This is a genomic window from Acinetobacter zhairuonensis (assembly GCF_022601715.1).
Lineage (GTDB): Bacteria > Pseudomonadota > Gammaproteobacteria > Pseudomonadales > Moraxellaceae > Acinetobacter.
This window is the reverse complement of the sequence record NZ_JAKVIM010000012.1, coordinates 1-57,671: the sequence shown is the minus strand read 5'-3', so window position 1 is coordinate 57,671 and position 57,671 is coordinate 1. Positions and strand designations below refer to the sequence as shown.

54 protein-coding genes (1 of these 54 running past the window's edge) are annotated in these 57,671 nt (G+C 41.2%); 32 read left to right on the top strand and 22 right to left on the bottom strand.

Features of this window, described 5'->3' with window-relative positions; all coding sequences use genetic code 11:
• The 5 genes from ubiA to cysN all read left to right on the top strand — a co-directional run.
• Positions 1–125: the 3' portion of a 4-hydroxybenzoate octaprenyltransferase gene (ubiA, locus tag MKI85_RS10890; RefSeq protein WP_241627706.1), read on the top strand. 757 nt of this gene lie to the left of the window's left edge; only the last 125 of its 882 coding nucleotides appear in the window; its start codon lies off the left edge, out of view; its stop codon occupies positions 123–125.
• Between the two features lie 107 nt (positions 126–232).
• Complete coding sequence (locus tag MKI85_RS10885; protein ID WP_241627704.1) at positions 233–1,675, top strand: alpha/beta hydrolase family protein; 1,443 nt, start codon at positions 233–235, stop codon at positions 1,673–1,675.
• Positions 1,676–1,778: 103 nt separating this feature from the next.
• A complete protein-coding gene (locus MKI85_RS10880) occupies positions 1,779–1,991 on the top strand; it encodes a hypothetical protein (protein ID WP_241627702.1) in 213 nt (70 codons plus the stop codon).
• 215 nt (positions 1,992–2,206) lie between these two features.
• Positions 2,207–3,115, top strand: coding sequence for a sulfate adenylyltransferase subunit CysD (cysD, locus tag MKI85_RS10875; RefSeq protein WP_241627815.1), 909 nt, complete (start codon positions 2,207–2,209; stop codon positions 3,113–3,115).
• Between the two features lie 45 nt (positions 3,116–3,160).
• Positions 3,161–4,771 (top strand): sulfate adenylyltransferase subunit CysN, encoded by a 1,611-nt coding sequence (cysN, locus tag MKI85_RS10870; RefSeq protein ID WP_241627700.1) that lies wholly within the window; start codon positions 3,161–3,163, stop codon positions 4,769–4,771.
• A 50-nt stretch (positions 4,772–4,821) separates the two neighbouring features.
• Here cysN and tehB read toward each other — a convergent pair whose 3' ends face one another.
• From tehB to radA, 3 genes are all read right to left on the bottom strand, one after another.
• A complete protein-coding gene (gene tehB, locus MKI85_RS10865) occupies positions 4,822–5,685 on the bottom strand; it encodes an SAM-dependent methyltransferase TehB (protein ID WP_241627698.1) in 864 nt (287 codons plus the stop codon).
• Between the two features lie 137 nt (positions 5,686–5,822).
• Positions 5,823–6,797 (bottom strand): Tim44 domain-containing protein, encoded by a 975-nt coding sequence (locus MKI85_RS10860; RefSeq protein WP_241627696.1) that lies wholly within the window; start codon positions 6,795–6,797, stop codon positions 5,823–5,825.
• Between the two features lie 123 nt (positions 6,798–6,920).
• The gene (gene radA / locus MKI85_RS10855; protein WP_241627694.1) at positions 6,921–8,303 is read right to left on the bottom strand and encodes a DNA repair protein RadA; all 1,383 of its coding nucleotides are present in this window, start codon (positions 8,301–8,303) and stop codon (positions 6,921–6,923) included.
• Positions 8,304–8,651: 348 nt separating this feature from the next.
• Between radA and MKI85_RS10850 the strand changes: the two genes are divergently transcribed.
• From MKI85_RS10850 to MKI85_RS10815, 8 genes are all read left to right on the top strand, one after another.
• Positions 8,652–10,151, top strand: a complete 1,500-nt coding sequence (locus MKI85_RS10850) for an alanine/glycine:cation symporter family protein (RefSeq protein WP_241627692.1) — start codon at positions 8,652–8,654, stop codon at positions 10,149–10,151.
• Between the two features lie 307 nt (positions 10,152–10,458).
• Positions 10,459–11,862 (top strand): amino acid permease, encoded by a 1,404-nt coding sequence (locus MKI85_RS10845; protein WP_241627690.1) that lies wholly within the window; start codon positions 10,459–10,461, stop codon positions 11,860–11,862.
• 133 nt (positions 11,863–11,995) lie between these two features.
• The gene (gene lptM, locus MKI85_RS10840) at positions 11,996–12,220 is read left to right on the top strand and encodes an LPS translocon maturation chaperone LptM (RefSeq protein ID WP_241627688.1); all 225 of its coding nucleotides are present in this window, start codon (positions 11,996–11,998) and stop codon (positions 12,218–12,220) included.
• Between the two features lie 23 nt (positions 12,221–12,243).
• The gene (lysA, locus tag MKI85_RS10835; RefSeq protein WP_241627686.1) at positions 12,244–13,488 is read left to right on the top strand and encodes a diaminopimelate decarboxylase; all 1,245 of its coding nucleotides are present in this window, start codon (positions 12,244–12,246) and stop codon (positions 13,486–13,488) included.
• 13 nt (positions 13,489–13,501) lie between these two features.
• Positions 13,502–14,347 carry a diaminopimelate epimerase gene (gene dapF, locus MKI85_RS10830; RefSeq protein ID WP_241627684.1) on the top strand — a complete coding sequence of 282 codons (846 nt, stop codon included), beginning with the start codon at positions 13,502–13,504 and terminating at the stop codon, positions 14,345–14,347.
• A gap of 103 nt (positions 14,348–14,450) precedes the next feature.
• Positions 14,451–15,065: an alpha/beta fold hydrolase gene (locus MKI85_RS10825; protein WP_241627682.1), complete on the top strand. Its 615-nt coding sequence runs from the start codon at positions 14,451–14,453 to the stop codon at positions 15,063–15,065.
• A gap of 10 nt (positions 15,066–15,075) precedes the next feature.
• Positions 15,076–15,999: a site-specific tyrosine recombinase/integron integrase gene (xerA, locus tag MKI85_RS10820; protein WP_241627680.1), complete on the top strand. Its 924-nt coding sequence runs from the start codon at positions 15,076–15,078 to the stop codon at positions 15,997–15,999.
• Between the two features lie 222 nt (positions 16,000–16,221).
• Complete coding sequence (locus tag MKI85_RS10815) at positions 16,222–16,590, top strand: hypothetical protein (protein WP_241627678.1); 369 nt, start codon at positions 16,222–16,224, stop codon at positions 16,588–16,590.
• On the opposite strand, the gene MKI85_RS10810 is transcribed toward MKI85_RS10815, so the two are convergent.
• Both MKI85_RS10810 and MKI85_RS10805 read right to left on the bottom strand, forming a co-directional pair.
• Positions 16,570–17,130 (bottom strand): GNAT family N-acetyltransferase, encoded by a 561-nt coding sequence (locus MKI85_RS10810; protein WP_241627676.1) that lies wholly within the window; start codon positions 17,128–17,130, stop codon positions 16,570–16,572. The genes MKI85_RS10815 and MKI85_RS10810 overlap by 21 nt on opposite strands.
• Before the next feature lie 8 nt (positions 17,131–17,138).
• Positions 17,139–17,633, bottom strand: coding sequence for an Lrp/AsnC family transcriptional regulator (locus tag MKI85_RS10805; protein ID WP_241627675.1), 495 nt, complete (start codon positions 17,631–17,633; stop codon positions 17,139–17,141).
• Between the two features lie 114 nt (positions 17,634–17,747).
• Here MKI85_RS10805 and MKI85_RS10800 point away from each other — a divergent pair, with 114 nt between their 5' ends.
• The 5 genes from MKI85_RS10800 to MKI85_RS10780 all read left to right on the top strand — a co-directional run bounded on the left by MKI85_RS10800 (position 17,748) and on the right by MKI85_RS10780 (position 24,642).
• Positions 17,748–18,353: a LysE family translocator gene (locus MKI85_RS10800; protein WP_241627673.1), complete on the top strand. Its 606-nt coding sequence runs from the start codon at positions 17,748–17,750 to the stop codon at positions 18,351–18,353.
• 505 nt (positions 18,354–18,858) lie between these two features.
• Positions 18,859–19,611, top strand: a complete 753-nt coding sequence (locus MKI85_RS10795; RefSeq protein ID WP_241627671.1) for an electron transfer flavoprotein subunit beta/FixA family protein — start codon at positions 18,859–18,861, stop codon at positions 19,609–19,611.
• 17 nt (positions 19,612–19,628) lie between these two features.
• Positions 19,629–20,564, top strand: coding sequence for an FAD-binding protein (locus MKI85_RS10790; RefSeq protein ID WP_241627669.1), 936 nt, complete (start codon positions 19,629–19,631; stop codon positions 20,562–20,564).
• Positions 20,565–21,030: 466 nt separating this feature from the next.
• Positions 21,031–24,015 carry a DNA gyrase subunit A gene (gene gyrA / locus MKI85_RS10785; RefSeq protein ID WP_241627666.1) on the top strand — a complete coding sequence of 995 codons (2,985 nt, stop codon included), beginning with the start codon at positions 21,031–21,033 and terminating at the stop codon, positions 24,013–24,015.
• A gap of 183 nt (positions 24,016–24,198) precedes the next feature.
• A complete protein-coding gene (locus tag MKI85_RS10780) occupies positions 24,199–24,642 on the top strand; it encodes a DUF3887 domain-containing protein (RefSeq protein WP_241627665.1) in 444 nt (147 codons plus the stop codon).
• Positions 24,643–24,730: 88 nt separating this feature from the next.
• Here the strand turns inward: MKI85_RS10780 and MKI85_RS10775 are convergent, their stop codons facing one another.
• Genes MKI85_RS10775 through MKI85_RS10760 form a run of 4 tightly spaced genes read right to left on the bottom strand, consistent with a single transcriptional unit; the run spans position 24,731 to position 29,624 of the window.
• A complete protein-coding gene (locus MKI85_RS10775; protein ID WP_241627662.1) occupies positions 24,731–25,825 on the bottom strand; it encodes an ABC transporter permease in 1,095 nt (364 codons plus the stop codon).
• Complete coding sequence (locus MKI85_RS10770) at positions 25,822–26,952, bottom strand: ABC transporter permease (protein ID WP_241627661.1); 1,131 nt, start codon at positions 26,950–26,952, stop codon at positions 25,822–25,824. Before MKI85_RS10770 ends, MKI85_RS10775 begins: the two co-directional genes overlap by 4 nt.
• On the bottom strand, positions 26,952–28,100 hold the full coding sequence (locus MKI85_RS10765) for an HlyD family secretion protein (RefSeq protein ID WP_241627659.1): 1,149 nt from the start codon (positions 28,098–28,100) through the stop codon (positions 26,952–26,954). The genes MKI85_RS10770 and MKI85_RS10765 overlap by 1 nt, the downstream gene beginning before the upstream one ends.
• A gap of 18 nt (positions 28,101–28,118) precedes the next feature.
• On the bottom strand, positions 28,119–29,624 hold the full coding sequence (locus MKI85_RS10760) for a TolC family protein (RefSeq protein WP_413351139.1): 1,506 nt from the start codon (positions 29,622–29,624) through the stop codon (positions 28,119–28,121).
• Between the two features lie 166 nt (positions 29,625–29,790).
• Between MKI85_RS10760 and MKI85_RS10755 the strand changes: the two genes are divergently transcribed.
• Positions 29,791–30,465: a hypothetical protein gene (locus tag MKI85_RS10755; RefSeq protein ID WP_241627657.1), complete on the top strand. Its 675-nt coding sequence runs from the start codon at positions 29,791–29,793 to the stop codon at positions 30,463–30,465.
• Between the two features lie 120 nt (positions 30,466–30,585).
• The gene (gene serC, locus MKI85_RS10750; protein ID WP_241627654.1) at positions 30,586–31,665 is read left to right on the top strand and encodes a 3-phosphoserine/phosphohydroxythreonine transaminase; all 1,080 of its coding nucleotides are present in this window, start codon (positions 30,586–30,588) and stop codon (positions 31,663–31,665) included.
• 606 nt (positions 31,666–32,271) lie between these two features.
• Here serC and MKI85_RS10745 read toward each other — a convergent pair.
• Entirely contained in the window at positions 32,272–33,201 is a 930-nt protein-coding gene (locus tag MKI85_RS10745; RefSeq protein ID WP_241627652.1) for a hypothetical protein, read from the bottom strand.
• A 295-nt stretch (positions 33,202–33,496) separates the two neighbouring features.
• Between MKI85_RS10745 and MKI85_RS10740 the strand changes: the two genes are divergently transcribed.
• Positions 33,497–33,967: a YaiI/YqxD family protein gene (locus MKI85_RS10740; RefSeq protein ID WP_241627650.1), complete on the top strand. Its 471-nt coding sequence runs from the start codon at positions 33,497–33,499 to the stop codon at positions 33,965–33,967.
• A gap of 12 nt (positions 33,968–33,979) precedes the next feature.
• Entirely contained in the window at positions 33,980–34,891 is a 912-nt protein-coding gene (locus MKI85_RS10735; protein WP_241627648.1) for a DMT family transporter, read from the top strand.
• A gap of 9 nt (positions 34,892–34,900) precedes the next feature.
• Here MKI85_RS10735 and MKI85_RS10730 read toward each other — a convergent pair whose 3' ends face one another.
• Positions 34,901–35,470 carry a PilZ domain-containing protein gene (locus MKI85_RS10730; protein ID WP_241627646.1) on the bottom strand — a complete coding sequence of 190 codons (570 nt, stop codon included), beginning with the start codon at positions 35,468–35,470 and terminating at the stop codon, positions 34,901–34,903.
• A 25-nt stretch (positions 35,471–35,495) separates the two neighbouring features.
• Here MKI85_RS10730 and MKI85_RS10725 point away from each other — a divergent pair, with 25 nt between their 5' ends.
• The 3 genes from MKI85_RS10725 (at position 35,496) to MKI85_RS10715 (ending at position 39,901) form a co-directional block, all read left to right on the top strand.
• On the top strand, positions 35,496–36,731 hold the full coding sequence (locus tag MKI85_RS10725; protein WP_241627644.1) for a lipoprotein-releasing ABC transporter permease subunit: 1,236 nt from the start codon (positions 35,496–35,498) through the stop codon (positions 36,729–36,731).
• Complete coding sequence (lolD, locus tag MKI85_RS10720) at positions 36,724–37,410, top strand: lipoprotein-releasing ABC transporter ATP-binding protein LolD (RefSeq protein WP_241627641.1); 687 nt, start codon at positions 36,724–36,726, stop codon at positions 37,408–37,410. The genes MKI85_RS10725 and lolD overlap by 8 nt, the downstream gene beginning before the upstream one ends.
• An 82-nt stretch (positions 37,411–37,492) precedes the next feature.
• Entirely contained in the window at positions 37,493–39,901 is a 2,409-nt protein-coding gene (locus tag MKI85_RS10715; RefSeq protein ID WP_241627639.1) for a DNA internalization-related competence protein ComEC/Rec2, read from the top strand.
• A 1-nt stretch (position 39,902) separates the two neighbouring features.
• On the opposite strand, the gene MKI85_RS10710 is transcribed toward MKI85_RS10715, so the two are convergent.
• Positions 39,903–40,844, bottom strand: coding sequence for a lysophospholipid acyltransferase family protein (locus MKI85_RS10710; RefSeq protein ID WP_241627637.1), 942 nt, complete (start codon positions 40,842–40,844; stop codon positions 39,903–39,905).
• 129 nt (positions 40,845–40,973) lie between these two features.
• On the opposite strand from MKI85_RS10710, the gene sppA reads away from it, so the two are divergent.
• Both sppA and MKI85_RS10700 read left to right on the top strand, forming a co-directional pair.
• On the top strand, positions 40,974–41,999 hold the full coding sequence (sppA, locus tag MKI85_RS10705) for a signal peptide peptidase SppA (RefSeq protein WP_241627635.1): 1,026 nt from the start codon (positions 40,974–40,976) through the stop codon (positions 41,997–41,999).
• Positions 41,996–42,799: an alpha/beta fold hydrolase gene (locus MKI85_RS10700; protein WP_241627633.1), complete on the top strand. Its 804-nt coding sequence runs from the start codon at positions 41,996–41,998 to the stop codon at positions 42,797–42,799. Before sppA ends, MKI85_RS10700 begins: the two co-directional genes overlap by 4 nt.
• 43 nt (positions 42,800–42,842) lie before the next feature.
• Here the strand turns inward: MKI85_RS10700 and purN are convergent, their stop codons facing one another.
• Both purN and purM read right to left on the bottom strand, forming a co-directional pair.
• Positions 42,843–43,475: a phosphoribosylglycinamide formyltransferase gene (gene purN / locus MKI85_RS10695; RefSeq protein ID WP_241627811.1), complete on the bottom strand. Its 633-nt coding sequence runs from the start codon at positions 43,473–43,475 to the stop codon at positions 42,843–42,845.
• Positions 43,472–44,542: a phosphoribosylformylglycinamidine cyclo-ligase gene (gene purM / locus MKI85_RS10690; protein ID WP_100240995.1), complete on the bottom strand. Its 1,071-nt coding sequence runs from the start codon at positions 44,540–44,542 to the stop codon at positions 43,472–43,474. The genes purN and purM overlap by 4 nt, the downstream gene beginning before the upstream one ends.
• A 134-nt stretch (positions 44,543–44,676) precedes the next feature.
• Between purM and cxpE the strand changes: the two genes are divergently transcribed.
• The 4 genes from cxpE (at position 44,677) to MKI85_RS10670 (ending at position 51,227) form a co-directional block, all read left to right on the top strand.
• Positions 44,677–45,885, top strand: coding sequence for a chloramphenicol efflux transporter CxpE (gene cxpE / locus MKI85_RS10685; RefSeq protein WP_241627631.1), 1,209 nt, complete (start codon positions 44,677–44,679; stop codon positions 45,883–45,885).
• Positions 45,886–45,909: 24 nt separating this feature from the next.
• A complete protein-coding gene (gene hda, locus MKI85_RS10680) occupies positions 45,910–46,614 on the top strand; it encodes a DnaA regulatory inactivator Hda (protein ID WP_100240997.1) in 705 nt (234 codons plus the stop codon).
• A 362-nt stretch (positions 46,615–46,976) separates the two neighbouring features.
• Entirely contained in the window at positions 46,977–48,797 is a 1,821-nt protein-coding gene (gene rbtA, locus MKI85_RS10675) for a rhombotarget A (protein ID WP_241627630.1), read from the top strand.
• A 15-nt stretch (positions 48,798–48,812) separates the two neighbouring features.
• On the top strand, positions 48,813–51,227 hold the full coding sequence (locus MKI85_RS10670) for a CSLREA domain-containing protein (protein WP_241627628.1): 2,415 nt from the start codon (positions 48,813–48,815) through the stop codon (positions 51,225–51,227).
• A gap of 122 nt (positions 51,228–51,349) precedes the next feature.
• Here the strand turns inward: MKI85_RS10670 and MKI85_RS10665 are convergent, their stop codons facing one another.
• From MKI85_RS10665 to MKI85_RS10645, 5 genes are all read right to left on the bottom strand, one after another.
• The gene (locus tag MKI85_RS10665; protein ID WP_100241000.1) at positions 51,350–51,754 is read right to left on the bottom strand and encodes a DUF3106 domain-containing protein; all 405 of its coding nucleotides are present in this window, start codon (positions 51,752–51,754) and stop codon (positions 51,350–51,352) included.
• Positions 51,744–52,064 (bottom strand): hypothetical protein, encoded by a 321-nt coding sequence (locus MKI85_RS10660; RefSeq protein WP_241627626.1) that lies wholly within the window; start codon positions 52,062–52,064, stop codon positions 51,744–51,746. Before MKI85_RS10660 ends, MKI85_RS10665 begins: the two co-directional genes overlap by 11 nt.
• Positions 52,061–52,675 (bottom strand): RNA polymerase sigma factor, encoded by a 615-nt coding sequence (locus tag MKI85_RS10655; RefSeq protein WP_241627809.1) that lies wholly within the window; start codon positions 52,673–52,675, stop codon positions 52,061–52,063. Before MKI85_RS10655 ends, MKI85_RS10660 begins: the two co-directional genes overlap by 4 nt.
• Before the next feature lie 159 nt (positions 52,676–52,834).
• On the bottom strand, positions 52,835–53,611 hold the full coding sequence (locus MKI85_RS10650; protein ID WP_241627624.1) for a TrmH family RNA methyltransferase: 777 nt from the start codon (positions 53,609–53,611) through the stop codon (positions 52,835–52,837).
• A gap of 51 nt (positions 53,612–53,662) precedes the next feature.
• Positions 53,663–54,637, bottom strand: coding sequence for a class 1 fructose-bisphosphatase (locus MKI85_RS10645; protein WP_241627622.1), 975 nt, complete (start codon positions 54,635–54,637; stop codon positions 53,663–53,665).
• A gap of 182 nt (positions 54,638–54,819) precedes the next feature.
• On the opposite strand from MKI85_RS10645, the gene MKI85_RS10640 reads away from it, so the two are divergent.
• Positions 54,820–55,011 (top strand): NF038105 family protein, encoded by a 192-nt coding sequence (locus MKI85_RS10640; RefSeq protein WP_241627620.1) that lies wholly within the window; start codon positions 54,820–54,822, stop codon positions 55,009–55,011.
• A 54-nt stretch (positions 55,012–55,065) separates the two neighbouring features.
• Here MKI85_RS10640 and pal read toward each other — a convergent pair whose 3' ends face one another.
• From pal to tolA, 3 genes are all read right to left on the bottom strand, one after another.
• A complete protein-coding gene (gene pal / locus MKI85_RS10635) occupies positions 55,066–55,638 on the bottom strand; it encodes a peptidoglycan-associated lipoprotein Pal (protein WP_241627619.1) in 573 nt (190 codons plus the stop codon).
• Between the two features lie 32 nt (positions 55,639–55,670).
• Complete coding sequence (gene tolB / locus MKI85_RS10630) at positions 55,671–56,954, bottom strand: Tol-Pal system beta propeller repeat protein TolB (protein ID WP_241627807.1); 1,284 nt, start codon at positions 56,952–56,954, stop codon at positions 55,671–55,673.
• Positions 56,955–57,113: 159 nt separating this feature from the next.
• A partial coding sequence (gene tolA, locus MKI85_RS10625) for a cell envelope integrity protein TolA (RefSeq protein ID WP_241627618.1) occupies positions 57,114–57,671 on the bottom strand: 558 nt, incomplete at its 5' end.

Sequence of the window (57,671 nt, the reverse complement as noted above, 5' to 3'; positions counted from 1 at the left end):
ATTTTATTTATCAAGCGATTAAAACCAAGGATCGTAATCCGCAAATTTGTTTTTGGGCATTTCGTCATAATCGCTGGGTAGGAATGCTTATTTTTGTTGGAATCTTTTTAGAATTAATTATTTAAAATGACTGAATGGTTAAAGAGTGTCCTATGCAGGGCACTTTTTTTATGCATTAATAAATCTGCATGTAGCTCCGTGCATACAACAACAAAGATGAAAAGGATATTTTATGAAGCGCACAAAAATAGCGTTGGCACTGACAATTGCATTTTCTGGTCTATTTTTAACTGCCTGTCATGACGATGATGATAATGCGGTACAAGAGGCGGATAAAACCTTCTTGAATGAAGGTAATTATTCATTAGACACAATAGACAACTCTTCATCAATTAAAGTCATGACTTACAATATGACCAATGTACAGGGGAAAACGGCAACAGCAACAGCTATGGTTCTTTTTCCAAAAGCGATTCAGCCTAAAGATGGTTATCGGGTAGTGGTCTGGGAGCATGGAACAGTTGGTGGTGGGGATGGTTGTGCACCAAGTAAAAATCTATTGAATCCTCGTTTTAAGATTCTTGCAGATACCTTATTGGCAGCAGGTTATGTAGTGGTTGCTCCAGATTATGAGGGGTTAGGTACATCAGGTATACATCCTTATCTTAACTTGTCGAGTCAAGCGAACTCTGCCATTGCAGCAGTTAAAGCAGCAAAAGATCATTATGGCACGCAGTTAAATGGTGCATGGATGTCGATTGGTCAATCTCAAGGTGGGCATGCGTCATTGGGGACTGCGGAATTTGCCAATACCGATACAAGTTATAAAGGTGCAGTGGCTGGTGCACCAGCGTCAAGCTTAGGAACAATTATTCAAATTTATCTCGACCCGCAGTTGAATCTTGATGAAAATAATCAATCTAAGGGTGTGAATAGATTAGATGAGCAATTACTAAAAGTTCGTTATGCGGTTGCAAACAACTTGATCACAGCAGTACAAGGGCAAGCAATGATTGCTCAAATTGCAGATGGTTATTCTGAGTTGTTAGCTTATGCAGCGTTGACCAGTGCAGGGATTAAAGCCTATCAACCCGATTATGATCTCAAAACTATCTTTACCGCGGGTGCTGCTGATATCGCGGAAAGTGCTTATGGGCGCACAGGTGATGATGGTGCATGCTTAAGCTACGCTGAACCGAATAGTGCTAATGGCTTACAAGAGCAATTCAAAGTTGGAGTATTGGCTTACTTACAAGATCCAGCGCATTTGATTGCAGAATATGGTATTGATTTGAATAAAATCAAAACGGATCCTGTAGTTCAGAAATTTTTACTAGATAACCAACCTGCAACCAATGCCACTGCTGAGAAAGTCATTAAAACACCTGTATTTATTATTCAGGGGGCGAATGATCAAGCTGTATTACCTGTGGTAACTCAGGCTTTATATGCAAATATGAAAACCAATGCAACCAAGTACTTCCCTCAAAATACGTATGCAGATGGATACCAGCTTACCATTGTACCGAATGCAACGCATACCCAGGCGATTGTCTGTAAAAATGCTGCTGCTGTAGATTTCATTCAGAGTAATATGTCAGCAGGAACGGGAATTGTATTAACGGATGTTCAGAAAGATGCCAGTACAAATGTTGAATGTACTGGTCAAATCTAGATTTTTTAAGAAAAATCCGTAGTTGAAAAAGAGTCTCATCATTGAGGCTCTTTTTTGTTATATTGTTGCGCAATTAAACGATCTTAGATTTGAGTTTTTGCGTATGAGCCAACCTGAAGTGAAGAAAAAGTCGATGCCTTGGAAATTAATGGCATTGGGTCTACTCATTCCAGTGTTTATTCTCGGAATGGCACTTTTAGCTGCAAAAAGTGATGCAGAGAATAAAAAGCAATATGACCTAGAGCGTGCGGAAATTCAAAAGCGAGTTGAATTAAGGCAGCAGCAAGAAGCTGCATCGCAAGCAAAAAGTGAATAGGCTTAAATTTTCCAAGATTTTTGCAATCAATTTGAAAGGGTAGAGATTCACTATAGCTTGAAAACTTATACTTATTATTAGTTATGCTTTATATGATTATTTTGCATATCAATATAATAAAACAAGCAATAGTTGTGAATAGTAAATCTCTATAATGAATATCAATTGTTGAATGTGTAATAAGCACGAATTAGTAATCGGTGTTGTCGATGTCAATAAATGAGGAAAGACTTACTCATCTTAAACAGCTTGAAGCTGAGAGTATTCACATTATTCGTGAAGTAGCTGCCGAATTCGAAAATCCGGTGATGTTGTATTCTATTGGTAAAGACTCAGCTGTCATGCTGCATCTTGCCTTGAAAGCGTTCTATCCTGCCAAGCTTCCGTTCCCACTACTGCATGTAGATACAGGTTGGAAGTTCAAAGAAATGATCCAATTCCGCGACAACATGGCGAAAACCCATGGCTTTGATTTGATCGTACATCAAAACAAAGAAGGTCGTGATGCGGGCATTAACCCATTTGATCACGGTAGTTCAAAGTACACGGATATCATGAAAACTCAGGGCTTAAAACAAGCACTGGATAAGTATGGTTTTGATGCTGCTTTTGGTGGCGCACGTCGTGACGAAGAAAAATCTCGTGCCAAAGAGCGTGTGTATTCTTTCCGTGATAATAAACACCGTTGGGATCCTAAAAACCAACGTCCAGAATTATGGAACCTATACAACGGTAAAGTGAACAAAGGCGAAAGTATTCGTGTGTTCCCATTATCGAATTGGACGGAACTCGACATCTGGCAATACATTTATTTGGAGCAGATTCCAATTGTTCCATTGTATTATGCTGCTGAACGTCCAGTCGTAGAACGTAGCGGTACACTCATCATGGTTGATGATGAACGTATGCGTTTGCATGAAGGCGAAGTTCCACAAATGAAATCGGTACGTTTCCGTACTTTAGGTTGTTACCCATTAACAGGTGCAGTCGAGTCAGAAGCGAATACCTTACCTGAAATTATTCAAGAAATGTTGCTCGCGACAAGCTCAGAACGTCAAGGTCGTATGATTGACCATGATGAAGCTGGCTCTATGGAAAAGAAAAAGCAAGAAGGCTATTTCTAAGCGTTACTCAGCATTCGGTTTCAAAGCATTTGTGGAGTTTGAGCAATGTCTCATCAATCAGAATTAATTAGCCAAGATATTTTGGCTTACTTAAAACAGCACGAACAAAAAGACTTATTACGCTTTTTAACGTGCGGTAACGTCGATGATGGTAAGAGTACTTTAATCGGACGTTTACTCTATGATTCAAAATTGATCTATGAAGATCAATTACAAGCTGTAACGCGCGATAGTAAAAAAGTCGGCACAACGGGTGATGCACCTGACCTTGCGTTACTTGTTGATGGTCTGCAAGCAGAACGTGAGCAAGGCATTACTATTGATGTGGCTTACCGTTATTTCTCTACAGAAAAACGTAAGTTCATCATCGCGGATACCCCTGGGCATGAACAATATACGCGCAACATGGCAACAGGCGCGTCAACGGCTGATCTTGCGATTATCTTGATTGATGCACGTTATGGCGTACAAACTCAAACGCGCCGTCATACTTACATCGCGAGCTTGTTGGGTATTAAGAATATTGTTGTTGCGATTAACAAAATGGACTTGGTGGAATTCTCTGAAACTCGCTTTGGCGAAATTCAAGAACAATACCAACAGTTCGTAAGCCAGTTAGATCGCAAACCAAGCAATATTATGTTTGTACCGATTTCTGCTTTGAATGGCGATAACGTGGTAAATCCATCTGCAAATACGCCATGGTATCAAGGTCAAACCTTGATGAGCATCTTGGAATCTGTAGAAATTACCCGTGATTCAAGCAAGAGCGAATTCCGTTTCCCTGTGCAATATGTAAACCGTCCAAACCTCGACTTCCGTGGTTTTTGCGGAACAATTGCACTCGGTGAAGTACACGTTGGCGATGAAATTGTGGCGTTACCTTCAGGTAAAAAGTCTACAGTTAAAGAAATCGTGACTTATGACGGCAACTTAGAGCATGCGATTGCAGGTCAGGCAGTGACTTTAACGTTAAACGATGAAATTGATATTTCTCGTGGTAACGTACTGGTAAAAGCGGGTGAAGAGCCATCTTTATCACGTAGTGTACGTGCGACAGTGGTTTGGATGAATGACCAACCGTTGGTTAAAGGTAAGTTGTATAACGTTAAAATTGGTACTCAAACGGTTCCAGCGAAAGTAACGTCAATTAACTACCGTGTGAATGTGAACACGCTTGAGCATACTGAAGTTGAACAGTTAGAGTTAAATGCAATTGCAGACTTAACCGTTGAATTTGATGCACCAGTGGTATTCGATCGTTACCAAGACAGTCGTTATACAGGTTCATTTATCTTTATTGACCGTTTAAGTAATGTCACAGTTGGTGCGGGCATGGTTGAAGCTGCGGTTGAATGGACTGCACATGCAAACCCAGTTTCTGCTGAAGATCGTGCTGCACGTTTAGGTCAAAAACCAGCAACCGTGACTGTCACAGCAAAAGCACTTGAGCAAGCGCAAGTTTTAGAAAGCTTGTTGATTCAACAAGGTGTTGTTGCAATTGCGAAAGCAGGTTTAACTGCTGAGCAAGTGGCATTGTTGCGTGAAACAGGTGTGGTTGTGATTACTGACCTTGCGGATGCAACGGATGTGAGCTTCGGTACTGAACAAGCTGAAGAGCTTGCAGAACAAATCGTAAAATTGGTTCGTTTATAAGATCCAATGCTAAAAAACCCGCCAATTGGCGGGTTTTTTATGTTTTAAAATTAAATTTTTTGTGCAAAGAGCGTGGCAAAGCGCTGTTTAATCCGTTGTCCATGTTCATCAGTGCGGTGCAGCTCACCGACATTTTCATTATATTTGAGGATAGTCCAATCCTGATAATAGGCTTTGAGCTCACCCGCTTTAAAGCTAAATGGAAAATCAGGTTGAACAGGATAATCTTCTGTGTCCATGGCACAGACAATTAAGTTATATCCGCCTGATTTAGTTGCTTGTTGCATCTGTGCAATCAGCGGTGGAATAGTTTTGGCTTGCAAAAACATCATCACCACGGTGCAATAGATAAAATCATATTGCTCATCAATCTGCTGATTTTCGTTTAAATCACGCAACTGGGTATGAATCTGCTGTATTTGCTCTGCTGCTATAATTTGCTCTAAGCGTTGTATGCTTTGTATATTCACATCCCATGCATCTACTTCAAAGCCGTGCTGACTTAAAAATAGGGCATTGCGTCCAGAACCGCAGCCGACATCCAGGGCTTTACCACCGTGCAAATCAGGTAGAGCGGCTAATATTTCTGAATGCGTAGGCGTGAGTTGATATTTTTTAGTGAACAATTGATCGGCTTGGCAATGGAAACTGAGCTGGCATTCAATATCAGGGCTAAAAGCCACGATACGATGCCAAGCCTGAGGTTCAATCAAAGGGGGCTGCTCGGTCACACTAAAATGATGATTTGAGATTACTTCGCCTTGTTCATTTAGCATGGCAAAGTCTAGTTCACCTTTTAAAATATTGAGTTTTACCCAAGTCCCTTGTTTGGTGTTGTGCGGTTGCTGGAAGACTGTGGGAATGCTGTCATGCTTCCAAACGGAAAGGGTTTTATAACAAACCAGTGATTGCATATAGAGATCCTGTTATTTGGCGCTGTATTTCAGCTAGAAAGAGGTTTTATTTAATCTTGTTCTTCATTCGATCTTAGCCTGATTCGATGACAAATAAAAACAGCGACCGAAGTCGCTGTTTTTTTGCAATTCTATGATTAAGCTTGTTGAATACCTGCTACCAACCAGTCTTGGCTAGAACCCGCAGGTTTAACGAAATGCCAGATTTCAGCAAATGGTTGCGGCAAACTGTTGAGGTCTTCACTGACTGTACCAGTAAAGCGCACACTCACCACATACTGACCATTTTCAGTCGCAGAATCAGTCACCATGGCGTTCAAATTAGAGAACTCAGCTACATCTTGATCGCGGTTTGCCATAATGTCGTTATACATAGACTGATATAAGTCAGGGGTTAAATAACGACGGATTTCTTCAATATTGCTCGCAGTATTCATTGATTGAATATGATTAAAGCGTTGACGTGCAATACGTAAGAAAGCGGCTGGCTCAGTACCATCAGGCAGTTGGTTACCACCGTTGGTATAGGCAGCACCGAATGGCGCATTATTAACTGGTGCTTGGGTTGCAGCACCGCCACCAACTGATTGACCAAAAATATTGGTACTGTCTGTTGATGCACGCGGTGTCGCAGATGCTTGACCCAATGGCGATGCAGCTTGACCGCCATTATTTGGGGCATACGGGTTAGTGGATGTTAGTTTTTTTTTTGCGCCCATCTTGCGGAAAATGAAGAAGGCAACAGCAGCAGCGAGAAGGATCCAGATCCAACTTGGAATTCCGCCTTTTTCTTCTTGGGCGGCTTCAGCTTGGCTAGCTGGACGGTCATCTGCAAGCGCATTTGCAGCAACTGCACCAATGGCAGCACCCGCAACACCCGCAGCAACCATACTACCTACACCTGGACCAGATTTTTGTGGTGCAGTTGCAGGGGCAACAGGTTGTTGTGCAGGAGTTACTTGACGAGGTTGTTGGTAAGACTGGCTGGATGTCGTAGAACGGCTCATGCCATGACTTTTACCACTTCCAGCACGTTTAGCTTCTGCCAAAGGTGCAACCAATAACATCGCTGCTAAAATACCTGCAACTAAACTACGCTGTCGAACTTCCATTCAATTTTCCTATAAAAATGATAAATAGCCCTGTATTTATGCAGGCATTCGTCATTTTTTTCAATAAGAAAAAACAATTTTTTTTTTTAATTTTGCATAATTAAATTTTAATGCAGCACTTATTTACTCTGCGAGATTCATGGCTTCGGTCAAGGCTTCATGTAGCCGTGCAACTGCAATAATTTGCACGCCTGCAATTGCTTTTTGTGGTGCATTGCCACGAGGGACAATAATGTATTTGAAACCATGTTTAATGGCTTCTTTTAGACGTTCCTGTCCATTCGGCACGGGTCGTATTTCACCAGATAAACCAACTTCACCAAAAACTGCCAATTGCTGTGGTAATGCTTTTCCTCTTAAGCTCGATGCACAAGCTAAGAGTACGGCTAAGTCTGATCCTGTTTCGGTAATTTTTAAACCTCCGACCACATTCACATAAACATCTTGTCCAGAAGTTTGCACACCACCATGACGATGCATCACTGCCAGTAACATGTTTAAACGGTTTTGCTCTAAACCTAAGGCAACGCGGCGAGGTTGTCCATGTGCATCATCGACCAAGGCTTGGACTTCAACTAAAAGAGGTCGTGTGCCTTCACGGCTGATCATCACAATAGAACCTGGAATGGCTTCATCATAGCGACTCAGAAAAATTGCGGAAGGATTAGCAACTTCACGCAAGCCTTTATCGGTCATGCCAAATACACCCAGTTCATTGACTGCACCAAATCGGTTTTTGACTGCGCGAATCATGCGGTAACGCGAGTCAGATTGGCCTTCAAAATACAGCACGCAGTCGACCATATGTTCAAGTACGCGAGGTCCTGCCAAAGCACCTTCCTTAGTGACATGTCCGACAAGAAACAGTGCCGTACCGCTATTCTTGGCAAAACGAGTAAGCAGGGCAGCGGATTCGCGAATTTGTGAGACACCCCCCGGCGCTGATTGCAAAGTTTCAGTGTAGAGGGTTTGAATAGAGTCTAGAATGGCAACTGCAGGGCGTTCATGAGCCAGTACCTCACAAATTCGCTCTACACAGGTTTCAGCCATGACTTTAAGTTGATCAGTCGGCAGATCTAGACGCTGCGCACGCATGGCCACTTGAGATAAAGATTCTTCGCCTGTGACATAGAGGGCAGAACTTTTAGCTGAGGCCATATGAGTTGCGGTTTGTAACAGGATGGTAGATTTACCAATACCAGGGTCACCCCCAATGAGTACCACGGAGCCCGTGACTAACCCGCCTCCTAATACACGGTCAAATTCACCAATACCCGTAGCGAGACGGGTTTCATGTGAGACTGAAACCTGATTTAATGTGGTCACACTGGCGGCTTGTCCTGCATAACCACCGCCTATTTTAGGTTGGGCTCGGTGCGTGATGGCAGGTTCAATTCGTACTTCAACCAGACTATTCCATTCTCCGCATTCGGAACATTGTCCAGCCCATTTGGAATGGTCAGCGCCACATTGTTCGCAGCGATATACAGTTTTAATTTTTGCCATAAATAAAATTGAAAATAATCTGTAAATTAGTTAAAAATAGTAATTACGAAAACTACTCAATAAGTTGGTGTAATTCTTAAGGAATAAGAAGTATCGCTGTTTGTCGTAATTTACTGGTTAAAGGGAAGTGCTCAGAAAAATAACATGATCTAAGACTTTTACAAGTAAGAAGCAGTGTGTTTTTGAGTCAAGATATTCGTTCAGTTCACTTTTCCAAGGAAGGTGTTTGAGCATTTGTATATTTCTTGTCATGACACAGATATTGAATGGCATAAATATTGCTCATGCTCAGACAAATGAAAATAAAGCAGTTGCTACATTTTCAAATTATATAAAAGGTTGATGTCTATGAGTGCAGCAGAAATTGTTGATTGGGTAAATGGTATTATTTGGAGCAAGGCTCTAATTTATTTATGTTTGGGGGCAGGTTTATTCTTCTCTATTTTGACGCGCTTTGTACAAGTGCGCCAAATGAAAGAGATGGCAAGATTATTATTTAGTGGTTCATCCTCAGAACAAGGGATTTCATCTTTCCAAGCGTTAGCAGTTTCCCTTTCAGGTCGTGTTGGTGTTGGTAACATTGCTGGTGTTGCTGCTGCAATTGGTTTTGGTGGTCCTGGTGCAGTCTTCTGGATGTGGGTTGTGGCATTTTTGGGTGCCAGTACAGCCTATGTTGAATCAACTTTAGGTCAAATTTATAAAGTTGAATATCAAGGTCAATACCGTGGTGGACCAGCATTCTATTTCGATCGCGGTTTGGGTCAACGCTGGTTAGGTATTCTATTTGCGATTGCGGCAATTATCTCTTGTGGTTTATTCCTACCAGGTATTCAAGCCAATGCAGTTGGAAATGCATTTACCCAAATCACTGGGCAAGGTTCTATTGTTTTTGGTGATATTGGTGCCTACAAGCTATTGGCTTTAGTCGTTATTTTAACCTTATTAGCAATCATTATTTTTGGTGGGATTAAGCGTATTGCACGCTTTGCTGAATTTGTCGTTCCATTTATGGCGGCAGGTTATATTCTAATGGCATTAGTGATTGTTGGGATGAATATTCATGAACTTCCTGGTGTAATTAAACTGATCTTTGCTGATGCGTTCACGCCAATGGCGGGTATTGGTGCTGCAATTGGTTGGGGGGTAAAACGTGGTGTTTACTCAAACGAAGCAGGTCAGGGTACAGGTCCTCATGCAGCGGCAGCAGCAGAAGTTCAACATCCCGCTCAACAAGGTTTTGTTCAAGCATTCTCTGTTTATGTAGATACCTTATTCGTCTGCTCTGCAACAGCATTCATGATTCTAATCACAGGCATGTATAACGTTCAGGGTACTTTAGAAGCGGGCCAATTTATTGTTCAAAACATCGGTGCAACGGTTGAAATTGGTTCGCCAGCATTCACCCAAATGGCAGTAAGCACAGTCTTTGGTGGTTTTGGTCAAATCTTTGTGGCTTTAGCCGTATTCTTCTTCGCCTTCACTACGATTGTTGCTTACTACTATATTGCTGAAACCAATATTGCATATTTAAGCTATATCACCAAAACACCATCGTTATTGTTTATCACTAAATGTTTTATCATGATTTCAGTAGCTTACGGTGTAATCAGTGCAACGGGTTATATTTGGGGTGTGGGTGATATTGGTGTGGGCTTAATGGCTTGGATTAACATCATTGGTATTATCTTGACCTACTTTGTCTGGAAGCCAACCATGAAGGCATTGAAAGATTATGAGCAACAGCAAAAGGCTGGGGTAAAAGAATTTACGTTTGATCCTGTTAAATTGGGCATTCGTAATGCGACTTACTGGGAAGAACGTTTAAAGAAACAACAAAACAAACAATAGAACGTTCTCATACTAGAATTTAGTAAAACTTAAGAAAGCAGCCGAAATGGCTGCTTTCTTTATTTCAAATCTTGGGATTTATATAAACTGATGTGTCAAAAAAGTGCATTGTATTGCCCTAATCTTGTGCGTATTATCGGCGCTAATTGTATTAGGCGTGACTGCTGAACGATACAGACATAGTTGTTTAGCTTAGATTGACCCAAAAACTTACATAGCGAAGGCATGCTTAAAAATAGTGCAAATGTGTAATTTGGATTAATTTGGTTAAAAAATCTTAAAGGATTAATAGAGAGTTTCTATCACGATGTTAAATCAAAACTCGAATGAGTCTGCTGCACAAGGCGAACTCCATCGTAGTTTGTCGAATCGACATCTACAACTGATTGCTATTGGTGGGGCAATTGGTACAGGTTTATTTATGGGGTCAGGGAAAACCATTAGTTTGGCGGGTCCCTCGATCTTATTCATCTACATGATCATTGGTTTAATGGTGTTCTTCGTCATGCGTGCATTGGGCGAATTACTGTTATCCAACCTGAAATATAAGTCATTTATTGATTTTTCCACGGACTTGATTGGTCCTTGGGCGGGCTATTTTGTGGGTTGGACCTACTGGTTGTGCTGGATCACCATTGGTATTGCGGACTTGTCTGCCATTATCTACTACTTACAGTTCTTCAATAATGGACTGCCGTTTAGCCCTGTTGAAGGTGCAATGATTAGTGTTGCTGCGATTATCTTCATTATGGGCTTGAACCTCATGACGGTAAAACTGTTTGGTGAGCTTGAGTTCTGGTTTGCGCTGGTCAAAATCATTGCGATTGTGGTGTTGATTGCTGTCGGTCTGTGGATGATTTTCACTGGCTTTACCTCGACATCGGGTGAAGTCGCATCATTCACGCATTTGTGGGCGAATGGTGGTATGTTCCCGACTGGGATGGGAGGTTTCTTGGCAGGCTTCCAGATTGCCATTTTTGCCTTTGTTGGGGTGGAATTGGTGGGTACTACGGCTGCAGAAACCAAAGACCCTGAGCGTAACTTACCCAAAGCAGTCAACTCGATTCCAATCCGTATCATCATTTTCTATGTGTTTGCACTCATCATTGTGATGTCAGTTACACCATGGAATAAGATTAATCCAGACGTTAGCCCATTCGTGAACTTGTTTAGTCAAGCGGGTATTGCGGCGGCAGCGATTATCATGAACTTGGTCGTACTGTCTTCTGTAATGTCTTCAATGAACAGTGGTGTATTCTCAACCAGCCGTATGTTGTTTGGTCTGTCACGAGAGAAACAAGGTCCACAAGCTTTTGGTCATTTAAACAAGCGTGCAGTTCCTGCAAACGCATTGTATTTCTCTGCCATCTGTTTGCTAGCTGGTGCCGCATTACAGTATTTTGTTCCAAATACCGTAGAAGCCTTTACCTTAGCAACCACACTGTCTACCATTTTATTTATTTTGGTTTGGTTGATCATTTTGTGGAGCTATTTGGTGTATTACAAAACTCGCCCAGAATTACATGCCAAATCGACCTTTAAATTACCAGGTGGACCTTTCACGTGTTGGGTCGGGATTGTATTTTTTGTTGGCATGATTTTCGTGTTGTCATTAGAACCTGATACCATGAAGGCGTTAATGGTCAGCCCAATCTGGCTCATCATTCTTGCGATTGGCTATTTTGGTTTTTATAAGCCTAAACAAAAATAATCATTTGCTGTATGTTAAAACGTCAGTTGAATACTGGCGTTTTTTTATGTCTGGCGATAATCTCTAGCGTTTAATGCTTTGGTCAACGCGTTGATCGGGTTATACTTCGTTAAAATTTGAGATAGGTGGTCAGATGCGTCGCGTCATTTGCTGCATAAGTGTATTGGTATTGGGATCTTCATTAATCGGTTGTGGTCAATCGGGAGCTTTGCAATTACCAAGCAATCCAAATTATGACAAACGTGCAAAATATTTGTTACATTCAAACGTAGAGTCTGGTCAAAAAACTGAGCAAGTCCAATCGACTGAGCCAGCAGAACAACAGGCGACTATCGAATCGAAAACTTCTACACCTTAAATTGTCACTGAAAGGACATCTTCATGAGTTTTACCCGCATTAATGGGGTATTGCACGCAGAGCAGTGTTCCCTAGAACAGCTTGCGCAGCAATATGGCACGCCACTGTATGTGTATTCAAAAGCCACTTTTGAAAAGCATTATTTAGATATGGATCGTGCATTTGGTTTTATCGATCATCAAATTTGTTTTGCGGTAAAGTCTAACTCAAATATTGCGGTACTCAATGTCTTAGCCAAGTTAGGTTGCGGCTTTGATATTGTGAGCGGCGGTGAACTGGCACGTGTCTTGGCAGCAGGTGGCGATGCGTCTAAAGTGGTGTTTTCGGGTTTAGGTAAAACCGAAGCCGATATTCAAAAGTCTTTAGAAGTGGGTATTGCCTGTTTTAATGTTGAGTCTCATGCGGAATTAGATCGTATTCAGAAAGTAGCTGCTGCTTTAGGTAAAAAAGCGCCGATTTCATTGCGTGTCAATCCAGATGTAGATGCGAAAACACATCCGTATATTTCGACAGGTTTAAAAGAAAATAAATTTGGTATTCCTTCTGATACCGTATTTGAAACGTATCAATATGCGGCGACTTTACCGAATTTAGACATTATCGGGATTGACTGTCATATCGGTTCACAGTTGACTGAAACCAAACCTTTTGTCGATGCTTTAGATCGTGTCATGCTGATGATTGAGCAGCTTAAAGATTTAGGTATTCAACTGAAGCACATCGATATTGGCGGTGGTTTGGGTGTGACCTATAAAGATGAAGTGCCTCCAACAGTTGAAGAATATGCCAATGCAATGAAACCTACTTTAGAAAAGTTAGGTTTAAAAGTGTATATGGAACCAGGTCGTAGTATTTCTGCCAATGCAGGTGTACTGGTAACGAAAGTTGATTTATTAAAACCAACTAATCATCGTAACTTTGCCATTATTGATGCAGCAATGAATGATTTAATTCGTCCTGCTTTATATGAAGCATGGATGGACATCCAACCCGTGACTCCGCGTACAGATGTTGAAACCTTAGAGTGGGATGTGGTTGGCGCAATTTGCGAAACGGGTGATTTCTTAGGTAAAGAGCGTGATCTAGCGCTGCGTGAAAATGATACCTTGGCAGTCTTGGGTGCGGGCGCATACGGTTTTGTCATGAGTTCAAACTACAATACGCGTGGACGTGCGGCTGAAGTGATGGTTGATGGTGCTGAGTCACATCTGATCCGTGAGCGTGAAACTATAGAATCCCTGTGGGAAAAAGAGCGTTTGTTGCCTTAAGGAGTCACTGAGAATGTTTTTAGAATTTACTAAAATGCATGGTCTAGGCAATGACTTCATGGTAATTGATTTGATTAGTCAGCGTGCTTATTTAGATGCGCTGACGATTCAACGTCTTGCTGACCGTCATTTTGGTATTGGTTTCGACCAGTTACTGATTGTTGAACCACCTGATGTGCCTGAAGCAGATTTTAAATATCGTATTTTTAATGCCGATGGTTCGGAAGTTGAACAATGTGGTAATGGGGTACGCTGTTTTGCGCGTTTTGTGCATGAGCGTCAGTTGACCACCAAAACCAAAATTAAAGTTCAAACCAAAGCGGGTATTGTTGAACCTGAATTGGGTTCAAACGGCTGGGTCCGCGTAAATATGGGCTATCCGAAGTTTTTGCCACAGGAAATTCCATTCTTGGCAGATGAACCTGAAAACTTATATGACCTAGAGTTGGCAAATCAGCAGCAGATCACAATTGATGTGGTGAATATGGGTAATCCGCATGCGGTGACCATTGTACCTGACGTGATTACAGCTGATGTCGCTACGATGGGACCGCAGGTAGAATCGCATGCGCGGTTCCCAGCACGCGTAAACGCAGGTTTCATGCAAATTATAGATGAAACGCATGCACGCTTACGTGTGTTTGAACGTGGTGTGGGTGAGACCTTGGCTTGTGGTACGGGTGCATGTGCTGCTGCTGTATCAGGTATGCGCCGTGGCTTGTTGGCACATCAGGTTGAAATTGAGCTTGCGGGCGGAAAATTGCAAATTGAATGGCGTGATGGTGAAGTGGTGTGGATGACAGGTCCAACGGCTAATGTCTATGAAGGACGCATTGACCTCCGTTATTTCCAAGGCTAAATCTAAAGTCAGTTGAAAAAAGCACTGTCTGCAAGATGGTGCTTTTTTATGGGTGAAAATCAGCTATGCTGCATGAAAAGAGTAAATACAAGAATTGAAACACATGCCAACACTCATTTTTCTTCCCGGTGCTTCAGGAAATACTGCATTTTGGAATCCATTGATTCATCTTCTACCAGACTGTACAGATAAACAGGTCATTGCTTACCCTGATTTTGGTGATGAACCCAGTCAGCCATCAGTTTTCGATTTTGCTAGTTTGTCTGAATATGTTTTGCAGCAGATTCAGTCTGAATGTATTTTGATTGCCCAGTCGATGGGTGGGATTTTCGCAGTACAAGCCGCACTAGCACGTCCAGATTTTGTTAAAGGTTTGGTGCTGTGTGCTACTTCAGGTGGGATCGATTTATCTGCTTTTCAGGTAGAGGACTGGCGCAGTGCTTATCAACAACAGTATTTGCATTATCCAGACTGGTTTGTTAGTGCCCAATTGGATTTATCTCCGCAACTCGAAAAAATCAGTATGCCAGTGTTATTGTTGTGGGGAGATCAAGATCCCATTAGTCCCGTAGCAGTGGGTCAGGCGTTGCAGCATCAACTTCCGCAATCTGAACTACATTTGATTCGTGGCGGTGATCATGCTTTTGCCGAACATTATGCCGAAGATGTTGCTGTTCAGATTCAAAAGTATTTAACCCAGTTTAATGGATTAGTTTAAGGTTGGCATTATGTCTGTAGAACCCCAACAGTTATTAGCCATGTGGCTGAAAGCACGAGAAATACAAAATCAGTCAAAACTCACCTTATTGGCATATGAACGTGATGTTGGAGATTTTTTACATTTTTGCGAACAGAAAAAGTTGCTTTTGCGAGATGTTGAAACGGCGGATTTACGCGAATATTTGGCAGTGAAAGTAGAACAACATCAACTGAGTTCTAGTAGTTTACAACGGCTATTGTCTGCCATTCGCCAATTTATGAAGTGGGCACAAGAAGGGCAATATCTGGAATTTAACCCTTCCGATGATTTTCAGCTAAAACGCCAACCACGGCCATTACCCGGTATGGTGGATATTGAAACCATTCAACAGATTTTGGATCAAGCAGAACCAGAAAAGGAACAGGATCAGGAATTATGGCTACGTGATAAAGCCATTCTGGAGTTGCTATATTCTAGTGGGTTACGACTTGCTGAAGTACAAAGCCTAAAAATTAAAGATATTGATTTTAATCGTCAATTATTACGCATTACAGGTAAAGGCAATAAAACCCGCGTCGTGCCATTTGGTTCTAAAGCAAAATTGGCTTTAATGCAGTGGCTCAAGTTATATCCATTATGGAGTGAAGATTTTGTGCCCGATGCACATGTATTTATCGGTCGTAAAGGTAATCCACTAGGGGCACGACAAATTGAAAATCGGGTCAAGTTTCAGGCACAGCGTGCAGGCGTCAGTGTTGACTTGCATCCGCACTTACTCAGACATTGTTTTGCCAGCCATATGCTCTCAAATAGTGGAGACTTAAGGGCAGTACAGGAAATGTTGGGGCATAGTAATTTAAGCACGACCCAGATTTACACCCATGTCGATTTTGACCGACTGGCAAATGTTTATGATCAAGCGCACCCACGTGCCCAATTCAAGAGACAGTAATAATTTCCGTGTTGATATATGTCCATCATTTCGATGAGTGATTTTTATTTGGTACAGAACTTGCTCTATTCATAGGGTAACAGCCATGCAAGGAGCATATTTGTACTATTGTAGAATAATAAAAAAGCAAAAGATCCAGTATAAGTGTCACTTAGCGTGTGGTACAGAAATGTTGGTACCGAATGCGATTTTAAAAACCAAATGGAAAGAGGATTGCAAACCATGATTTCAAACATACAAGAAAAATACGATCAGCTAAATAAAGTGCAAAAGGATATTTTTGCAGGCTATGGTTTGCGCCAGATTAAACATTTTATTGAATATTGCTTACCAGAAGTACAACCGCTCTTGCCTGAAAATTCTGTGATCGAAGGGATTAATACTTCTGGCATGGTACAAGCTATGCAGCAGGACACCCGAAAGTGCTATGTTTGGGATGGTACCACGTGGAATGTGTCTGCTACAGAGATCCCAATCATGGACACGACCGATAATTTTCAATCCGTTTGGGAAATTTTTGATTTATCAGATTATGAACTGATTGAATTGAGTCATGTACATCGAGACTTTTTAGGTAACGCACATATTTGAGCGAAATTCAGTATGCTTAATGGCATACAGCACATGCTTTTGTAAAATACTATCGGCTGTAAGTGCAGGGTGTGCAAACTCTAGTTGATATTGCATACCAAGACGTTGCATCACGGCTGCTGAAGCATGATTAATTGCAGCTGTAAAAGCAACCACTTGATTCAGTTGTAAAGTTTGAAAAGCAAAATCCAAAGCCAATTGTGCTGCTTCTGTCGCGTAGCCTTGCCCCCAATAGTTTTTGTCAAAACGCCAACCCATTTCGGTGCAAGGTGAAAAACTAAACTGATCGGGCTGATGATGCAATCCCGTCATACCGATCAGACCTTGTTCAGCTTTTAATTCGACCGCCCAAAATCCCCAACCTTGTAATTCAATCAATGCTTGGAACTTATCCAGCAATTGATCGCTTTCAGTTCGCGACAAACATTTTGGAAAATAACGCATCACAGCAGGATCAGCATTAAGCTGATAAAAAGGCAAGCGATCCGATTCTTGCCACGGTCTTAAGATCAAGCGCCTACTTTCTAGTTGAATTGGCATACAGTCTCTTATAAATCTTCCAGTGGCAGTTGAAAACTTTGTTTAATAATTTGGCTTGGTAAATCAGTTTTAACACTGGTGATGCCGTTTTTCTTGGTCAAATGAGTCGACTGAAATTTACGATAGCTTTCTAAGTCAGGCACGACCACTTTCAGCATGGCATCACATTCGCCCAAAATAATATAACACTCCATGACTTGAGGCAGTTCTTTCATGGCTTCAATGAAGCAATCAATAGTTTCTGCATCTTGTCCAACCAACCAAATGCGTGAGAATAAAATTAGCTGGAAACCAATTTTCTGTGGATCCACCACGGTCGTGTAGTTCTGAATCACGCCTGCTTCTTCCAGCAGTTTGACCCGACGTAAACAAGAGGATGGGGAAAGTCCAACTTCTTTGGCTAAATCATTATTTTGAATGCGACCATTTTGTTGTAAAGCCTGAATGATACTTTTATCAATGCGGTCTAGCTTGATTAAAATATTCTTGGAAGATGATTTCATAAAATAGAATTAAATTCGAAAAATAAATCTAATTATAGAATATTTGCAATCCTATTTTGTATAAATTCGCAGATACTAATTTTCACTTTCAGTCTATTCGGAAGGGAAAAGGATATGTCTGTTTATTTATTGTTTGCGCTGACTGTTTTACCGCTGGTGTTTACCCCAGGACCTGACATGTTATTTATATTTTCGCAAGTGATGGCGAAAGGCGCGAAAGCAGGCATGATGGCGACACTGGGTGTTTGTATGGGCTATGTAGTGCATTCAGTTTTGGTTGCAGTTGGCATTGCCGCAATTCTTGTTTCTTTTCCAATGTTGTTTGAAACCATACGCTGGCTCGGGATTGCTTATCTTTTATATCTGGCGTTCAGCTTGCTAAAGTCAGTTTTTAATAGTAAAGCATTACATGTGCCTAAAGCAGCTGCGGGTAATCCGATTGCAAAAGGCTTTTTAACAGCGTTACTGAACCCGAAAGGCATGTTGATTTATTTTGCCATTTTGCCACAATTTATTCGACAGGCTGAAAACACAGTAACTCAAGGTTTGATTTTATCCTCTATTTTTATAGGCTTATGCTTGGTGGTGTATAGTGGCTTAAGTTTCGTCATTGCTAAAATTACCGCTAATGCACAGCTAGATGCCAAAAAACAAAAATGGATTGATGCGGGTTCAGGTGGTTTGCTCATGCTGGCAGCGACTTGGCTGATTGCTAACTAATTGAAAGACTTAAAAGCATGCTTTTGATCGGCATGCTTTTTTATGTACAACAGTAGGTTTTCACAATGTCGGAATAATGTGTTTGATTGGAAAATCTGTTTGATGTAGCAGCTAAAGAAAATTTCAATCCGGACTATGGTTCTGTCAAAACTGACAAGTCATATGTCCCTTTTTGCAGTTATATTTGGTCGTTAATACAAACAGATAAAGCAGAAATTCTTGTCATTGATCAGAAAAAATTATGTAGTAAATAAAGTAAAAAAATAATAAAAATCAATGTTTAAAATTAATACACTTGCAGGGCTATTTTAGAATTGAAATGTATGCAAATAAAACTTTGAACGCGACGTTCAGCCATTTTTACGCATTTTTACAGCGGATTCGGCAATTGTGACTTGACCGAAATGCCATACGCATTGCAAGATAGGACACCTAAAAAATTTTAAGTGAAGAGTTAATCTAACTTTTCTCAACATTTACTTTTGCTAAAACAGCCGAGGATTACATGAAGGCTCTTGTTGCTGTAAAACGTGTGGTTGATGCCAACGTTAAAGTTCGCGTTAAACCGGACAATAGTGGGGTAGACCTTACTAACGTTAAGATGTCAATTAACCCATTCTGTGAAATCGCAGTGGAAGAAGCGGTTCGCTTAAAAGAAAAAGGAACTGTTTCAGAAATCGTTGTTGTTTCTATTGGTCCTAAAGAAGCTCAAGAACAAATTCGTTCTGCAATGGCACTTGGCGCTGACCGCGGTATCTTGGTTGAAGCTGATGACAGCCAACTTGGTGCTTTGGAAGTTGCTAAAATCCTGAAAGGTGTTGTTGACGCTGAACAACCACAATTAATCCTTCTTGGTAAACAAGCAATTGATGACGACTCTAACCAAGTGGGTCAAATGCTTGGTGCACTTCTCGGTGCAGGTCAAGGTACTTTCGCATCTGAAGTTAAAGTTGATGGCGACAAAGTACAAGTGACGCGTGAAGTCGATGGCGGTTTACAAACTGTTGAATTGTCACTTCCAGCAATCATCACAACTGACTTACGTTTGAACGAGCCACGTTATGCTGCTCTTCCTAACATTATGAAAGCGCGTAAAAAACCGCTTGATACTAAGTCACCTGCTGATTTCGGTGTTACTGCAGCAACTAAACTTAAAACAGTTAAAGTTGAACCACCTGCTGACCGTAAAGCTGGCGTACAAGTGAAATCTGTTGATGAGCTTGTTGAAAAATTGAAAAACGAAGCGAAAGTGATCTAATACAGAAGGATAAAATCATGAGTATTTTAGTAATCGCTGAGCACGACAACAAGACACTTAACGGTGCAACTTTAAACGTTGTTGCTGCGGCACAAAAAATCGGTGGTGATATCACTGTATTGGTAGCAGGTTCAGGTGCGCAAGCAGTTGCTGACGCTGCGGCTAAAGTTGCTGGTGTAAGCAAAGTATTACTTGCTGACAACGCTGCTTATGCAAACCAATTGGCTGAAAACGTTGCAGCTTTAGTTGCTGACGTTGCTAAAGGTGGTTTCAAACACGTATTGGCTGCATCTACAACAACGGGTAAGAACATTCTTCCACGCGTTGCTGCACTTCTTGATGTCAGCATGATTTCAGACATCATTGCTGTTGAATCTGCAAACACATTTAAGCGTCCAATTTATGCTGGTAACGCGATTGCAACTGTTCAATCTGATGAAGCAATCATCGTTGGTACAGTTCGTGGTACTGCGTTTGATGCTGTTGCTGCTGAAGGCGGTGCTGCTGCAGTTGAAGCGGTTAGCGAAGCAAAAGATGCAGGTATCTCTAAGTTTGTTGCTGAAGAGATCGTGAAATCTGAACGTCCTGAATTAACAGCTGCACGTATTGTTGTTTCTGGTGGTCGTGGTGTGGGTTCAGGTGAGAACTATCACAAAGTACTTGATCCATTAGCGGATAAGCTTGGTGCTGCTCAAGGTGCTTCACGTGCTGCGGTTGATGCTGGCTTCGTTCCTAACGACATGCAAGTTGGTCAAACTGGTAAAATCGTTGCGCCTGACCTTTATATCGCTGTAGGTATTTCTGGTGCAATTCAGCACTTGGCAGGTATGAAAGACTCTAAAGTGATCGTTGCGATCAACAAAGACGAAGAAGCGCCAATCAACGCAGTAGCTGATTACTGGTTGGTAGGTGACTTGAACACTGTAGTTCCTGAATTAGTATCTAAAATCTAATTTCTGAATGATTGTTCTAAAAACGCTCTGAAAAGAGCGTTTTTTTATGCCTGAATTTTATTTGATGAAAGTCGTTTTGAGTGAGAAATGACGGAAAGAGAGTAAAAGTTGTACATGCTTTCTGTCTTGTGGAATGACTCGGTGATATCTGTAGAAGCATAAAATCATGAATAGTATAATAAAAACAATGGGTTAATCTGAATTCTGGGTTTGGTTGAGTAACGCTGGAAAAAGCACGTAATTCAACTTAAATTTTGTTCGGAAAGTGTTTAAAAAAAAGCCGATAAATAAAGGAAAACAAACGAAATTAACTCATCTAAATCCGCACCTAAAAGGCATAAAATATGCTAAAATTCGCGGCTGTATTTTAGTTTTTTAACTCAGTTTTCTGGGTTAAATTTTTGCAAGATTTAAGATATATAAATGCGGGCAGAATTCTGCTTTGCTTGTATAACAAGGAGTATGCATGAGCGTATCGGAAATTAGACCGATTGCCATTGAGGATGAACTCAAGCACTCGTATTTGGATTATGCAATGAGCGTGATTGTATCGCGCGCTTTACCTGATGTACGAGATGGTCTAAAACCTGTTCATCGTCGTGTGCTTTATGCAATGCACGAATTGGGTAATGACTACAACAAAGCATACAAAAAGTCTGCCCGTGTTGTCGGTGACGTAATCGGTAAATATCACCCACATGGTGATTCTGCTGTTTATGAAACGATTGTTCGTATGGCGCAAGATTTCAGTTTGCGTTATATGCTTGTAGATGGTCAAGGTAACTTTGGTTCTGTCGATGGCGATAGCGCGGCAGCAATGCGTTATACCGAAGTCCGTATGCAAAAGCTTACCCATGAAATTCTAGCGGATTTAGAAAAGGATACCGTAGATTGGGAAGACAACTACGACGGTTCTGAACGCATTCCGCAAGTAATGCCAACACGTATTCCCAACTTGTTGATTAACGGGGCTACAGGTATTGCGGTGGGTATGGCGACCAATATGGCGCCGCACAACATGACTGAAGTCGTCAATGCCTGCTTGGCTTATGCAGAAAACCCGAATATTACGATTGAAGGTTTAATGCAGCATATCTCGGGTCCAGATTTCCCGACAGGCGGTATTATTTACGGTAAATCAGGCATTGTCGATGCTTACCGTACCGGTAAAGGTCGTTTGCATCTTCGTGGGAAATACCATTTTGAAGAAGATGAAAAAACTGGTCGTACCACGATTGTCTTCACTGAAATTCCATACCAAGTCAACAAAGCGAAAACCATTGAGCGCATTGCTGAATTGGTGAAAGAGAAGAAGCTAGAAGGTATTTCAGAATTACGCGACGAATCTGATAAAGATGGTATGCGTATCGCCATTGATTTAAAACGTGGTGAAAATGCAGAAGTTGTGGTCAACAACTTATTCTTGAATACACAGCTCGAAAACTCTTTCAGCATTAACATGGTGTGTCTGGATAACGGACAGCCGAAGTTAATGAATCTTAAAGATATCATTGCGGCATTTATCCGTCACCGCCAAGAAGTGGTGACACGTCGTACTATGTTTGAATTACGCAAAGCGCGTGAACGTGGTCATATCTTAGAAGGCTTAACGGTTGCCTTAGCCAATATTGATGCCATTATTGAAACCATTAAAACCTCTGCCAACCCAGCAGAAGCGCGTGAGCGTTTACAAGCCGGTGAATGGGCTGCAGGTGGTGTGGTTGCTTTATTGGAGAAAGCAGGTTCAGTTTCGGTTCGTCCAGATGAAATTGAAGGTGAAGATCTCAGCCGACCATTTGGTTTAGACGGTAATATTTACCGCTTATCTCCAACTCAGGTGGGTGCAATTTTAGAATTGCGTTTACATCGCTTAACAGGTCTTGAGCAAGACAAATTACATGCTGAATATACTGAAATTTTAGGTCAAATTGCTGAACTCACCGCAATTTTGAACGATTTCAACTTATTGATGAATGTGATTAAAGAAGAACTTGCCTTGATTCTTCAACAATATGGCGATGCACGTCGTTCTGAAATTGTTGAATCACGTATCGATTTCTGTCGTGAAGATTTGATCCCAGAAGAACAAGTGGTTTTAACCGTTTCTAAGACGGGTTATGCGAAAACTCAACCATTGTCAGACTATGCAGCACAGCGTCGTGGTGGTCGTGGTAAATCAGCTACTTCGATGAAAGAAGATGACTATATCCAGCATCTGATTGTGACATCGAACCATGCGACTGTTCTTTGCTTTACCGATGTTGGTAAAGTCTATCGCCTGAAAGTATTTGAAGTTCCGCAAGCGTCACGTGGTGCGAAAGGTCGCCCGATGGTGAACTTGTTACCACTTGAAGCCAACGAATCGATTACAGCAATTTTGCCAGTGATTGATGCACCGAAGAAATTTAAAGACCGTTTGGCGGACTTTAAGACCTTTGTGCGTGCCAACGTAGTAAAACTGCGTGAAAACAGCATTATTGAAGCACATTATGAAGCGTTAAAAGCTTCGTTTAATGATTTGGCGGAAGATGCTGATGAGTTATCAGATGCATTGCGTAAGCAGCTGAAAGAGTTGGGGGTTGAACTTTCTACAATTGATTTGGACGATGAAATTGTCGCTGAATTTGCAGAAATGACTGAAAACCTACGTAAGAACTTCTTTGTCTTTATGGCAACGGCTTCAGGTACTGTGAAACGTGTAGGACTGGAACAGTTTAGTAATGTTCGTTCTAACGGTTTGCGTGCGATTGAGTTGAACGAAGAAGATACCTTGATTGGTGTTGCAATTACCGATGGCGAACAGCAAATTATGTTGTTCTCGAATGAAGGTAAGGCGATTCGTTTTGCTGAAACTGATGTGCGTGCAATGGGACGTTCAGCCAAAGGTGTCCGTGGTATGCGTGTCACTATGGGTTCAGCTCCAGCAGATGAAGCAGAAGAAGTCGAGTCTGATGAAGATGATACCATTGATGCTAACTTCATTAGCCGTATTGTTTCTTTGGTTGTTGTGCCTGAAACAGGTGAAGTGCTGTGTGCTTCTGCCAATGGTTATGGTAAACGTACCCCAGTGGATGACTTCCCGACCAAGAAACGTGGTGGTAAAGGCGTAATTGCCATTAAGACCTCAGAGCGTAATGGTGAATTGGTAGGTGCAGTTGCGATTGATGAAACCAAAGAATTGATGCTGATTTCAGATGGCGGAACTTTGGTCCGTACTCGTGCTTCAGAAGTTGCACAAACAGGTCGTAATGCGCAAGGTGTGCGTCTGATCCGTTTAGGCGATGATGAAACATTGGTTGGTGTAGAAGCGATTGATGCAGTCGAAGAAGATGAAATCGAAACTGTAGAGTCTGTTGAATCAGCAATGGCGAATGAAACCTTAATTGATGAAGAAGTGATTGTAGATGACACTGAAAATGAATCAGATTTGAATGAATCTGAAGAAGAATAAGTGTTAATTTAAATCCTAAAAGGACGCCTCGGCGTCCTTTTCTTTACTCTAAAAGTGTTGAAATACTGACTCTTTCAATATTAGATTTGTGAATTGAAGATAGCATTGATCTTTGTAATGAATTCAATATATTCAGCTTATTTTTTATATACTATGGCAATGAACTTAAAGTATAGGTTGAAAATGAAAGTAAAAGCTCTGATTTTAAGCAGTATGATTACATTAGCAGGTTGCGACAAAATTGGTCAAAATGCGCAAGATGCTCTACCAAATCCGAGTGCAGCACAAGAGCAAGTGGCAGAGCAAGCTTATGCTGCTTTTAAATCTACAGATTTTGAACAGCTTTATACTTACTTTGAACCCAATTTAAAAGCAGATTTTATCGCACATGAGCATGATATGCGTAAATTCGCAAAATCGATTCCGCAGCAAGAAATCACCAACAAGAAAATTGCAGCGAAATATATTGAAAAATCAACTGACAAACCAAGTCTGTATTTGGTGAGTTATGAATATGCTTATGGCAATAAAAACTTAGTTCAATACGATGTTGGCTTTGATCAGGCTGGTGGAAGCAGCAAAATTCGTAAATTTGATGTCAAAGTCTTTGGCGCTTCAACCCATTAATCTGAAGTATTAGAATTTTCTAATGCCACGTCATAATTTTAAGCTGAATAGCAATTAAAGATTTAAAATTTTTATTAATTTTATATCTTTAATTTTTTAAGCGTCTATAGCTCCACACCAAACAAACAGCACCGAAGGTCGCCAAATAAATGAGTTTGGGTACGACCATAGAGGTCGGTACTCCCATCTGATTGAGCTGAATAAACATTTGAATGCCTTGGGTGGAGGGTAGCGCTAAACCTAAGTATTGCATCCATTCAGGCATTGCGGCATGTGGCCATGCAGCTCCCGAAAGCAAAAATAATGGAATCGAAGTAAAAACAATTAGATGTCCAGCACGTTCAGGGAGATCCAGATAGGAGGCTAAAACTAGGCTAAATCCGATCACACAGCCAATATAGATTGGCACAGCAATGAGCATTCCAATGAAGTTTCCGCCACGTGGATAATCATAGAGCCAGAAAGTAAATCCAAATAAATAAAAGCAGCCTAAGCAACCAATGCTAAGTACTGCAGCAATTAAGCCCCAAAACTCAATGCGTTGAGTTCGCCAACCTGTATTGCGATAGCCTGCGACCAACATGCATAAACCCAAAACTATGGTCTGATGAATAATTAAAGGAGCAATGGCGGGGAAAATATAACTGCCATAACCAGAAAGGGTATTGAATAAAGGAATTTGATGAATTGAAAGCGCAGGAGAAAAATGTGAGACCTGCCCAAATTTCTCTGCATGTTCTGCTAATGTATTTTCGATTGAGGTCGCTAAGCCCAAGCCAATCTGCTTGGTTCTCAAAAAATAGGCTGCACTTAAGTATAAGCCGACGCCACCCACTTCACCCCGATGAATACTATTGGATAGATTGTCGGGTAAGAGCAAAATGCCATCGGCACGTTGTTGTTTAACTAACGCCTCTGCTTCGGCAAAATTACCTGTTACTGCACGGACTTGAATATTAGGACTGTTGCTTGCCGCATTGATAATACTGGCAGTCAGTGTGCTTTGTTCTTCATCTACAATCACAATTGGGAGTGCTTCGGCATGTTGAGCTTTATAGGCTGTTGGATAGAAAAAGCTATAAAACAATACCGACAAGACCATTGTTGTCAAAATAGAGTTGTTCTTGGCAATGTCACGAAAGGTCTTGGCATAGTAGTATAACAACTCTTTAAACATTTTCATGCTTCTACCTCTCGGGCACGCCGCTTCAGCAAGACATAAGCGCTCAGACCATACAACAGGCAATAGAAAGATAAAATGAGCAAGGGAATAAAGGATTGTTGTACTGGACTACCGACGACCCACTGTTCAGTTTGCAGTTTGGCATAAGGCGTGTAGGGAATAATATTCGCCCAGAATTTGGTAAAGGCAGGGGCATTATTTAACGGTAGAGTAACCCCTGCAAAACTTAAAGATGAACCGCCATATACAGCCAAAAAGCCAAATGTTTTGGCTAAACTTTGGGTAGCTAAAACGACAATGGCACTGAGTAAGGCGTAGGCAACATAAAAAAGGAATTGCGCGAATAGGAGAAGCCACAGTTGACCAGCGACAAACCAGCTTCGAATTTCAATCAGCCAGAACATCCACAGCCATGTCCAGACACTAAAAATCAGGACATAAAGCAGAATTTTACTGAGTAAGGCAGACCAAATCTTTTGCCCGCCTAACCAGTTCTGTGCGTGATGAAATTGAAATTCCTGACCCACTGCAAACGCGACGCAACAACACAAAAGCAAATGCAAGACTGCGGGAATCACAAAAGGCTCTAAATAAAATTCATAACTTAAACTGGGGTTGTAGAGCGGTGAAATTTTCACATTGGGTGTGGGTAGTTCTAAATAGGGCAGATTATTTTCCAAATAATTTTGTCCTAAATAATTAGCCATGGCTTGTAAGGTGCTGCTGAGCATTGCTGAGGAAATGGAATTACCGACACTAAAGTAACTTTGATTAAATGCGAGGGCGATTTCAGCATCTTTGGCTTGTACCAATCGCTGTTCAGCACCCTCAGGAATTAAGACATAGCCCCAAATTTTGGTTTCATTGATCAGTCGTTCGGCATGATTTACATCAGTCGTGATGTTGTAAATCGACAAGCTTTGGTTGTTGGCTAGATATTTCTCGATATTACGACTCAGGCTGCTTTGATCCTGATCAATAATTGCAATCGGTAAATGTTCAGGTTTGCCTTGAGCAAACATGCAGCTAAACAGCACAATTACCAACAGCGGGGCGAGTGTGACTAAGCACAAGTCCCACTTATGCGTCGCTAAATAGCGCAGCTCACGACAAAGACCAGCCCACATCAGGATTGCTCTTTGACTTTAAATAACACACTCATTCCGACTTTCAGGTCGGGAATTGGAGTGCTTGGAGTCAAATGCAATTTGAAACTACGAATATCATATCCACCTGTTTGTCGCGTGGTTTTGATAGTGGCAAATTCACCTTCAGCATCAATGCTTTTAATTTTGAATTGTGCCGTTTTATTTAAAGCGGGAATAAAACCTTCAAGAGTTTTGGCCTGATACACTTGAGCATATTGGTCTTCACGGACATTCAGGCTGACCCACATCTCATCATCTAAAATAATACTCATAACAGGAACGCCCATAGCCACCAGTTCCGAGACTTTGCCGTAGGTTTTTGAAATGGTGCCATCGACAGGTGAAAATAATTTAGTTTCTGCATCTAGGGCATTGGCTTCGGCAACTGCGGCTTTGGCAATCTCAACTTGTGCATCCGCAGTCGATTTTTGTTCGGTGGTGCTGCCACGTTTGCTGCGTGCATATTGTTGATAGGCAGCTTCCGTCAGTTGAGTTGCGGATTGCGCCGCTGCCTGCATTTCATCGCGGCGCTGGCGAGAAATGACGCCTTCTTGAAAAAGTTTTGCTCCACGTTGATAGGTGGTTTCAGCCAAGACTTGTTGCGATTTCATGGCTTGCCAGTTGGCATATAAGGTATCAATATTTTCTTGCTGTGAACCTCGATCGGCGGTCGATTGCAACGCGAGAGCTGATTGCAAACCTGCTAATGTCTGCTGCTTTTTGGCATCAATTTCTGGGCTGTATAGGCGAATCAGCGGCTGACCTTTTTTAACTTTCTGTCCATCATGTACATACAGTTCTTCTATTCGGCTTGGAATTTTGCTGCTGATATGAATGGTTTCGGCTTCCACACGTCCTTGGATTTCGACCATCTTCGGTTGGTAGCTTTTCCACAAGCCAAAAGCTATCACTCCTAACAGCAGAATGATCAAAATCGTCACCAGCATTTTCACGATTTTAGGCTTTGACGTTTCAGCTTTGGATGGTTGCGAAGTATTCACTGATTCACTCGAATCAGCTTCCGATGATGTTTTATTTTCAGTTTCAGAAGTAAGTTGTTCTGCATGTTGCTCCTCTAATGAGGAGACTTTTGGTTCTTGATCAGGTGGTGTTTGATCTTGAGTCATGTGATTTCCCCATTAAAGTTAACGAATATATTGCGTATTTTTTTGATTTACGTAGCTTTGAAATTCTGCAATGCTGCCGTGACTTTGCAACAAAGTGGCTAAGGACATCACATATTTATAGGCATTTAGTGCCATTTCAGATTTGAGTGCAGTCATGGCATTTTGCGCATCAATCACTTGGGTGGCGGTGCCCATATCTTCTTTAAAAGACAGGGTTTGAATGCGTAAATTTTCCTGTGCAGCTTGCATATTTTGTTGCAGTAGAACATGACTTTGCTGCGCAGATTCAAGTTCGTTATATGATTTATAAATCACATTTTCAATGTCTTGTTTGGTGCGTTGCGTGGTTAATTCTAAGGCGTAGCGTTGTAGTTCTGCAGCTTGTACATTTTTCTGTTTGTCGATGCCTGAGAATAGATTGTACTGTGCAGCGACACCGACAATCCAATTTTGATGTTCATCTAAACTGTACTCACCAAAGGCAAATATGGTGGGCTTTTTTGCAGCTGATTCTGCTTTGACTTTGACCTTTGCAAGTTCAGTATCTTTTTGCAGTTTTTGTACCAGAGAAGATTGCTCAGGATAACTGGCTAATAATTGATTAATTGATTGGTTGTGCGAGGTATTCACAAAAAGCGGCGTGCTTAATTCTGTGACTTGGCTACTTTGCAATAAATTATTCAACTGGAACAAGCTGGCGCGTAAATTGGTTTGTGAATTTTGCATAACGCGATCTGCATTATTTTTTGCCACTTCAAATTGCATGCGTTGCCCTTTGCTAATAAAACCTTGTTGTTCCAGTTTTAGCGCATTTTGATAATGGCTTTGCATCGCCTGAAAGTTAAAACGGCTTGCATCCAATAATTGCTGTTGCAGTTGGGTATAGAAATAGGCTTGAATAATTTCAAAGCGTTGTAGATCTTGTTGCTGTTTATTATTAATGACACTACGTTCCGACTGAATCTGTGCCATTTGTTTAGCGCTTGAAGTTAACCCGCCAGTATATATAGGCATGAAGACCGAAACGGTAGGACGGACCACCTGATCATCCAAGTTTAAAGTGGCTTCATTGGGAATTAGTCCAATTCCACGATCAATGACGTTGCCGACACTATCTTTTAACGTGTTCGTCACTCCACTGGGGATACCGCTATTATTTTGCCACTGATCAATTTGATTATTTACGCCTGTAGTCAGGGTATTATCCAGATTATTTTTGAGTGAATTGAGCGGCACATCGACTTCATTATGAAAGGCATAGGCACGCACATTCAAATCCACGCGCGGTAGACCTAGTCCTTTGAGCGCTTCGGCTTGCAGTTGTGCTGATTGCTGTAAAGCTTGGGCAGCCTGTGTGCTATAAGATTGTGTCAGGATGCTGTGTTCGGCTTCACTGTAACTGATCGATTGAGCATAACAGGGTAGCATGAAGCCTAAACTCGAACATAAGTAAATAAAACTCGGGAAAATAGGTTTCATAGTAAGCGTTAATTTTCTTGGTTTTAATTGAAAACGCTGTGACATTCATCAAGCTCGCATTATCGTTGTCATGAATTATACAGATCTTCATTTTATCGATGTAAACGAGTGCGTTTACATTTCGCATTTTTCCGAGGCTGGACTCGTTTTTCTGTAAAGTTATAATACGATAAATTTATACTTTTAAATAATTACACAGATAAAAATACTAATGACTCAATATGTCCCCCCAATTACATCAATGTCTTCAATTCCATTCGATCGGATGAGTATTAATCAGGCGTTAGCTTTATTTTATCAACAGAATGGTTTTGCACCAATTCAAATCGAGCAAGAGCCATGTACGGTGAATGTTTATAATGGTTGTTTGCTGGTGCCTTTGCCGAATATTAAGGTGCGACATAAGTATCTTAAATACCATGATTTACATCATATTTTAACGGGTTATAGCGTTGGAAGAATTGGTGAAGGTGAAGTCAGTGCTTGGGAGCTAGGTACAGGTTCCATGTTCAATCATCCTATACTGGGCATCATGAATTTAATTGCGCTTTCTACAGGATTTTTCTTAAAACCCAAACGTATGTGGATGGCTTTTCTGCGTGGCATCTACTGTCGTAATTTATATGCGCTGACAACGCGGCAGTGGATTCAAGCACATGGCGAGAGTAATCTTAATGATTTGAAACAGCGACATCTTGGCGACAATCAAACAAAAAAAATTCATCTTTACCGTTATGTAGAATTCGCCATTTATTTATTTTTGGCTTTATTGATACATGCTATTGTCGTTATTCCTGCTTTAATTGTACGTATAGTCAGTTACTTAGTCGTAGGTGAATCATTTATTAAAGCCATTCAACCTAAAAAACGTACCGATCTTTATTGATGTTTTGATTTTAAATACCCGATTGCATTGAAATATTTTCAGGATAATTTACTGCAAGCCTGATCAAGATATGATTAAATGCCATCATTTTATTGTGTTTCACCTCTGAAAGGAAAAATCATGCGCGCGTACAATTTCTGTGCTGGTCCTGCTGCATTACCTACTGCCGTTTTAGAAAAAGCTCAACAAGAGCTGTTAGATTGGCATGGCAAAGGGTTGTCCATTATGGAAATGAGCCACCGTAGCAAAGATTATGTTGCGGTTGCAGAAAAGGCAGAAGCGGATTTACGTAAGCTCATGAACATTCCTGAAAACTACAAAGTGTTGTTTTTACAGGGTGGGGCATCACTACAGTTTTCTGCAATTCCGTTAAACCTTTTGGGTAAAAATAATAAAGCAGATTATATCCATACAGGTATCTGGTCTGAAAAAGCGTTACAAGAAGCTCAGCGTTATGGCGACATTAATGTCGTGGAAGCGGGTACTAAAATTGATGGCAAGCTAGCCATTACTGCGCAAAGCGAATGGAATTTATCTGCCGATGCAGCTTATGTCCATTATGCAGACAATGAAACCATCGGTGGTTTACAGTTTGCGGGTATTCCTGAAACTGATAAACCTTTGGTGTGTGACTTTTCATCAAGCATTTTATCTGCACCCTTAGATGTTTCTAAATTTGGCTTGATTTATGCGGGCGCGCAAAAGAATATTGGTCCAGCAGGTTTAACCTTGGTAATTATTCGTGATGATCTATTGGATCAGGCGAAACCAGAAATTCCAAGCTTATTGAAATATTCTGCTCAAGCTAAAAATGATTCGATGGTCAACACGCCATCAACTTATGCATGGTATTTGTCTGGTTTAGTGTTTGAATGGTTACTTGAAAATGGTGGTGTTGATGCCATGCATCAGGTGAACTTACAAAAAGCCAAGTTGCTTTATGGTTATATCGATTCAAGTGACTTCTATGCGAATCCGATTGCTAAAGCTAACCGTTCAATTATGAATGTGCCATTTACTCTGGCAAATCCTGATTTAGAAAAATTGTTCTTGAAAGAAGCTGAAGAGAATCATTTGTTGAATTTAGCGGGTCACCGTTCTGTGGGTGGTATGCGTGCTAGTATTTATAACGCTGTACCATTAGAAGGTGTGCAAGCATTGGTTCACTTTATGGATGACTTTGCTAAACGCAATGCTTAATCCCAAAATACAAAAACCCATCTGAATAAGATGGGTTTTTCTTTTTAAGGTAAAATTAAAGAATAAACTGGTGCAGGATATAAGCTGATGTGATCATGCCGAATATAAAAAAAAGGCATGACATGACATCTAGTTGGAAACGCTGTTCAAGTTGAGTTTCAACCCGCTGTAAATTTTCTTCTTGTACGATCTTCATAGATATTTCATTCCGATCTATATTATCGTTAAATCCAATTGCTTGCTCATATTATAAGCATAAAAATTTGACTAAATAAAGTACTTATTATAATTGATTAAAAAACAACCTTTCTTAATTTTCATTAAGATAATGACTTAGTAATGACTATGATCGATATTATAATAACAAGCTGTTTTTATTTATATTTTCATAAATGATGGCTTTTGATTTCAAATAAATTTAAAACTATGGATAACTCAATTTAATTTGAATTTAAAAAAACGTTAAAATAAAAATCTGTGGATAAAATATACTCAATAATATTGTCACACTGCTTTTTAAGCCAATATCAAGTAGAAACGGGATGTGAAACACGCCTTTAAAGTGTGTTACATCCCGCTTTCATTGCTGAATAAATGTAGATAGCTTTAATTTTGGGAATGAATACTGACTTGAACCCAAATGTTGCCGCGAATGTATTGACCAATATTAAAGTGCTGATATTTTTCATCTTTGGTGGCAATGCGGATGAGAGTCGCTTCCTGATTTTCATCATGAATTAAAGTGACATCATACAGCGTATATTCTTGTCCCATAAATTCTAGGCTGGTTTTGCCAACAATATTACCTTGGAACCAGGCTTCATCTTCTTGTCCCATTTTTTCGCCATACAGATAGGCAACCATCTTGGAGAAATCAACGGTGACAGGTGCTTTGTCATCTTCACACTTGGGTTCCCAAGCATCAATTTGTTCCTGCAAATTGGCAGGTGCAACCCCATCATTCGCTGCCAGAATATCATTTAAGGCACGATGGTGCTTAATTGAAGCAGGATCATCTACAATCAGTTGTTCGTGTTCAGAAACTGCTTCAAGCTCATAAGCCCATGCATTCAATTGAACTAAATAAGTCTGATCTTTTTGATATTGATCGTGGTTTACGCTGTATAAACTATCAAATGCGTAAACAATACTATTGTCACCCAAATTTAAGCGTAGGACTGCTTGGGTGTTGGATTGACAAGTAATAATCCGTTCAACTGAGGCTTTGACTTTATAAGGGCTTTCAAAACTTGGGAAGGCAGTTTTTACTGCTTTGGGTTTGTTGTTTTCAACGGCAATCACTTGGCAAAGTTGGACTTTTTCTTTGCTCGGACCTTGAATTAGCCATACAGAGGCATCCATTTCACATTCTTCGCGGCAAAGTCCCATTGGCATAATGGGTGCATCAAGTGCCAGACCTAACCATTTGGGAACTTCAGAAGTTGGATTTTCTGTCAGCAGATTCCAATGCTCAATATGGCTGCCGAAGTTTTGATCTTCAATCGTGATCATTTCTGGTCTGTTTTGATTTTTCATAAGCACAAATTTGAATGTTCAGTGGCTTTAATCTATTAAATCGAGGGTGATTTAAATATTTCAAGTCTATCTGAATGAAATTAGGGATAAAAATTTAAACTACACTGAGATTGAGGATTCAGCATGCAAGGCGTGTTATAGATTTGTGAGGATAAAAGTGGGTGATTTGGTGCATTCAGTGATGATATTCGAATTTGAATAAAACTATACTTTTCAAGTATATTTCAAATCAATAGCAGAGTAATGCTTGAGTTTTTGCTACACTGCTAGCAATTTTTTCATGCCGTAGGTGCGTGTGCTGCCATTTAAACTTTGGGTCGATGCCGATGCATTACCAAAAATTTTACGTGAAGTGATTTTGCGTGCTTCAGATCGTTATCAGTTAGAAGTCACTTTTGTTGCCAATCAAAACGTGGGAATCACACCTTCAGTTCGCATCAATTCAATTCAAGTCATGAGTGGTGCAGATGCTGCCGATCAGGAAATTGTGTCGCGAATGCAAGCTAATGACATTGTGGTGACGCAGGATATTCCTTTGGCTGCTCAAGTAATTGAAAAAGGTGGGATTGCGATTCATCCGCGGGGTGAAATTTATACCACTGCCAATGTGAAAGCCCGTTTACATTTACGTGACTTCATGGATACCTTGCGCGGAGCAGGGGTACAGACAGGTGGTCCGCCGCCGATTTCTGAACGTGATAAACGTGAATTTTCGAGCAGCCTTGATCAAACCATCCAAAAACAAAAACGTAAAACTAGCGTTTAATTGGAATCGACTATGCCTTCCAAAGCCAATTTGATGTCCACCTATGCCTTATTGGTGTTCATTTGGGCAACCACGCCTTTAGCCATTGTTTGGAGTGTGTCAGACATCCATTTAATGTGGGCACTGGTGTTGCGTTTTTTTATTGCATTGCCTTTGGCTTTGGGGCTGGTTTATTTACTCAAAGTCCGTTTACCCTTTGATCGGATCAGTTTGCAAAGTTATCTGGCAGGTGCTGCCAGTTTTATTGGTTCGCAAATCTTTACCTATTTGGCGACGCGCTATTTATCTTCAGGCATGATTGCACTGATGTTTGGTTTGGCACCCATTATGGCAGGGTTGATTGGTCGTTTTGCTTTTCAGCAGCATTTACATCGCTTGCAATGGATTGGTATGTCCATCTCAGTTTCTGGTTTGGCAATTATTTGCTTCACAGGAAGTCAACAGCATGTACATCCGATAGGCATTCTGTTGATGCTACTGAGTGTATTTATTTATGCCTTGTCGATGTTTTGGGTAAAAAAAGTCAATGCGCAGATTAATCCGATTGCGCAAGCGACGGGATCAATCATGATTTCCAGTATTGTGGCTGCTTGTTTGATTCCCTTTATTTGGCAGTATGCCCCAACGCAGATGCCGCAAATGAAATCGGTATTGGCATTGCTGTATACCGTGGTGATGGCATCGCTGATAGCCATGTTCTGCTACTTTAAACTGGTGCAAAACTTACAACCGACCACCATCTCTTTAACCACAGTAATGACGCCCATTCTAGCCATGTTAATCGGGGCTGTACTGAATCAGGAAATGCTGTCTTTAATGGTATTTGTCGGGGCAGGTATTTTATTGTTTGGTTTATTTGTCTATTTTTATCGAGATTTGAAAGCGAGCCGAGCACTCGCTCTTAAATTAAAGTCTTCCAAATAGTCACTACAATTAGTCCTTCGATTGTTCGAAACTGACACACTCCGCCAGTTTGACGCGATCTTGTGGATGTAGGGTAATAAAATAGGCACCTGTACGGAATTTCCCTTTACCTTCATTACGGCTATAGACGACTTGTGCAGTTGCAGCAATATGGAAGAAGTTCTCAGGATGACTCAAGGTCACATGAATATAGGTCCCTTCCTGAATTTCACGATCGCTATAAAAGCTAAACCCACTCTCAGAAAAATTGACCTGTTCAGGTACGGGTAACATGGATTGTACAATTGCGTCATACAAAGAACCTGTGATCAGGTTTAATTTTTGGTTGAATAAGGATAATATTCGAGCAATTTGTTGATCTTTTTCAGTTAATTGTTCTAATTCGTAGTTTAAAGCCAGATCAAATTGATCTAATTCTGCGAGTAGTAGAAAATAGCGGGGCAAGACAAAATTTGGATCGTAAGGATCATTAAGAGCAACATCGTCAGAAATAATCTGATAATTAATTCTCAAGGCAGCATCGATACGTGACATAACGCGACGTTCCGCAGAGGCGCTTTGATGCTGTAAATTTTCCATAATGTATTACCTCGGACTAGATGGTATGTTTAAACCAATCTCGCTGTACATCGGGTTAAGATATACTCGCGCACGGCGTAGCAACCACTTTATTTCTTTTATTGCTCTGGTTTCAATGATCGGTCTCACCTTGGGTGTAGCTGTGCTCATTACAGTATTATCTGTGATGAACGGGTTCGATCGAGAACTGAAAAACCGAGTTCTGGGCATGATACCTCAAGCCACTGTTTCATCAACACAAATTTTAACAGATTGGCCTGAACTTGCAAAAAAAGTTGAACAGCATGAGCATGTTAAAGGTGTCGCGCCATTTACCCAATTGCAAGGCATGATTACTGCGCATGGTCAGGTTTCGGGTCTTATGGTGACAGGTATTGAGCCAGAATACGAGAAAAAAGTCTCGATTATTCAAGACCACATGGTCGAAGGTAACATTGATCAGTTAAAGAAAGGTGAATTTGGCATTGTTTTAGGGAAACAGTTAACGGATGCATTGGGTTTAGGTCTAAATGATAATGTCACGTTAGTCTTACCTGAAGCAACGCCATCACCTGCGGGTGTAGTGCCGCGTTTCAAGCGTTTTAAAATTGTGGGTATTTTCAGTATTGGTGCAGAAGTCGACTCCATGATGGGTTATATCGCCCTGAACGATGCTTCAACCCTGCTTCGCTTACCAGATGGTGCACAAGGGATTCGCTTAAAACTGGATGATATTTTTGCTGCACCCCAAGTCAGTAATGATATTGTGCGTGAATTACCGGGCAACTATTACGCTTCTGATTGGACTTATACCCACGGTAATTTGTTCAGTGCTATCCAGATGGAAAAGGCGATGGTGAGTTTATTACTGTTCCTGATTGTCTTGGTTGCGGCGTTTAATATCGTATCTTCACTGGTGATGGTGGTCACCGATAAAAAGGCAGATATTGCAATTTTACGGACCTTAGGTGCTTCGCCAGCCACCATTACCAAAATCTTTATGGTACAGGGTACTGTCATTGGCGTGATTGGTACGGTTGCAGGTGCTGTGTTGGGTATTATTTTTGCGACAGGCATCAGTGGCTTTATTGATTGGGTGAATACAGCCTTAGGTCTACATTTATTTGATGCCTATTTTATCAACTACTTACCTTCTTATTTAAGATGGCAAGATGTCGTGATTATTGTCAGCCTGTCTTTAATTTTAAGTTTCTTGGCAACTATTTACCCTGCATTGCGTGCTGCCAAAATTCAACCTGCGGAGGCTTTACGTTATGAGTAACGTAGTATTAGAAGCCAAAAATGTGGTGAAACATTTTACTGATGGTAAATCTACGGTTGAAGTGATTAAAGGGCTGTCTTTAAAAGTCCATGTGGGTGAGTTCGTCTCAATCGTCGGTTCTAGTGGCTCGGGTAAAAGTACCTTGTTGCATGTGTTGGGTGGATTGGATCGTCCGAGTGAAGGGCAAGTTTGGCTCAATGGTCAGCGCTTCGACCACATGGGTGAGGCGGGGCGTGGTTATTTGCGTAATCAACATTTGGGTTTTGTATATCAATTCCATCACTTATTACCTGAATTTACCGCCTTAGAAAATGTCGCGATGCCACTTATGTTGCGTGAAGGCACTAATTATAAAGAGGTTAAAGCACAGGCAGAATATTTGTTGAATCGAGTAGGACTATCGCATCGTTTAACGCATAAACCAGGCGAGTTGTCAGGTGGTGAGCGTCAGCGTGTGGCACTTGCACGTGCCTTGGTCGCGAAACCTGCCTTAATGATGGCAGATGAGCCAACTGGAAATTTAGACCGTAAAACGGCGGTTAAAATTTTTGAATTGCTGAGTGATTTACGTCAAGAATTTAACATGGCGATGTTAATTGTGACGCATGATGAGCAATTGGCTCAAACAGCAGATTCTATTCTACATATGCAGGATGGGGTTTGGGCAGAAGCGGAATAGTTTTCGATTTTCATGTTTAACTTGAAGCCCACTTCGGTGGGCTTTATCATGTGCGGCACCTATAAAAACAATATGTAAAAGAATGATGCAATACGCACTACTCGCTTGGATACTCGGCATGACTGGAATGGGGGAGGTCTGGTCACTCACCAGTGCTACATGTGTCACGTTTGCAGTCTTATGGATTATTAACCAAATACTTGCACTTAAACTTCCAAATTTTAAACCTCAGTTTGTAAGATTTTTAAGCATTAGTTTTTTGTGTCTCTTCAGCTTCAATTTAGCTTATTTATATGCAGATCATGCATTGACAGAACGTATGGCTTTACGTGAATTGACCTCTAAATCCGCCGAAGTCATTGTACATGTCAAAAACTTAAATGTGATTCAATCGAATCACATTCAACAACAGGTCATGGTACTAGATTATCGAAAGCAACCTGTGAAATGGTTAGCCTATATCCAACCTTCATCAAAGACACCACTTGAGTTAGGACAATACTATCGTTTGCGGGGAAAAATTTTACCTGCACACAGCTATGCAATAGAGGGTGCTTTTGATCAAGAAAAATGGTTCTTACAACAGAACATTATGTCTGCCTTTCAAGTGCAGGAGATTGAAAGACTCAGTGAGCAACAACTTTATGCCGTGGGTCAAATGTCCTATCTGCGGCAGCAACAAAGTTCAACTGCCAAATTTTTATTGGCAATTGAACGGCAAAGATTAAGCTTGCGTAATACATTAAGGGATCAATCTTTACATAATACAGGCTTACTTTTGGCCTTGTTAACAGGGGATCAAAGTTTACTCAGTCCTGATGTTGAAGACTTATTTAAACGGATGGGGTTGAGCCATTTATTGGCTATTTCAGGACCGCACGTGTTGATCTTTGCTGCATTGCTCTGTTGGAGCTTACATCGGCTGATTATCCGTTTTAATCCGACTTGGTATTTGCATTATCCCAAGCCTTATCTTTTGGTGCTTCCTTTTTGTATGGGGGTACTGCTGTATTCTGCTTTCGTCGGCTTTGAAATTCCAGCATTACGTACTTTGTTTACCAGTTTGATTATCACTGTTCTGATTTTATGCAAATTTAAACTGCAACCTGTGCAGATATTGCTGTTCAGTGCTGCAATATTATTATTCTTTGACCCTTTCAGTATTTTGTCCGCTGCTTTTTGGCTGTCTTATGGGGCTTGTCTGGTACTACTCAGAATTTATCAGACCTTGCAACAGCAACCTACCCAAGTGGCAGAAACTCGTTTAAGGCAGCTCAAGTCTTATGTTGTGTTGCTATTCGAGTCACAATGGAAAATATTTATCGCGTTACTTCCGCTCATGCTGATTTTCTTTCAACAAGTTGTGTGGATTGCGCCATTCAGCAATATTGTGGCATTACCATGGCTCAGTATTTTAGTAGTTCCACTCAGTATTATCGCGACCTTGTGTTTATGGATCTTCAAACCGTTAGGATTATTATTGTTCCAACTGAATGATTTCAGTTTGTCATTGTTACTTTCAATCCTCAATGGCGCTGATCAGATAGTGGGCTCAACAGTACAGAGTGTTGCCATGAGTTGGGCTGTGATGTTTGGACTCATATTAGGGCTTTGCATTTTGTTCCTACCGCGCGGCGTTGTTCCAAAAAGTTGGGTGGTGGTCTGCGTTTTACCAATATTCATTTTCGATGAATCTAAACAGTCTTTTGAATTACAGATCCTTGATGTGGGGCAAGGTCAAGCCATCTATTTGCAAAAGCAAGATCAGCAGATGATGATTGATATGGGTGGAAATTATGATGAACAGAAATTTAGTGTAGGGCAGCAGATAATACGTCCCTTTTTGAATAGCAAAGGGGTATCACATTTGGATCAGCTCATTCTGACCCATTTAGATCAAGATCATAGCGGTGCATATTATTCATTGCGTTCCATTTTGCCCATTCAAACCATTTATAGTAATGAAAAAGTTGAGGTGATGCCTGAATCTCAATTTCACTATTGTCACGCAGGACAGCTATGGGAAATGGAAGGCGTCAAGATTCAGGTCTTATCACCACGAAAGGAGCAATTAGCAGAAGTTTCTAATCATCAGAACGAACTGTCATGTGTGCTTTATATTCAAGTTGAACATGCTCAACCTTATGCCAATTTCTTAATTATGGGAGATGCAGGCTGGGAAACCGAATATCAAATTCTAAAAGCCTATTCAGATTTAAAAGTTGATGTGTTGGTATTGGGACATCATGGCAGTAAGCATAGTTCAGCTTATGATTTCTTAAAGCGACTCAAGCCGAAAATTGCGATTGCATCGGCAGGATTCAGCAATCGTTATGGTCACCCAAGTATTTTGACTCAACAACGTTTGAATGAGTTACAGATTCCGCTTTATACCACGATAGACAATGGTAGTATTCAGTTTATTCAGACGGAGGATCAGCAGATACAAATGCAATTTTACCGAGATCAGCAACGTTGGCTTAATCGATAGATTACATTTGTTGCTCGCGAATTTTTGCTACAAGTTGCATTGCTTGTTCATGTGGCAGATTATACAGATTGCGCAACTCTGGATTGGCTTTAAAGCGTTTATAGCTCCAATGATAATGCTCAGGAAAACGTTGAATGAGTTTTTCAATTTCTTGATGAATCACTTGAGTCCCATCATTGGCTGTCCCTTGATAGATGCTTTCCGGCATGGGTTCGATATACATGTCAAAACCATGCGCATCGTTACGAATCGCATATAAAAACAGTGATTTTGCCTTGGTTTTTTGAATCAGTTTGGCACTTAAATTGCTAGATTCTAAAGGTAAACCAAACAGCGGTACCAATTCACCCGCTACATTTGGTGTGTGGTCAGGCAGAATGACCGTAGTCCCACCTTGTTTCAAGGCTTTAAAAATCTGTCGTACCCCAGTTTCATCTGTGGGAACCAAATTAGCCTGTTCGCGGCTGCGTGCACTACGCACAAAATTATCGGCTGCTGGATTTTTCACAGGTTTATATAAAATGGTCATTTGGGTGAATTGGGCAACCCAAGCGTTCATGACTTCCCAAGTTCCAAAATGCGGAACAATTAACACCACACCTTTTTGTTCAGCAAGTGCATCATGTAAATAGTGTTCACCTGTAATTGAATGAATACGTGAAATATTTTTCTGATTCTCTGAACCCCAAATACTAAAGAATTCAAAATAGGAGGTGAGTTCATTTCGAATTGCTTGTTGAGTAATCTTTTCGCGTTGGCTTGAGCTGAGTTCAGGTAAGGCTATTTCAAGATTGAGGCGTATTGTTTGTGATGTTTTAGATATTTTTAATAGGTTCACTAATCCTGCAAGTGAACGAGCAAGCATTCGAGAGATTTGAATAGGTTGACGACTTACAAATTGCAGTACGCGATCGGTCATTGTTTTTGGAGTTTTATCAGTCATTGCCTAATGGGTATGGGGATAAGAAATATAAAACAGCAATTATTATAGGCGAAAATACAGGGTTTAAATAGTTTATTGCATCTGCATGTATATAATGAGGATAATTTTTTCATTATTGGATCTTCTTACATGTCCGATTGGCCACCTAAACCACAAAACGAAAGTCATACTACACAACAAAATTTAGAAAAGCAGTCAGGCAAAGAATGGCAGATTATTGAAAAAGCCGTATTGGCTTCAGTAGAAGAACAGCGCCGTGCCCGTCGTTGGAGTATTTTCTTCAAGTTACTGACCTTCGCTTATATTCTTTTCATTTTAGTGATCTTAGGCAAGGGTTGTAGTACGACTACGACAGATGTGAGTTCGACTACAGGTTCACATATTGCGGTTGTTGATATTGTTGGTACGATTGCTGCAGATAAGCAAAGTGTGAATAGTGAAGATACCATCAAATCTTTGAAGAAAGCATTTGAGAACAGCAATAGTAAAGCCGTTGTTTTGAATATTAATTCACCTGGTGGCTCACCTGTACAGTCAGATGAAATTTGGCAGGAAATTCAGTATCTGAAGCAACAGCATAAAGATAAAAAACTGTATGCCATTATTGGCGATACAGGGGCATCGGGTGCTTATTATATTGCTTCAGCAGCGGATGAAATTATTGTCAATCCATCGAGTTTGGTTGGCTCGATTGGGGTCATTATGCCAAATTATGGCGTAAATGGGCTCATGCAAAAGTTGGGTGTGGAAGATCGCACCATGACTTCTGGTGAAAACAAAGCGATTTTATCGATGACTCAACCTGTTGATGCTGCTCAGAAAGCACATGTCCAAGCATTATTAGATAATGTACATGATCATTTTATTGAGGCTGTAAAAAAAGGTCGTGGGGAAAAACTGAAATCTCAGGATCCTGCAATTTTCTCAGGATTATTCTGGACAGGTGAACAAGCGGTTAAACTCGGAATTGCTGACCGTACAGGTAGCCTAAATAGCTTGAAACGTGAACTGAAAATCGATAAAACAGTGGACTATACCGTTCAATATAATCCATTGGATTCTGTTCTCGGGCGTATGGGAAGCTCAATCGGAAAAGGTTTTGCTACTTCACTCGCTGAACAGGTTCAAGCAGAGCAAACGACAAAAATACAATGAAACCACTGATCCACTTTGCGCATGCCAATGGTGTGCCATCTAAAGTCTATGAAAAGCTCTTTCATTTACTTCGAGATGATTACGATATTGTGTATGTTCCACTCATTGGAACCGACCAACGTTATCCTGTGACCAATCATTGGCCGCACTTGGTGGATCAGCTGATCGACAGCATTGTGCGTCAGGCACATGGGCGTCCCGTGATTGGACTCGGACATTCTTTGGGTTCGGTTTTGACCATGATGACCGCTTATAGGCGTCCTGAATTATTTCAGCAAGTTATCATGCTTGATCCGCCACTGATCATGGGCAAAGCCTCTTTATTGTTCCATACTGCGAAGCTGCTTCAACCGAAACTGGTGGATCGGATGACCCCAGCAGGTCTGAGTAATCGTCGTCGTGATCATTGGGAGTCCCGTGAGCAGGCAGGTGAAATGTTAAGACCGAAAAGCTTATATCAAAAATTTGATCCTGAGTGTTTTCAAGCCTATTTGGATCATGCCTTGACTGAAGATGCAGAGCGTGGTGGTGTAACCTTGACCATTCCAAAAGCTGCCGAGGTTGCTATTTTCCGTAATACGCCATCTTGGTGGTGGTTACCCATGTCTAAACCGAAGGTGCCAATGCATTTGGTGGTTGGGGATCAAAGTGAGTTTTTAAAACATAAGTTCCCGCAAGTTGCCAAGAAAAAAGTGGGTATTCCATTTAGCGTGGCTGAGGGAGGACACATGTTTCCGTTAGAACGTCCAGAAGCAACAGTAGAATTGATTAAACAACTGATTCAGCAACAACAAAAGTAATATTAAAAAATGCATCCGAGGATGCATTTTTTATGGGGTGTATTTAGAGTTTACAAAACTGGATCGGTTCATTTAATGGTTGATTTCGATATAAAACCGTATTTGCATTCTGATATTGAATGGCGCCTGTACAGATCCATTCTACCACTTGAGGATAGATGAGGTGTTCAAGCTCATGTACGCGCTGCGCGAGTTGCTCGACATGGTCATGACAACCAACTTTTAACACACCTTGCGCCAGTGAATGTCCTGCATCTAGCTCTGCGGTAACATAATGTATGGTACAGCCGTGATAGACATCACCTGTATTCAATACCCGTTGATGGGTATGCATGCCTTTATAGTGCGGCAGTAGAGAAGGGTGAATGTTCAGCATTTTCCCTTCCCAAGCACGTACAAATTTGGCACTCAGAATACGCATGAAACCCGCCAATACCACCAAATCAACATCCCATGCCAATAACTGTTGATGCATGGCATCATCAAATGATTCGCGGGTTGGGTATTGTTTGTGTTCAATCACAGCAGTTTGAATGCCCGCTTGTTGAGCACGTTCTAGTGCATACGCTTCAGGTTTGTTGCAAATAACACCTACAATTTGACCTGATAGACGAGCGTCTATCAGGGCTTGTAAGTTACTGCCACTTCCTGAAACAAGGACAGCGATTTTCATTATGCAAAGATTACGCGGATTTTCTCGTCAGCACCTTCAACAGATTCTGCATTGTCTACGATGTGACCCATCGCCCATGCTTTTTCACCTTGTTCAGTTAAAAGTGCAATAGTTTTATCTGCATCTGCTGGATCAACAGCAATGACCATACCTACGCCACAGTTAAACGTACGGTACATCTCGAATTGTTCAACACCACCTTCTTTTTGAAGAAGTTTGAACAATTCTGGCCATTCCCAAGAAGATTCATTAATAATTGCTTGAGCACCATTTGGGAGTACGCGAGGTAAGTTACCAGGTAAACCGCCACCCGTGATGTGCGCCATAGCGTGTACATCAACCTGTTTGCAAAGCTCAAGAATCGGTTTCACATAAATACGTGTTGGTTCCATTGCTGTATCAGCAAGTGGGCGACCATCTACGATTTGTGTAAGATCGACGTTTTTAACGTCTAAGATTTTGCGAAGTAAAGAATAACCATTTGAATGCGCACCGCTTGATGCAACACCAATCAAGACATCGCCCGCTTTAACTTTAGAGCCATCAATGATTTTACTTTGCTCAACGACACCTACGCAGAAACCCGCAAGATCGTAATCTTCGCCTTCATACATGCCTGGCATTTCAGCAGTTTCACCACCAACCAATGCACAACCAGCAAGCTCACAGCCTTTACCAATACCTGTAACAACATCAGCAGCAACATCAACATTTAAGTGACCCGTTGCATAGTAGTCAAGGAAGAATAAAGGTTCTGCACCACACACTAAAAGGTCGTTTACACACATTGCAACCAAGTCTTGACCAATAGTGTCATGACGGTTTAAGTTCAAAGCTAAACGTAATTTTGTGCCGACACCATCTGTGCCAGAAACGAGAACAGGCTCTTCATAGCCTTTCGGAATTTTACATAGTGCGCCAAAGCCACCTAATCCGCCCATCACTTCAGGACGAGTTGTACGCTTAGCGACAGATTTGATTCGATCGACAAGTGCGTCGCCCGCTTCAATATCGACACCTGCATCTTTATAGCTTAAACCAGTGTTTGGGGTAGAAGTTGAGTTGCTCATAGTGAAGTCTCCGCATTTGCGCGGGGATTATAACCCGAATATACGAAACTCTTATGTTATTTATGCTCTAAAATGCTATCTTTACTTAAATATTTTACTTTTTATAACGATTAAATCGAAAAAGGCGGGTTTCTATGGTCGATCGAACCTTGCGTCGCATTTTTATCCTTGCGGGAATCGCGCTTATTCTTTGGGTTTTATATTTATTAAAGCCTGTGGTATTGCCATTTATTGCAGCATTTTTAATCGCTTATTTATTTAATCCTTTGGTAGAAAAATTTCATAACATTGGTTTGCCGAGATGGCTGTCGATCAGTATTGTATTTATTGGGATTGGGGTCATTCTCACTCTAGCAATTTCATATTTGGTGCCATTAATTTGGCAGCAGTTAATGTATGCCAAAAGCAGTATTCCTGCAGGGATACATTGGTTAAATGATACCTTTTTACCGTGGTTGTCACGAACCTTTAATTTGGTTCAGATGGAAATAGATACGCATCAACTGTCAACGACAGTCATGGACTATATTCAAACCAATTATAGTGCCGACAGCATTCAGGCGATGGCACTTAAAATTGCCCAGTCAGGTTTGAGCTTTATTCAAATTGGCGGTACGGTGGTCTTAATTCCGGTGATCGCTTTTTACTTCCTGCTGGACTGGGATCGCATGCTGGACAGCATGCGTCGACTGATTCCACGTCCTTATGAACAATCAACTTTAAAGATTGTGGGTGAATGCCATAGTGTGCTGGGTGCCTTTGTGAAAGGGCAATTTTTGGTGATGCTGCTGCTTGGTATTGTCTATGCGGTTGGCTTGCAGTTAATCGGGCTTGAAGTTGGACTGATTATTGGAATGGTAGCTGGTTTGGCCAGTATTATTCCGTATTTGGGTTTTGCTGTCGGGATTATCGCCGCTGTTATTGCTTCTTTATTCCAGTTTGGACTGGATTGGGTGCATTTGGCTTTAGTTATTGTCGTATTCATGATTGGACAGGCTATTGAAGGTTATATTCTGCAACCCTTTTTATTGGGGGATAAGATAGGATTATCTCCTGTTGCAGTGGTGTTTGCCGTACTGGCGGGTGCGCAATTGGCTGGTTTTTTAGGCATGCTGATTGCCTTGCCTGTAGCTGCAGTGATTGTGGTGCTGCTTAAACATGCACGAGAGTGGTATGAGCAGAGTCAGTTGTATGGTACGCAAACAATCTTCACTTCCAATGCGGAAGCAGATTCTATTAGTATAGAAACGTCACAACTGGAAGTAGACATTGAAATTAAAGATCACACTGCAAAAGATCAGCAAGTTGCTGAAAATTCAAGTAACATCGAACATAAACCATAAAGCGTATAAGGCTTAAACACGACTATGCGTCAACTGCAATTAGATATTGAACCCCAACTTGATGCCCGAATCAGTGATTTCTCTGGTCCGGGATGGGGCCATGTCATTGATGCTATTCGTCAGTTACATGCCGGTCTAATGAATCGCTTTTATGTTTATGGTGGTGCTGGTACGGGTAAAAGTCATTTACTCTCTGCAATCTGCGATTCTTATCTGGATGTGGGTAAATCTGCGATTAAAGTATCTTTATTAGAATTGCTAGATGCGCCGACTGAAGCGATTACCTCGCTCGAGCGTTATGATTTGGTGGCACTCGATGATATTGAAGCGATTTGCGGCGTGCCACATTGGCAAAAAGCCGTATTTCACCTCATTAATTATAATAATGAAGTGGGTGGACAACTGGTTTTTTCTTCACGATTTGCACCGATTGAGTTGAAATTAGAACTACCTGATTTACAGTCCAGACTGACCCAAGCGGTGAGTGTGAAAGTTCCTAATGGCAGTTTATATGCAGATCGACAGATTCTTGTTAGTTCAGTACTTGCACGTCGTGGGATTCATATCGATCAGCAAATTATTGATTATCTTCTAGCTCATGGTCCGCATCAGGCTTCGATTCTATTACAAACCTTAGAGCAGTTGATTCAGCTGCTCAAAGGCGAGAAAACCAAATTAAGTCATGCCACTTTAAGACAAATTTATGCACTCATTGATGAATATCAATAACAGATAAAAGCGCTTGAGTAATCAACATTGCTGTGACAAAGTACAGCTTAAATGCTTATCGCATGGAATTGCGAGCATAGAAAAATAATAGAAAGTAAAGTTAAGGAGAACATAAATGCTGCAAATCAGCATGAAGTTTCAATTCGTCTCATCTCATAGAACTCATCATCCAGACTCAAAATTATTGAGCCTGTCTTTTAAAAGTTGCAATTGTGCCTAAAGAATTTGCCAATTTAGTCAATTATATTTCTACGTTCATCTTTTAGGCTGTACGGCAAAGGGATCGTCATTGGCTGTAGATAAATTGCGAGGAAGCAGCAATTTAGAAAAACAAGATCAATAAAATAATTAAGGAGAGACGTATGCTCAAGCAGAGCATTGGTGCGGGAATGTTGTGTCTGGCTGGGCATGCCTATAGTGCGAATATTAGTGTGACTACCACTGAAGATGTCGTTAAAGATGATCAAGAGTGTTCACTACGAGAAGCGGTCAGTTATATTAACCAAGATATGCCTAAAGAAGGGTATTTCGGTTGTGGTGGGGAAGATGCAAGTCCTGTCATTTTGTTGGAAAAGCAGAAAGTCTATAAGCTGAATTCACATTTAAATATTCAAAATGAATTAACCATTAAAACCAACTATGATGTCGATTTTAATGAAACACCAGTTCTAGGTAAAAATAATGCTGTGCTGCAAATGCAAGCAAAAGATAATATCTTAAGAATTGATGATGGCTCACAAGAAAAATTACTCAGTGTTGTGTTGTACGAGGTCAGTCTACAAGGTTGCAGTCAAGCCCAATGCGCACTACAAGGTGGATTAATTTATAACAATGAATATCTACAATTAAGTTATGCGGGATTATCTGGTGGTTATGCAGCCCAAGGTGGGGCAATTTATAATGTGGGTAATTCAACGGTCGAAAATACCAGCGACAGTCTAGTCGTCATTCAAAATAGTCTATTTGAAAAAAATAATGCTGCCGAAGGTGCTGTACTGTATACCCAGCGACCTGCATATAAAATCTTAAATAGTGTCATTCGTCATAATGAGACCACCAGTTCAGCTTCTGCAAATATTTATGCTTCTTTATTATTTAATTCAGAGCAGTTACCAAGCTCGATTTTGAATGTCGCAAATTATATTAAAAACAGTACTTTTTTACAGAATAAAGGCTATTTACTGAATTTACGCGACGGTATTGGCTTAAATAATTTGACCATGATTGGCAATGCGCAAGGTGTTCAATTTGTTGCACCACAGGGTAAAGCTTTTCTTGCGAATAGTATCTTGATTGGTAATCCATACCCAATTACTACACAGCAGGATTGTAAGTTTGAAGCAGGTGATCAGAGTATTTTACAGAACAATTTGGTTTCAGCAGGTTGTGGGCAAGGGGTGGCAGAGTATCCAAATGAAATTTGGACGCAAACTGCGTTGATTGCAGGGAGCACACTTGAGGGGAAATGTAGCAGTGCAAATTTAGATCGACAAAGTTTAGTGTGTCCGTTTAATCAAAGTAGCCATGATTTTCTCGGTTATTTTAAACCACGGTTGCTGGTGACTTATCAGCAGTTAAGTGATTCGTTGATTGTGAATAGAGGCAAACAATGGACTGGATCAGAAACTGCCTTGGTGGAATGTGAGTCCAGTGATCAGCGTGGACAAGTTCGTGATTCCAATAATGTGCTCTGCGACCGTGGTGCGATTGAACTGGTGTTTCCAACCACAATTTCTTTGATCGGTGACGATATCAATTACGGTGAAGTTGCAAAAATGTCGGTGGCTGAATTATTGGGTGATGGTGAGCTTTTACCTAAAGATCAATGTGAAGCATTATTGGGTAAAAATCCGACAGGTGAGGCTTGGCAAGATGGTTGTTTACAAGTCATTCCAACCACGACTCAGCCGAAGGGAAGCGTCACTATTGATGAAGAAGGCAATATACAGTACAGACCGAATGGTAATTGGCATGGAGCCGATATTTTTAAAATTCGACTGGTCACAACCACGACGCGATTTAACGATTCTCAGAATCCTTATTTAGAGATCAAAGTCCAAGTCACTCAGGCGCCTGCTGGGCAGATGGAAAGTAGCAAGGTCGAGACTTCGGGGGGGAGTGCGGGAATATTAAGCTTATTGGGCTTATTGGGACTGATTGGATTACGTCGTTACAAGAAATAGGCAAGGGAATTGACCGTGAAAAATTATAAAAAAGGTTTACTTACATTAATGGTGCTGTCAGCAATGTCTCTGATGGCAGCGGAAGATACGTTTATCTATGTCACCACCTTTGATGATGAAGATGGTGAAAACTTAAATCAATGTTCATTGCGCGAAGCTATAAGGACGGCTGCAGATAATAAGGCTTATGGTGGCTGTAATGCAGGCGATACACGTTTAGGTCAAAAAGATCGGATTCAGTTAAAAGAAGGAACCTATACACTCAAACGTGAACTGGTGCCGCAATCTGTACTTGAAATTTATGGTGCCGAGCCTCTGGATTATTCATCCAAGCATGTCTTAACTCATACTTATCCAGCGACGACGGCCTTAAAAACCACCATCAGTGGAGAAAATCAGACCCGAATTTTTAATAGTTCATTGTCGAAATACGGGACTTCATTTAAGAACATCATTTTGGCGAATGGGGGCAGTACAGGCCTAGGTGGTGCAATCTATGCAGGGGCGGATATTAATTTAAATAATGTCGCCATCGTCAATTCACATGCTGCTCAGGGTGGTGCCATTTATTTAGATGGCGATATTTCATTGAATATTGATCATGGCTTGATACAAGCCAACCAAGCAGCACAAGGTAGTGTCTTGGCGATGACCTGTCAGAATAATTTGTTGTTTACCAAGCCCACAATTTCCATTCAGAACAGTAGTATAGTCGGCAATGGAGCCACGAATAATGCAAGCATGTTAGAGATTTGCGGTGAGGCATCGACTGTATTGCAAACCAATACCATTGCTAAAAATCAGGCAAATCCCACTATGGGCGCAATTATTAAGAGTATTTCCTCCAATACTGCGCAACCAAACTTAAGTGAAAACAGTACGTTGGTTTTATTAAGTAATACCATTGTAGAAAATAATGCTGCCAGCACCTTACTGTATGACCAACTGGGCAGTAAAAATATTTCCTTTAATGTACTGGCATACAATGCGGGACAATCCTGTCGCTATGCTTTAAATAATGGCAATGTGGCGGATGCAAAACTTGATATTGTTGCAATGAACAATGCCTTGCAGTTAGGTGCGGTGACAGGGCAGTGTAACTTGCCGAAAATTGCTTATGCAAGTAATACCTCTGGAAGCAATACCAATATTGATGTCAGCAACATTTCGATGAGCACGTTGCTGTCTGCCTATACGGGACCGAGTGCAAGTACAGAATATTTGCCGCTGTACTATCCACGGGATAATCAGACTGCGAATGATTTGGTCAATATAGGTGCGATTGGATGTAGTGATATCGATCAACGTGGATTTAGTCGGATTACAGACGCTACGCTCATTTTAAATCCGAGCATGAAAAATACCTGTGATATTGGCTCTGTAGAACTGATGCGTTTGACAGCGGCAGATATCATTAATTTAAAGAATTTATCTTATTCGAAAATGATGGATGGTTATCAGCAAGCCATAGATTTGTATGAGGCACGTATTAATGATCAATCAACAGATGCTAAATATTTAACCCAGTACCAAGCTGAGCTAACGGCATTTAAGGATTTGAAGAGCAATACCGAAAAATATGCCAAATACCGTGCGATTTATATTGATCCGTTTGCACTGGCGTTGCCTGATGAGCAGTGGATGAACAACCAATCACAAGTCCAAGCCCTGAATGCTGAAAACTATAATATCAGTACCCAAGTTTTAGGCGTAGGAGTTTACTCAGGGGAAGGCAGCAGTTTTCAATTCATTGGTGATCAAGATCCAAACTTAAAATGTGAATGGATACCTGAACTCAAGCGCATCATGTTTTATCGCTTAGATGATAATCTTTCGACGATTGGTGAAAATGCTTTATGTACGTACAGCATTACCTCCAAAACGGATGCGACCAAAACCACAACAGGTGTATTAAGTGCGAGTTTTGCCAATATTGCACCGATTGCCAAAGATGATACTTATCGCTTGGAATATGGTACCAATCAGAACATTAGCTTACATCCACTTGAAAATGACTTTGATGATGATGGTTCGAAAGCAAGTATTGCAGGTTTGAATAAAGCCGATTTCTACCATAATGAAGCAGGTCAGGAGTTGGCTATTCGTTTAGACAGCTTGCCAAGTGCGATGATGGTTGATCCATCTGTACCGAACGGTCCTTGCCCTGGTAGTGCCATGCGCGATACCTGTTATTTCAGTAATTTGGTGGTTCAGGTGAAAAACAACTACAGCCCATTCGATCAAGTTATGGAATATACAGTCTTTGATGCAGAAGGTCTGGCATCGAATCGCGCAAAAATCTATCTAAACAATACTGCTAAAAATACGGTGACTTCTGGCGGTGGAGGCGGTTCTATGGGATGGTTCAGCTTGATGGGTTTGTTGGGATTGGCTGGCTATCGTTATCTACGCCGGGGAAAGAAAGCATAAGGGTTGAAGTATAAGAAGCTCATACCATTGATGAGCTTCTTGATTCAGAATATTGTGAACTATAAAAAAAGCCAATCTTCACTGGATTGGCTTTTTTGTAAATGCTTAGAATCACATGGAAATTATGGCTGTTCCGCTGTGTGATGCAAATATTTGTTCATGTATTCTTGGCGGATATTGATCCGTTCTTCAGGTGTCGCCTTTTGCATACGCACGCGCAGGTCGTTGCGTTCTTGGCTGCTCATTTGTTGCCAAGTTTCACGCATTTTTTGCTTTTCTTGTTCAGGTAACTGGGTAAACCAGTCCATGCGCTGTTGCAGACTATCACTTTGCTCATCGGGAATTTCTTTGAGCGACTGATAGCGCTTAATCAGAGCACGTTGCTCTTGCTCTGACAGGGTTTCCCAAGTTTCAGCCACTTGGGTGTTGGCATCTTTGGAAAAAAACCAAAAACGTTCAAAGCCTGCAAAACTAGTTTGCAAGAAGCCGAGTGCACAAAAAGCAAAAGCTAACCTTCTAGCTGCCATGTGGAACTTTGTCCTCACCTAAAACTAACAACATTTCTAAATCTTCTACCATTTGTGGAGAAAGTTTAGGAGTGACCACCACCTGATTTTGTGGCTTTTCAGACAGATCAACAGAATTTGGTAATACCACAATTCCTGCGATTGCTGCAGCCAAAGCAAACCCGGTCATTTTGAGATATCCAAAACGTGATGTTTTTTGCTGCTGAATATGGTCCAGAACATGATTCATCACTAAAGGTTTGTCTTTATGCTGTTGTGCTAGTCCATCGAGTTTGGCGGTGACTTGTTTTAAGAAATCATCTCGTTTCATTCAGATGACCCTCCCGAATATGGATTTAAATGTGATAACGCAGTTCGTAAACCCTGAATGGCACGATGGTAATGTGTTTTAACACTCCCTTCACTGCAGTTCATGATTTGCGCGGTGGTCTGCGTGTCAAATCCTTCCCATGCCCGCAGCATAAAAGCCTGTTGCTGCCGTACAGGCAGTTGACGTATCGCTGCTTGAATTTCTTCAATCGTAACTGCTTGATCGAGAAATTCCAAAGGGCTTGGAGTTGTTTCATCAATAACATCTTGAATTTCTAGATCGTCTTCTTCGAGGCTCACCTTTTTGAAGAAAGAAAAAGGCTGTGAGCGACGGAGTTCTTTGCGACGCCAATCTTGCAATTTGTTATTTAAAATGGTGTAGAACAGGGGATACCATTCATCGGTTGATTTGTCCGAATAGGATTTATGCAGGGCGATGAATGCCTCTTGAACGAGATCCATCGCGATGCCTTGTTGCCTTTGTGTTGCATTCTCCATCATGATTAAGGCACGCCCAGTTACGTCTTGCATAAAATTTTTCAGACGTTGTTCAGCCGTACTTTTTAAAGCACTTAAATTTTCCGACTGAGACTGTTTCGGCGCTAAATCCATGGAGATGGAAAACCCTGTCATTGGATCATCACCATTATTTCCAATACATATCCTTAATAACGTTGGAAATAATGGTTTGGTTGACAATACCTGTTATTATTTTTTCAAGTGTAATCTATTTTTAAAATTGGGCGGGACAATTTAAAATAAAAAAACGTATTAGATGCGTTGACGTACCATTTCAAATAAACAGACCGATCCTGCAATTGCAACATTCAGTGACTCTTGTCCGCCTGGTTGAGGAATAGTGACGGCTTGTGCATGCGCAAGCGCATAATCTGAAGCGCCTTGACCTTCATTGCCCATAATCCAGACGCATGCTCGGGTTAAATCTTGGGCATATAAGCTGGTTGAGCGATGTGAACTGGTCACATACACAGGGATTTTAAACTGAGGTAAGACTTGTTCAAGCGCTACATTTTCATAAATATCTAAAGAGAAATGTGCACCCATACCAGCACGCAATACGCGTGGTGACCAGAGTGACGCCGTACCCTTGGTGGCAATAATTTGTTGAACACCTGCTGCTGCTGCAGAACGTAATAAGGTACCGACATTACCCGGATCTTGGATATTTTCCAGAATGAGAGTGTCTAGATTGTATTGAAGTGCCTGTGAAGATGATGGCAAATCGATAATCGCAAGACACGGAAGCGAAGTGCCTAAAGTGCTTAAATCTTTGTACAGAGATTCACTTAAAATAAAGATCGCACCAGAATACTGTCTTTGAATTTCTTCTAAGTCAGAATGTTGTAAGGCGAGTTCAGTCGTGAAAATTGCATTAATTTTCTTTTGCTCTTGCAACCATGCCAAACACAGATGTGTACCTTCAAGCACGGTTTGACCTTGCTTTTTACGATAGGTGTTTTGCTCAATTAAGCCACGTAAGTGTTTAATTTTAGGATTGTCTTTTGATTCTAAAAAAATGATAGGCATGTGTACATGAGTCCACAGAAGTAGGTGGTGAACCTACTTCTGTTTAATAAATTAATGGTGGTATTGAGTTACAAGATCAACTTCATTTTTTGAACCAATGATGACTGGTACACGCTGGTGCAATTCAGTCGGTTCGATTTCAAGAATACGAACACGACCTGTAGTTGATGCACCACCTGCTTGTTCCATGAGCATACTCATTGGGTTGGCTTCGTACATTAAACGTAAACGACCTGCTTTTTTCGGATCTTTTAGGTCGTATGGGTACATGAAGATACCGCTACGGCAAAGAATACGGTGAATATCACCCACCATGCATGCAACCCAACGCATGTTAAAGTCTTTCTCACGTGGACCAGTTTTACCTGCAAGTAATTCATCAATATAACGTTTTACAGGTTCTTCCCAGTGACGTTGATTAGATGCATTGATGGCATATTCCTTAGTATCTGCTGCTACTTGAATATTTTCTGTAGTTAATAAGAACTGTTGAGATTCTGGATCAAACGTAAAGAAGACGACGCCTGCACCTACAGTTAATGCCATCATGGTTGAAGGACCATACAATACATAGCCCGCAGCAACTTGATGAACACCCGCTTGCATGAAATCTGCGGACTGAGTTACCGCATTTTTAGCAGGAAGAATCGAGAAAATGGTACCTACACACATGTTGATGTCGATGTTACTTGAGCCATCAAGTGGATCAAATAATACTAAATATTCGCCATTTTCTTGTGCAGGGGTGAACTCATCCAGTTCTTCAGATGCTAAACCACCCACATGTGGATGTACTTTTAATGCATCAATTAAATAGTCATTGGAAATAACATCTAATTTCTTTTGTGTTTCACCTTGTACATTTTCATGTTCAGCACTACCCAATACCCCAGCAAGCGCGCCTTTTTGTAAAGCTTGGTCAATGGTTTTACACGTATTTGCAATAGTATCAATAACTTTTGCAAGTTCAGGTGTAAGATTCCCAGTTTGTTGTTCTAAGAATTGGGAAAGGGTGAGGTATGCCATGGCGGGAAAACTCCGAGTGAAAACCAATCAAATTGAGCAAATATAATTTAGATGGGTATTTTAGATGAGAATGCTGCAAAAGAAAAATTAAACTCACTTATTTGGCTTGATTTTGCCCTTGCAACTTTTAGGGATAGTGCTATGTTGATGGGAAGGATTAAAAAGAATTGAGGAGCAGCAGAATGACTACGCAAAAGTTTGATGCCATGCCGACGGAAAATGAAGGTATTAGTTTGGATGATATTAGTCCAGAAAATGTGAAAGCAGCGTGGAAAGATTACGAAGCCAAGCCAGAGTATAAGAAATTTAATAAGCATGATCTCATTGAATCCATGCAGCACGAGCATGAAGAAGACGAGCATAAACCTGCTTAAGCAATAAAAAAAGCGCTTTAACATTAAAGCGCTTTTTTAGATCTGTAGACAGCCTTATTTTAATAAAGGCGGTACAGCTTCATAGTTAAGTTCTACGCGGCGGTTTTCTTTCCATGCATTCTCATCATGACCCGCATTGATTGGCATTTCTTTACCATAGCTCACTGCTTCTAATTGTGTTGGATTAACACCATTGGTAATCAAGAAGCTTTCTACCGCTTTGGCACGACGTTCACCAAGTGCCATGTTGTATTCGCGAGTACCACGCTCATCCGTGTGACCTGTTAATGCCACTTTAGAGTTGGCATTGGCTACAAGGAATTGCGCGTGCGCTTGCAGTGTTTGATAGTCTTCGTTGGAAAGATCACTGCTGTCATAGTCAAAATGTACTACGCGTTTTGCTAAAAATGCTTTATTTGCAGCTGTTACGCCTTTAGAAGATGCACCCGCAAGATTTTGTGCATTTAACGCAGCATCTTCACTTAATCCTTCAGTGCTCACAGTAGTGCCCGCAGAAGTTGGTGTTTGACCTGTTTGAATTTCGGCAGCAGGTTTACGGCTCGCACAGCCTGTCATTATGATTGCTGACGCCAAGACAGGTAAAACCAACAGTTTAATTGCGTTCATCTTCATCTCCATATAGATTGATTTTTAAAAGTTTATTTCGGTGCCCAAGCTGGTTCGCGGACTTCGCCTTGCTCACTTGGTAAATTCATGCGGAAACGACCATCGACCGACATAATGGAAAGCAAACCACGGTTGCCCTCACGTGTGGCATACACCACCATTTGCCCATTTGGCGAAAAGCTCGGGGATTCGTCCAGACTGGTTGGGGTCAGAATATTGGTGATGCCCGTATTGATGTCTTGAATGGCAACTTTGTAACTACTGCCACTTGGACGATGCACCAATGCCACTTTTTTGCCATCGGCACTTAAAGTTCCGCGAGCATTAAATGCACCACGGAATGTAATTCGTTTGCTGCTGCCATCTGCGAAGCTATAGCGGTAAATTTGTGGTGAACCACCGCGGTCAGAGGTAAAAATAAAGGATTTACCATCAGGTGAATAACGTGCTTCGGTGTCAATTGCGCTGTCATTGGTCATACGCTGTAATTGACGGGTGCTTAAATCCATTTGATAGATTTCAGGGTTACCATGCATCGAAGCAGTAAACAGCATAGATTTACCATCTGGGGAGAAGCTTGGTGCACCATTTAAGCCACGAAAGCTCGCCAGTTTTTCACGTTGACCTGTAGCCAAGTCTTGTAGGTAGATATTTGGGCGTTTGCTTTCAAACGACACGTAGGCAATTTTCTGTGCATCTGGGGTCCAAGCAGGGGACAAGATTGGATCACGCGAGGTCAGGATGGTTTTAGGTTGTTCACCATCGGTATCTGCGATTTGCAAGGTATAACGTTGTTCTGGGGTAGCAGGATTTCTTAACACATAAGCAATACGACCACTGAAATCACCCTGAATGCCAGTTAATGCTTGATAAATGGCATCACTGATCATATGTGCAGCTTGGCGGCTGCGTGAAGCCGGTACGGTGAGCATTTCATTCAACAAGTACTGTTTTTTCTCAACATCATACAGTTGATATTGCACTTCAAATGTTCCCGCAGCGGTTGCTTTTACATTGCCTGTTACCAGATAGGGTACGCCTGCTGCTTGCCATGCCGCCGTATTGGGATTGTCCATACTGGCAGTTGCTGGAAGGTTTTGCGAGGCACTGCTAAATTTTCCTGAACGATTCAAGTCATTTTCGACAATTGAATAAATAGTTTGATCGTTACTAAATGGAATAATCGCAATTTTAGGGGCTTGTTCTGGTGCTTTGGCAATTTCTAAATGAAGTTGTGCATGACTGGTTTGAACAAGTAGTGGCATAAGAGCCGTCATGATTGCTAAACCAAGTAGATGTTTACGCGTATTTTCCATCATTCGCTGTATACTCTGAAACGTCAGTCTTTGTGGGTTGTATGAAATTGCCTAACATAATGGCATGAAATTTCATGATTTAAAGCATTACATTATGGCTAAACTGTTATAACACTGTGAAAAAGCTTGATCGCCATGTATTTGGCATGGCGATTGTGATTATTGAGCAGTGAAAGAAGAGGTAAACATACGTGCTTCACGCCGCGCATCAGGATCTGAAGGCATAGGATAAGGTGCTGCTGCACGTACCGCTGCGTCAACACTGGCTTTCATGTCAGGGTCACTGGCATTGACCACAACTGATAGCACTGCGCCACTGTCACTTAAGGTGACACGGGCACTGGCTTTCTGACCTGCTGCATTCGCAGGCGGATTCCACGCACGCTTGACTTTGTTTTCAAAGTCTCGTTTAGCAGTAGAGGCAATACGTTTTGCTTCAGCTTTTTTCTCAGCAGCTTCTTCCGCAGCCTTTTTAGCAGATGAGGCTTTCGCTTCTGCTTCAGCACGTTCTTTAGCTTCCGCATCCGCTTTAGCTTTTGCAGCAGCATCTGCCTGAGCTTTAGCTTTTGCAGCAGCATCTGCCTGAGCTTTAGCTTTTGCATCTGCCTGCGCTTTAGCTTTTGCAGCAGTATCTGCCTGAGCTTTAGCTTTTGCAGCAGCATCGGCTTGTGCTTTAGCTTTTGCAGCAGCATCGGCTTGTGCTTTAGCTTTTGCAGC

Coding starts and splice junctions, on each gene's coding strand:
- MKI85_RS10860 (WP_241627696.1), bottom strand. CDS start 6,797: ATGGAAGTTCGACAGCGTAGTTTAGTTGCAGGTATTTTAGCAGCGATG.
- MKI85_RS10700 (WP_241627633.1), top strand. CDS start 41,996: ATGAAACCACTGATCCACTTTGCGCATGCCAATGGTGTGCCATCTAAA.
- MKI85_RS10660 (WP_241627626.1), bottom strand. CDS start 52,064: ATGAAACGAGATGATTTCTTAAAACAAGTCACCGCCAAACTCGATGGA.
- MKI85_RS10810 (WP_241627676.1), bottom strand. CDS start 17,130: ATGCCAATTCAACTAGAAAGTAGGCGCTTGATCTTAAGACCGTGGCAA.
- pal (WP_241627619.1), bottom strand. CDS start 55,638: ATGAACGCAATTAAACTGTTGGTTTTACCTGTCTTGGCGTCAGCAATC.
- cysN (WP_241627700.1), top strand. CDS start 3,161: ATGTCTCATCAATCAGAATTAATTAGCCAAGATATTTTGGCTTACTTA.
- tehB (WP_241627698.1), bottom strand. CDS start 5,685: ATGCAATCACTGGTTTGTTATAAAACCCTTTCCGTTTGGAAGCATGAC.
- rbtA (WP_241627630.1), top strand. CDS start 46,977: ATGCTCAAGCAGAGCATTGGTGCGGGAATGTTGTGTCTGGCTGGGCAT.
- hda (WP_100240997.1), top strand. CDS start 45,910: ATGCGTCAACTGCAATTAGATATTGAACCCCAACTTGATGCCCGAATC.
- MKI85_RS10790 (WP_241627669.1), top strand. CDS start 19,629: ATGAGTATTTTAGTAATCGCTGAGCACGACAACAAGACACTTAACGGT.
- MKI85_RS10730 (WP_241627646.1), bottom strand. CDS start 35,470: ATGGAAAATTTACAGCATCAAAGCGCCTCTGCGGAACGTCGCGTTATG.
- MKI85_RS10640 (WP_241627620.1), top strand. CDS start 54,820: ATGACTACGCAAAAGTTTGATGCCATGCCGACGGAAAATGAAGGTATT.
- MKI85_RS10650 (WP_241627624.1), bottom strand. CDS start 53,611: ATGCCTATCATTTTTTTAGAATCAAAAGACAATCCTAAAATTAAACAC.
- MKI85_RS10735 (WP_241627648.1), top strand. CDS start 33,980: ATGCCTTCCAAAGCCAATTTGATGTCCACCTATGCCTTATTGGTGTTC.
- MKI85_RS10765 (WP_241627659.1), bottom strand. CDS start 28,100: ATGACTCAAGATCAAACACCACCTGATCAAGAACCAAAAGTCTCCTCA.
- MKI85_RS10665 (WP_100241000.1), bottom strand. CDS start 51,754: ATGGCAGCTAGAAGGTTAGCTTTTGCTTTTTGTGCACTCGGCTTCTTG.
- MKI85_RS10775 (WP_241627662.1), bottom strand. CDS start 25,825: ATGAAAATGTTTAAAGAGTTGTTATACTACTATGCCAAGACCTTTCGT.
- MKI85_RS10645 (WP_241627622.1), bottom strand. CDS start 54,637: ATGGCATACCTCACCCTTTCCCAATTCTTAGAACAACAAACTGGGAAT.
- MKI85_RS10825 (WP_241627682.1), top strand. CDS start 14,451: ATGCCAACACTCATTTTTCTTCCCGGTGCTTCAGGAAATACTGCATTT.
- lptM (WP_241627688.1), top strand. CDS start 11,996: ATGCGTCGCGTCATTTGCTGCATAAGTGTATTGGTATTGGGATCTTCA.
- MKI85_RS10885 (WP_241627704.1), top strand. CDS start 233: ATGAAGCGCACAAAAATAGCGTTGGCACTGACAATTGCATTTTCTGGT.
- radA (WP_241627694.1), bottom strand. CDS start 8,303: ATGGCAAAAATTAAAACTGTATATCGCTGCGAACAATGTGGCGCTGAC.
- MKI85_RS10800 (WP_241627673.1), top strand. CDS start 17,748: ATGTCTGTTTATTTATTGTTTGCGCTGACTGTTTTACCGCTGGTGTTT.
- MKI85_RS10795 (WP_241627671.1), top strand. CDS start 18,859: ATGAAGGCTCTTGTTGCTGTAAAACGTGTGGTTGATGCCAACGTTAAA.
- MKI85_RS10780 (WP_241627665.1), top strand. CDS start 24,199: ATGAAAGTAAAAGCTCTGATTTTAAGCAGTATGATTACATTAGCAGGT.
- MKI85_RS10710 (WP_241627637.1), bottom strand. CDS start 40,844: ATGACTGATAAAACTCCAAAAACAATGACCGATCGCGTACTGCAATTT.
- sppA (WP_241627635.1), top strand. CDS start 40,974: ATGTCCGATTGGCCACCTAAACCACAAAACGAAAGTCATACTACACAA.
- MKI85_RS10755 (WP_241627657.1), top strand. CDS start 29,791: ATGACTCAATATGTCCCCCCAATTACATCAATGTCTTCAATTCCATTC.
- MKI85_RS10815 (WP_241627678.1), top strand. CDS start 16,222: ATGATTTCAAACATACAAGAAAAATACGATCAGCTAAATAAAGTGCAA.
- MKI85_RS10845 (WP_241627690.1), top strand. CDS start 10,459: ATGTTAAATCAAAACTCGAATGAGTCTGCTGCACAAGGCGAACTCCAT.
- MKI85_RS10715 (WP_241627639.1), top strand. CDS start 37,493: ATGATGCAATACGCACTACTCGCTTGGATACTCGGCATGACTGGAATG.
- tolB (WP_241627807.1), bottom strand. CDS start 56,954: ATGGAAAATACGCGTAAACATCTACTTGGTTTAGCAATCATGACGGCT.
- lysA (WP_241627686.1), top strand. CDS start 12,244: ATGAGTTTTACCCGCATTAATGGGGTATTGCACGCAGAGCAGTGTTCC.
- MKI85_RS10805 (WP_241627675.1), bottom strand. CDS start 17,633: ATGAAATCATCTTCCAAGAATATTTTAATCAAGCTAGACCGCATTGAT.
- cxpE (WP_241627631.1), top strand. CDS start 44,677: ATGGTCGATCGAACCTTGCGTCGCATTTTTATCCTTGCGGGAATCGCG.
- MKI85_RS10770 (WP_241627661.1), bottom strand. CDS start 26,952: ATGTGGGCTGGTCTTTGTCGTGAGCTGCGCTATTTAGCGACGCATAAG.
- serC (WP_241627654.1), top strand. CDS start 30,586: ATGCGCGCGTACAATTTCTGTGCTGGTCCTGCTGCATTACCTACTGCC.
- MKI85_RS10655 (WP_241627809.1), bottom strand. CDS start 52,675: ATGGATTTAGCGCCGAAACAGTCTCAGTCGGAAAATTTAAGTGCTTTA.
- purM (WP_100240995.1), bottom strand. CDS start 44,542: ATGAGCAACTCAACTTCTACCCCAAACACTGGTTTAAGCTATAAAGAT.
- MKI85_RS10745 (WP_241627652.1), bottom strand. CDS start 33,201: ATGAAAAATCAAAACAGACCAGAAATGATCACGATTGAAGATCAAAAC.
- MKI85_RS10725 (WP_241627644.1), top strand. CDS start 35,496: ATGTTTAAACCAATCTCGCTGTACATCGGGTTAAGATATACTCGCGCA.
- MKI85_RS10760 (WP_413351139.1), bottom strand. CDS start 29,624: ATGTCACAGCGTTTTCAATTAAAACCAAGAAAATTAACGCTTACTATG.
- dapF (WP_241627684.1), top strand. CDS start 13,502: ATGTTTTTAGAATTTACTAAAATGCATGGTCTAGGCAATGACTTCATG.
- xerA (WP_241627680.1), top strand. CDS start 15,076: ATGTCTGTAGAACCCCAACAGTTATTAGCCATGTGGCTGAAAGCACGA.
- gyrA (WP_241627666.1), top strand. CDS start 21,031: ATGAGCGTATCGGAAATTAGACCGATTGCCATTGAGGATGAACTCAAG.
- lolD (WP_241627641.1), top strand. CDS start 36,724: ATGAGTAACGTAGTATTAGAAGCCAAAAATGTGGTGAAACATTTTACT.
- MKI85_RS10850 (WP_241627692.1), top strand. CDS start 8,652: ATGAGTGCAGCAGAAATTGTTGATTGGGTAAATGGTATTATTTGGAGC.
- MKI85_RS10880 (WP_241627702.1), top strand. CDS start 1,779: ATGAGCCAACCTGAAGTGAAGAAAAAGTCGATGCCTTGGAAATTAATG.